Source organism: Pseudoflavonifractor phocaeensis (assembly GCF_016901735.1).
Taxonomy (GTDB): domain Bacteria; phylum Bacillota; class Clostridia; order Oscillospirales; family Oscillospiraceae; genus Pseudoflavonifractor_A.
In genome coordinates this window covers 1-55,745 of record NZ_JACLZC010000010.1, presented here as the reverse complement: position 1 = coordinate 55,745, position 55,745 = coordinate 1, and the positions used below count along the sequence as shown (strand labels likewise).

Genomic DNA, 55,745 nt, shown 5'->3' with positions numbered 1-55,745 from the left:
CCGGGCAGTACCTTGACCGCTGCGTCAAAAAGTTCCTGTGAGGTCTTTTTCATCCGATCTCCCCCTCTTTCATGGCGTCGGCCAGCTCCTTGGCAAAATAGGTGATAAGCATGTTGGCCCCCGCCCGGTAGATGGATACCGCGCTCTCGCACATGACCCGGTGCTCGTCGATGAGCCCGGCGGCGCCGGCGGCCTTAATCATGGCGTATTCCCCCGACACCTGGTAGGCGCACATGGGCAGCTCGAAGGCGTCGGCACACTCCCGCAGCACGTCCAGATAGGGCATGGCGGGCTTGACCATCAGGATATCCGCTCCTTCCTCCACGTCCAGGGCGCACTCTTTCAGCGCCTCCCGGCGGTTGTGGGGGTCCATCTGGTAGCCCTTCCGGTCGCCGAAGGAGGGCGCGGAGCCCGCCGCCGCCCGGAAGGGACCGTAAAAGGCCGAGGCGTACTTGGCCGAATAGGACAGAATGGGCACGTTCTGATAGCCCGCGCCGTCCAGCGCCGCCCGGATGGCCGCCACCCGGCCGTCCATCATGTCGGAGGGGGCCACCATGTCCGCTCCCGCCTGGGCGTGGGACAGGGCGGTCTTGGCCAGCACCTCCAGGGTCTGGTCGTTGTCCACCTCGTGGCCGTGGAGGATGCCGCAGTGGCCGTGGTCGGTATACTCGCACATACAGACGTCGGTGATGACGTAGAAGTCGGGGTATTTGGCCTTGATGGCCCGGATGGCCTCCTGCACCACGCCGTGTTCGTCCCAGGCGGAGGAGCCGCAGGCGTCCTTATGGGCAGGCAGACCGAACAAAATGCACCGGCCCACGCCGTGTTCCAAACACTCGGCCACCGCGTCGGTGACGCAGTCCAGGCCATAGTGATACTGCCCCTCCAGCGAGGGAATGGGACGCCGGCCCTTCAGCTCCTCATCCACAAAGATGGGATAGATCAGGCTGTCGGGGGACATGCGGGTCTCCCGGCACAGGCGGCGGATGCTGTCATTGCCCCGCAGGCGGCGGGGACGGTTGATAAGCTCCATGAGAAAAGCACCTCCAAGGTCAAAGTACCTCTGCCGCCAGCGCGGTCAGCGCGTCGATGGTGGCGGCGGAAGCAACTTCCACGGCAATGCCGTATTTTCTTGCTTCGGCGGCGGTCTGTTCCCCGATGCACAGCCCCGTGATCCGGGAGAAGTCCGCGTCCGCCCCCACCGTAGACACAAAGCCCTTGACCGTGGAGGCCGAGGTGAAGGTCACGGCGGAAAGGGTCCCCTCCCCCAGCGCCTGGCGGAGTGCTTCCGAGCGGGGATTTTCATATCGGGTGGAATAGACCGCTACGTCGTTATACGTTATGCTACGCCCCGCAAGGGCCGCTGTCAAGTCGGCGGAGCCCAGTTCGGCCCGCAGAATGAGGACCTGCTCCCCCGCTTGGGCGGGCAGCCCTTCCCCCAGATGGCGGGCGTCGTACACCTGGGGCACATAGTCGGCCTTTAAGCCCAGGGCTTTGAGGCCTTTGGCGGTGCCGCTCCCGATGGCCGCCAGCTTGACGCCGTACAGCGCCCGGGCGTCCTTCCCCTGCCGGTCCAGTTCGTCCCGGAGGGCCCACACCCCGGCGGGACTGGTAAAAACCAGCCAGCGGTAGTCCGCCAGATGAGACAGGGCTTCCTCCATGGCCGGACAGGGCGCTATGGGCATCGTCTCGATGCAGGGATATTCCCACACCTCCGCGCCCAGCGCCCGCAGCTTGTCCGACAGCGTCCCCGCCCGGTCCTTGGGACGGGTCACCAGAATGGTCTTTCCCTTCAGGGGCAGACGGTCAAACCAGTCAAACCGCTGGGCCAGAGCGCAGACCTTGCCCACGACGCTGATGGCCGGACTGGTAATATGGTGCTCCTTTGCCAGCGCCGCCAGCGTGGCCACCGTGCCGTCCACCCGCCGCTGGGCGGAGGTGGTGCCCTTCTCCACGATGGAAGCGGGAGTATCTCCGTCCATCCCCGCCGCCATCAGACCGGCGCAAATGTCGGGCAGGCTGCTGACCCCCATGAGGAAAACCAACGTGCCCTTGGTGCGCACCAGGGCTTCAAAGTCGATGTCCAGCTGCTTGCCCGCCCGCTGGTGGCCGGTGACGATGTGAAGGGAGGAGCAAAAATCCCGGTGGGTCACCGGAATGCCGCCGTAGGCTGGCACCGCGATGGCGGAAGTAATGCCCGGCACCTCCTGGAAGGGAATGCCATGCTCCTCCAGCAGCTCCAGCTCCTCGCCGCCCCGGCCGAAGAGGAAGGGGTCGCCCCCCTTGAGCCGTACCACCACCTTGCCCTCCTGGGCCTTGCCCAGCAGGATGCGGTTGATCTCCTCCTGGGGCACCTTGTGGCGGGCCGCTTCCTTGCCCACGTCGATTTTTTCCGCGCGCTCCGGGATGAGGGCCAGAATATCCGGGCTCACCAGCCGGTCATAGACCACCACCTGGGCCTCCAAAATGGCCCTCCTGCCCTTCACCGTCAGCAGACCTGGGTCGCCCGGACCCGCACCCACCAGAATCACCCTTCCGCTCATGCCTCTCTCCTCCTGATCCGCCGGGCCAGCGTCTGCCCCAGCTGCTCTCCTTCGGCTCTCGGGCCGGAAATATGTCCGATCACCGGGCGGTCCTCCTCGTCCACGTCCATGCCGGTGAGATGGAGGGTCTCCCCCTCCACCGTGGCATAGGCCGCCACCGGCGACGAGCACCCGCCGTCCAGCGCCCGTACAAAGGCCCGTTCCGCCAGGATGCAGTCCCGCCCGTCCCGGTCGGCAAAGGCGGAGAGAAAACCGCCGTCCTCCCCGGCCCGCATCTGGGCCGCCAAAATGCCCTGACCGGCGGCGGGGATCATCTCGTCGGTGGTAAAATAGCGGCTGATCCGGTGGGTGAGACCCAGGCGCTCCAGCCCCGCCGCCGCCAGCACCAGGGCGGAATACTGCCCCTCGTCCAGCTTGCGGAGCCGGGTGAGCACGTTGCCCCGCACCGGCTGAATCTCCATCTCCGGAAACAGGGCCGCCAGCTGCACCGCCCGGCGGCGGGACGCACAGCCGATGGGACGGCTCTTGTCCAGCTCGGTCACTCCTTCGGGGAGAACCAGCACGTCCCGGGGGTCGGCCCGGCGGGAAAAGGCCGTCAGCGGCAGCTTGGGGTCGATGTCCATGGGCAGGTCCTTGCCGCTGTGAACGGTGACGTCCACACGCTTTTCCAGCAGCGCCGCGTCCAGTTCCTTGACGAAAAGGCCCTTGCCCCCCACCTTATCCAAAGTTCGGTCCAAAATTTTGTCGCCGGTGGTTTTCATGGTCACCAGCTCCACCGCCGCCTCCGGGCACGCCCGCCGGATGGCCGCGATGGCGATCTCCGCCTGAATCACCGCCAGCTTGCTCTCCCGGCTGCCCACACGGATACATTTCATTCCAATTCCTCCAGTACCGCCCGGATGGCCTTGGCCGCGGCGGCTGTTTTATGATGGTCGGTCCCGTCGGAAACCACACCGGCGATCATCCCGTTTCCGGTACACAGCGCCGGGAAGAAAAAGGTGCACTCCTCCGCCTGGTCGGCCACGCTCACCGGGATGGACTGCCGCCGGGCTTCTTCGCCTACGGCCCGGTTCACCGCCCGGTCGTCGGTGGCCGCCACCGCCAGAAAAGCCCCCGTCAGGTCGCCCGGCGCATAGGAGCGGCACAGATGGGTGATGCCCTCCATGGGTTGGGCCAGATGGGGGGCGATCACCGTCACATCCGCCCCAAAATCCCGCAGCCCCTTGGCCCGGCGCAGGGCGATCCTGCCGCCCCCCACCACCACGGCTCTTCTGCCGCGCAGGTCAACGAACAGCGGAAAGCGCAGGTTTTCTTCCATGGTTCTCCTCCTCGTCCGGCCGGCCGCCGTTGCGGGTCCGGATCTTCCGGTCACAGCGGAGCAGGTCCTCCGGGCTCAGGTTGGTCTCCTTTAACCCGCCGGCCATCAGATCCACCGCCCGGCTCACCGCAAATTCCGTCAGCTCCCGCTGGTCCAGTTCCCCCCACTCGGGACTCTCCAGCACCCGCTGGGTGATGTCCCGCTTGAGCTGCTCCAGGGCCGAAAGGCTCTCCCGATAATCCCCCCACTGGCGGAACCGCTGGAGATGATGGGCCAGAATGGCCTCCACCTCCGGCGGCGCCACCGGGTGGAGCTCCGCCCCCAGGGTGTCTACATTATAAAGGCTCACGCCGAGCACCTCCCCCGCCTCCGGCTGGATGTCCCGGGGAATGGCCAGGTCAATGGCCCAGCGGGGCGGCTGCTGCATCCCCTCCAGATCCGCCCGACTGACGGTATAATGGGGGCTGGTGGTGGCGGAGAGCAGAATATCCGCCCCGTCCAGCGCGGTGAAACGCGCCTCATAGGGCACCACCGCGCAGCCAGCCGGCACCACCGTCTCCCCGTGGTGGTAGGAACGGAGGGTCACCGTCACCTGGCAGCCCGCCTCCCGCAGCAGACCCGCCGCCAGACGGCCCATTTCACCGTTGCCGATGACCACCGCCTTCCGACCGCGCAGGTCCCCCCCTTCCCGCTGCAAAACCTCCACCGCCCGACCGGCCGCCGAGGTGGGAATCTGGTTGAGGTGTACCTTGGTCTTGACCGCCTTGGCGGCGGAGACGGCGGTGCGGAACAGCGTCTCCATCACCGGGTCGGCGGCGCTCTGCGCCCGGGCAATGGTGATGGCCGCTTTGACCTGGGAGACGATCTGGTCCTCCCCCCAGATCTGGGACTGGAGGCCGGAAGCCACCTCGGTCAGATGCCGGGCCGCCTCCATGCCCGACCGGGTGACAAAAGCGCCGGAAAAAGGGGCGTACGCCTGACCGGCGGCACGGCACAGCACCTCGCCCGGATTGGGCATTTCGCCCAGTTCACAGGAGAGGTACAGCTCCGTACGGTTGCAGGTGGAGATGAGCACGCAGCCCGCCACCCGGGGCTCCGTCCGCCGGATGAGACTGACCAGCTCCCCCACGCCGTTTTTGGTAAAAGACAGCTTCTCCCGCAGGGCGATGGGGGCCAGCTGGTAGTCCAGCCCCGACATGATGATGTTCAAGACTCCTCCCCCGCTTTCACCAGCACCACCGAGAAATAGCCCTCGCCGTCCCCCAGTTCCTTGAGGTCACGGCACACCCGCTCCCCCTCCATGCCGCAGTTGGACACCAGTTCCGCTTTCTCCAAAAGACCATGCTCTGCCAGCTTGTCCCGCAGGGCGGGCAGGGATTTGCCCGACTTCATAAAGACATAGTTGGCCGGAAGGTTCAGACAGTCGTCCACCCCCTCATAGGAGCCGGGCACGATCAGCAGCCGCTCGCCCCCCTCACACAGGGAGGTCCCCAGCCGGGCCGCCACCGCGCAGAAGGAGGGGACGCCGGGGATGAGCGCCGTCTCATAGCCCCGGGCGGCTACCTTTTTGTGGACGTAGAGATAGGTGGAGTAGACGGTGGGGTCCCCCAGGGTGATGAAGGCCACCGTCTTGCCCTCGTCCAGCAGGGCGCAGATCCGGTCGGCGATTTCGGTATAACAGCCGTCCAGCAGCGCCTTATCCCGCACCATGGGGGTGGGACAGGAGAGAAGGGGCTTGCCCTCCACATGGGCGCGGACGATGTTCAGCGCCGTCTTTTCGCCGCTGCCCTTATCCGGCACCGCCACCACGTCCGCCTCCCGCAAAATGCGGGCCGCTTTCAGCGTCAGCAATTCCGGGTCGCCGGGGCCTACCCCCACCCCGTACAGTTTTCCTTTCATCCCTGGTTCCTCCTATTGTTCCTCATTCGGTATCGGTCGGGCGCGGCGCTCCGCTGGCGCCCTCACCGCTTTTGCCGCGGCGCTGCGCGCGCGCCGGTCTCTTCTTTCTTTCGAGAAAGAAAGAAGCAAAGAAAGCTTTATACCGCTATTCAGTGCCTAAAATGCGTTTGATCTCTCGCCGTGCGGCGCTGATGGTGGCCGCGGAGCGGTCCGCGTCCAGCCCGTCCACATCCCGCAGGATCTCCATCAGATGGGCAATCCGTGGGAGACGCAGATGGTTTTCCCGTAAAAGTTCCGGTTGGGTCAGCAGTTCCTCCACCGTGCCCTCCCCCGTCACCTTGCCCCCGCTGAGGAGGTAGGCCCGGTCACAGTAGAGGGGAACGATGTCCATGTCGTGGGTGGCGATGAGGAAGGTGATGCCCAGGCCGTCCCGCAGCTCGGTAATGAGCCGCATGATCTCCCCCACCCCCTGCGGGTCCAGCCCGGCGGTGGGCTCGTCCAGAATTACCACCTGGGGCTCCATGGCCAGCACGCCGGCGATGGCCACACGCTTTTTCTGGCCGTAGGACAGGGCGTGGGTGGGCTTATCCCGCAGGGCCGTTACGCCCGTCCGCTCCATGGCCCACGCCACCCGGCGGCGCACCTCCTCCGCCCCAAGGCCCAGGTTCACCGGGCCGAAGGAGATGTCCCGGTAGACGTCCGCCGAGAAGAGCTGGTCGTCCGGGTCCTGAAACACAATCCCCACCCGGCGGCGCAGGTCCATGAGACCCTTTTTGTCATAGCGCACCGGGGCGCCGTCCACCAGCACCGTGCCGCGCTTGGGCCGGAGGACCCCGTTCAGATTGAGAAACAGCGTGGATTTGCCCGCGCCGTTCCCCCCCAAAATGCCGGTGACCTTGCCCCGGCGGGCGTTCAGGTTCACCCCGTCCAGCGCCAGGGTCCCGTCCTCGTAGGCGTAGGTCAGGTCCCGCGCCTCAATGGCATATTCCGTGCCTTCCATCAGAGCAACCACCTTTCCAGCGCAAAGATCCCCAGCTGGGCCGCACATACCCCAGCCGCCGCCCAAAAACAGGGCTTGCCGCTCTCATAGTCCCGGGCCAGGGTGGTCAAAGCGCCGGTGTAGCCCCGGGACTCCAGCGCCGCGTATACCCGGTCTCCCTGCCGCCAGGCCCGCAGAAAGACCATGGAGGCCAACACCCCCACGTCGTCGATGCTCCGCCGGGCGCTGCCGTAGCCCAGGCGGGATTTCTGCGCCACCCGGATGCGGTCGGCCCCGTCGGTGAGGGTGAAAATAAAGCGGTAGATGAGCTCCATCAGCTCCACCATCAGGGCGGGGACGTGGAGCCGCCGCAGACCCTGGGTCAGGTCCACCACCGGGGTGGTGAGGGCCAGAAAATACATACTGGCCACCACACCCAGCGCCCGGCAGAACATGGACGCTCCTTCCCAAAGGCCCGCCCGGTCCACGCCCCACAGCATATCCCCCACCGGAATGCCCACCAGCAGCGCCGACTCCGGCGGGTAGGCCTGCACCACCATGGTGAGACTGCCGATGGCCAGAAAGGCAAGGGGGATTTTCATAAAGTGGCCAAAGGTCCGCAGCTTCTGACCGCCCCACAAAATGGTGAGTCCGCCCATGAGCAGCATGGTGAACAGTCCCACCGCCGCCATGCCGCAGCAGAGACAGACCACCGACGCCAACAAGGACACAAATCCCTTGCCCAGCGGGTCCATCCGCCGCAGCGGAGAGCAGTAGGCATACCGGTCGGTGCCCATTACGCCTGAGACTCCTTGGCCTTGGGGGAAGTTTCTTCCTTGGTCTTGCTCCCCTTGGCGGTGAGACGGCCGATGATAAAGCACACCACGCCGGAGCCGATGGCCGCCTGCACGGCAAAGAGCATGGACTCCACCTCGCCGCTGGCCGGCTCCAGCACCGGCTCGAACCAGGTCTCATAGGTGGGGTTCAGTTCCCCCACCAGCTCCTCGGCCTGACCGTCGGCCCCGCCGAATTCCGCGTCCTGACGCAGCCACAGGGGCACCGCCGCCAGAATCACCACCAGAAGGAGCAAAAGCGCGTTTTTCTGCCAGAGTTTCATGTTCTTCCCTCCTTACAGCACGGCGAGCTCGTGAAGCTCATTTTCACTGTACTTGACCAGCACATTGAACACCACCACCGTCAGCAGGCCCTCTGCAATGGACAGGGGGATCTGGGTAAGGGCAAACACCGTGAGGAATTTGGCGATCCCGCCGTGGACCACGCCCATCTGAACGGAGGTCACCACATAGGTAAAGAGATCGCCCAGGGCGGCGGCGCAGAACACGCCCACCGTGGGGGAGACTTTGGCCTTTTTCAGCAGCTGATAGACCGCCCAGGAGACCAGCGGACCGGCCACCGCCATGGAGAAGACGTTAGCCCCCAGGGTGGTGAGACCGCCGTGGCCCAGCAGCAAAGCCTGGAAAATGAGGACGATGAGGCCCAGAACCGCCGTGGCCGTCGGCCCAAAGAGGACCGCGCCCAATCCCACGCCGGTGGGATGGGAACAGGAACCGGTGATGGAGGGGATCTTCAGCGCCGAGAGCACAAAGGCGAACGCGCCGCACATGGCCAGCAGGATCTTGGCCCGGGGGGCCAGATCCACCCGCTTTTTGATGGAGAAAAAGCCAACCACCACAAAGGGGACAGACACCAGCCCCCACAGGATGCACCAGGTGGGGGGCAGCTGACCCTCGGCGATGTGCATGGCCGAGGCCGGCTGGAGCAGCACGCCCAGCAGCGCGGCGGCCATGGCCCCCGTCCGGGCCCAGCGGGGTACAGAATTGTGATTCATACGTTTTCCTTCCTTTCCTATCGTTCGTAGGTTGTTGGAACCGGACAGGGCAGGTCTTCCGGCTTGGGTCTCATCGCGGCGCGCGCCTTCCCGGGTCGCCCCAGTGGCTCTTTGCGCGCCCCTCCCCCCTTACGGCAGCGGGACTGCGCGGGAGTTGCACCCGTCTTCCCTGTTGGGCTTTCGCACCCTGTCCTTCTTACCATATATATAAACGGGTCGCCCCGGAATCACCCTTCCGCCGCGCGCTTGGCGTGGTCGGCAAAAATCGCCCGGATGGCCGGGTATTCTCCCAGCCCCCGCAGTACCGGCTCCACCTGATAGCCCGCCTGCTCCATGCGGTTCTTCCACGAATCCGGCTCCGGCCCCGCCATGTCGTTCTGGGCGTGGTCGCCCGCCACCACCATGAAGGGATAGAGCCGCACCCGTTTTACCTCCGGGTGCTCCGCCAGCCGGCGCATCACCTCGTCGGTACCCGGATAGCCCTCCACCGTGCCGAAAAAGGCCCGTTTCCACCCCAGATCGTGGAGCAGATACTCCATCTGGAGATAGGCCGGGTTGGCGTAGTGCTCGGTGCCGTGGCCCATGAACACCACCGCCTCGTCCTCCGCCGGAGGGGCGATGGAGGTTTGCAGCGCTTCCGCCACCGCCTGATAGTCCTCCAGCTCGGTGAGGAGCGGTGTACCCATCCGCAATTCCATCTGCCCGGTAAAGGGCTGGGCCTGGGCGGTGAGTTTATCGTATTCGTCACCGTTCATGATGTGGGTGGGCTGGAGGATGACGCGCGCCACCCCTTCCGCCTCCAGCTTGCGCAGGGCGGCGGGAACGTCATCCATCTCCACCCCCCGGCTGGCCCACCGCCGGAGGATCATTCCGCTGGTAAAGGCCCGGCGGAGGGGCAGGTTGGGAAAAAGACGGCCGATATCCCCTTCAATGGCCGCGATATTCTTTTCCAGCGTCTCCGGATAACTGGTGCCGAAGGACACCACCAAAATCGCTTCTTTCATCTTCTCACTCCCGCTCGTTATGGGACGCGGTATACAAAAGGGCGTTGCAGATGGCCGCCGCCACGTTGCTGCCGCCCTTGCGTCCTCTGGCCACGATGTGCTCCCCCGGCATGGTGAGCAGCAGCTCCTTGGACTCCACCACGTTCACAAACCCCACCGGCACGCCGATGACCAGCGCCGGACGGAGCTTGCCCGCTTCCATCAGCTCACAGGCCCGCACCAGCGCCGTGGGCGCGTTGCCCAGCGCCAGAATGAGGGGACGGTCCAGCGCCGCCGCCCGCTCCATGGACACCGTGGCCCGGGTCACCCTCCGTGCCTTGGCCTCCTGGGCCACGTCCGGATCGCTCATGAAGCACAGGACCTCTCCGCCGAATTTGCCCAGTACCGTTTTATTGATGCCCGACCGGGCCATTTGGGTGTCGGTGACGATGACGCATCCCGACCGGATTGCACATAGACCCGCCTCCACCGCGCCGGCGGTAAAGACCAGATTGTCGGCATAGTCAAAATCCGCCGTGGTGTGGATCACCCGCTTGACGATGGGGGCCTGCTCCGCCGGAAAAGTCCGGTCTCCCAGCTCGGCGGTGATGAGCTCCATGCTCCGCGCCTCAATGTCCCCCGGCGCCACCCGCTGCAATGTTACCTTCATCCTTCCACACCTCGCTCCAAAATCTCGTAAATGGCCTTCATGTCCAGACTGGCCCGCACGCCGGCGGCCAGTTTGTCGTATTGCTGCTCCTGATAGGCGTCCCAGTCCACCGCCGTGGCATCCGCTTCCAGGCCCTTGGCCCGGCGGAGACAGTTTACCACCGCCTGGGCGCAGGATGCCCGGTCAAAAATGCCGTGGACATAGCTGCCCCACACATTTCCGGCACAGCAGCCGTCAGCTTTCTCCTCCCCGGTCTGGCTTTTGATCTGTACCAGGGCGGGGCCGTCGATGGTGGTCACCCCCATGTGGATCTCGTAGCCCGCGAAGGGCACGCCGGAAAGGGCGGCAAAGATCCCGCTGCCGGCGGTGAAGGTCCCCTCCACCTGGGTGCGGGTCTTTTCACCCAAAAACACCGTGTCGGTGGGCAGCAGCCCCAGACCGGCCAGCGTACCGCCCCCCTCTACTCCCTCCGGGTCGGAGACGGCGCGGCCCAGCATCTGATAGCCGCCGCAGATGCCCACCACCGCCCCGCCGGCCGCCGCATGCTTGAGGATAGCGGCTTCCAGGCCGCTCTCCCGCAGCCAGCGCAGGTCGTCCATGGTGTTCTTGGTGCCCGGCAGAATCACCAGATCGGGCTTGCCCAGCTCCTTGGGGGAACGGACATAGCGGAGGGTCACCTCCTCCATCCGCTCCAGGGCGTTGAAATCGGTAAAGTTGGAGAGGCGGGGCAGACGCGCCACCGCGATGTCGATGAGTCCCTTTTTCGCCGGGCGCTGCTCCAGCCGCTGGGACAGGGAGTCCTCGTCGTCCACGTCCACGTCCAGCATGGGCACCACCCCCAGCACCGGCTTGCCGGTGAGCCGTTCCAATTGGACCAGACCGGGCCGCAAAATTTCCACGTCTCCCCGGAATTTATTGATGACGGTCCCCCGGATCAGCTGCTGCTCCTCCGGCGGTAACAGGGCAATGGTGCCGTACAGAGCGGCAAACACGCCCCCCCGGTCGATGTCGCCGCACAGCAGCACCGGCGCTTTGGCCATGCGGGCCATGCCCATGTTCACGATGTCGTCCTTTTGCAGATTGATCTCCGCCGGAGAACCGGCCCCTTCAATCACGATAATATCGTATTCTTCCGCTAAAGAATGATAGGCCGCCATGATGTCGGGCGCCAGCGCCTTTTTATAGGCGAAGTAGTCCGCCGCTTTCATGGTCCCCCGGGGCACGCCGTTGACGATGACCTGGGAGCCGGTGTCGTTGGTGGGCTTGAGCAGGATGGGGTTCATCCGCACCGACGGGGTGGTCCCCGCCGCCTGGGCCTGCATCACCTGGGCCCGGCCCATCTCCAGCCCCTCCGGCGTGATACAGGAGTTAAGGGCCATATTCTGGGACTTGAAGGGCGCCACCCGGTAGCCGTCCTGCCGGAAGATGCGGCACAGCGCCGCCGCCAGCAGGCTCTTTCCCGCGTTGGACGCCGTCCCCTGTACCATGATCGCCTTTGCCATTTCAAAGCACCTCCCGCAATGTCTGGATGAGGACCAGATTTTCCTCGTGGGGGCGGACCGCCGCCCGGTAATAGTCAGGGCCCAGCCCCGGATAGTTGGCACAGGACCGGATCAGAATGCCCCGCCGGGCCAATCGTTCCTTTAAGTCGGTGCAGCCCGCCCGGCGGAAGAGGAGATAATTGGCCGCCGCCGGGTAGACCTTCATCCCCAGTCCCTCCAGCGCTCTGGCCAAAAACGGCCGCTCTTTTGCCAGAAAATCCCGGGCTTGGGCTGGATGATAGGGACACTCCGTCAGCGCCGCCAGTCCCGCCGCCTGGGCCACCGCCGACACGCTCCACGGCTGGGCGCAGGCCCACAGCTTCTCCCGCAGTTCCCCGTCTCCCGTGATGCAGTAGCCCAGACGCAGCCCCGGCATGGCGTAGCATTTGGTCAGGGCCCGCAGCAGCGTGAGACCCGGATACCGCTCCAGCCAGCTCGCCCGGCTGTTGGCCGGTCCGCCGTCGGTCAGCTGCAAAAAGCACTCATCCAGCACCACCCGGATGCCCTTGGCGCGGCAATGGTCCAGAATCGCCGCCAGTACCTCCGTCTCGATGGGGACTCCCGTGGGATTGTTGGGGGTGCAGAGAAACAGAATGTCCACATCGTCCCGCAAATCCGCTATCATCTCCGCCGTGAGCGCAAAATCCGTCTCTTCCCGCAGCAGGTGGCGCTCCACCCGGCACCCCGCCGCCGACAGTGCCTGGGCATACTCGGAAAAGGTGGGGGCGGTGACCACCGCCTTTCGGGGTCCCAGGGCAAAGACCAGCCGGAAAATCAGATCCGCCGCCCCGTTGCCGCACACGATCCATTCCGCCGGAACGCCGTCCCGGGCCGCGATGGCCGCCGCGAGCTCCCGGCAGAACGGGTCCGGGTAGCGCTCCGCCCCGTCAACGGCCCGGCGGGCTGCCGCCCGCACCGCCTCCGGCATCCCCAAGGGATTCAGATTGGCGGAAAAATCCAGTATGTTTCCGTCCACACCCGGACGGACCGACCAGAAATCGCCGCCGTGGGCGTAGTCAGCCATGGAAAAATCCTCCCTTGAGTAAGGTCACGATGAGGGGAAGGGCGCAGAACAGCACCAGCGACAAAAACGCCGTGCCGTACATCAGGCGGTTGGCCCGCAGGATGTCGGCCGCCTCCACCGGCCGCCCCGGGTCGCCGATGGTGGGCTTTTCCACCAGCTTGCCGAAGTAATAATTGCTCCCCGCCAGCTGTACCTCCAGCGCCCCGGCGCAGGCCGCCTCGGTGTGGGCCGAGTTGGGGCTTTTGTGGTTCTTCCGGTCCCGCCGGAAGATGCGCCACGCCTCTTTCCCGTTCAGCCCGCACAGCCACGCCGCCAGGCACATCAACACGCCCGACAGCCGGGCCGGGATAAAATTGAGTACGTCGTCCCATTTGGCCGCCGCCCGGCCGAAATATAGATACCGGTCGTTCTTGTAGCCCACCATGGAGTCCATGGTATTGCACGCCTTATAAAACATGCCCAGGGGCGCGCCGCCCACGGCCAGAAAAAGCAGCGGCGCAATGACGCCGTCCGAGGCGTTCTCCGCTACCGTCTCCACCGCCGCCTTGGCCACCCCTTCCGCGTCCAGCCGCTCGGTGTCCCGGCCCACGATCATGGAAACGGCGTGTCTGGCCTCCTCCAGCGTACCGCTCCGCAGGGCGGAAAAGACCTTCATGCTCTCGTCCCGCAGCGAACGGGTGGCCAGAAGCTGATAGCAGATCAGAGCGTCTACTCCAAAGGTCAGCGCCCAATGGACTTCATCGCACAGACAGAGCAGCAAGGCCGTCAGGCCCGTGGAAATACCGGCCGTCAGCACCACCAGCACCCCGCCGGCGATGAGCTCCCCCCTCTTGGTCTTGGGGAACAGCCGGCGCAGCGGCGTTTCCAGGCCCGCAATCAGTCCGCCGATGGCGCGGACCGGATGGGGCGCCCAGTGGGGATCGCCCAGCAGCAGATCCAGGCAAAAGCCCAGCAGCAGGGCGGCAAGATGACCGGTCATCCAACTCATGGCGGTCAGCTCCTTTCGGTATCAGGGATGGTTCCGCCGCCACGCCGCCGCGGCGCGGACGAACCGCTCCGCCGCCTGCGGTATGGCGCAGAAATGAAAATGGGGAAATCCGGCGTACAAAGTGGGGGTGTGATAGGCGCAGTCCCACTGCCGGGGCTTGGTATTGGTCACCCCGTCCTGGGGCTTTTCCGCCCAAAAATCGGCGCCCGGCGCTTCCACGTCCCAGTAGTGAAATTCATGGGCGGGAAAGGCGCTCCCGGCAGGCCCCAGCAGGCCGCTTTTCCGGGCGGTGAGAGTCACATAGCCAAACCGGCTCAGACGGCCGGTGTTTTTTCCCTCCCCCGCAAAAACTCCCGCCATGGGCCAAGCTGTGCCCACCGGATCGGTCAGGGTTTTTTGGAGATACAAAAATCCGCCGCACTCCGCCACTGTGGGCATTCCCCCCTGGACGGCTTGAAAAACGGCCTCCCGCATGGAGCTGTTTTCCGAAAGCGCTTTTGCATAGAGCTCCGGATAGCCGCCCCCCAGATAAAGTCCGCCGATTTTATCAGGCAAGTTTTTATCCTTTACAGGCGAAAAGGGCACCAGCTCCGCCCCCAGACCCTCCAGCAGCGCCAGGCCGTCGGCATAGTAAAAACAGAATGCCTCGTCTCTGGCCACGGCGATGCGGGGACAATCGGGGATCACCGGCAGATTTTCCCCTTCCGGCACCTCAAGCGGCGGCGCGGAACGGGCCAGCTCTAATAATCCGTCCAGATCCAGCCCCGCTTCGGCCAGCTCCGCCAGCTTGTCCAGCTTTGCCCGCAAATCGGCCACCTCGCCGGCGGTCACCAGGCCCAGATGGCGGCTCTCAATGGCGCACTCCGGTTTTTGGGGGAGAAAGCCATATACCTTTACACCCGTTTCCCGCTCAATGCAGTCCTTCAGCCGGGGGTAGAGCATGGGGGACACCCGGTTGAGAATCACCCCCGCCACCCCGCTGGGACGCCGTAAAGTAATGATACCTGCCACCGTTGCCGCGGCGGAGAGGGCCTTGCCCCGGACGTCCACCACCAGCACCGCCGGGGTCTGGGTCGCCATCGCCAGGCGGTAGGCGCTGGCCGCCTCCCCCATGCCGATGCCGTCATAATAACCCATGGCGCCCTCAATGACCGCCAGGTCGCCCGTCCGGCCGTTGCGCCGCAGCAAAGCCCGCGCCCCTTCCTCCCCCAGAAAGAAGAGGTCCAGATTCCGGCTGCGGGCCCCGATCACTTGGGTGTGAAACATGGGGTCGATGTAGTCCGGGCCGCTTTTGCAGGCCACCGGCTGCAGTCCCCGGCGGATGAGGGCTTGCAGCAGGGCGCAGGTCACCGTGGTCTTTCCGCTGCCGCTGCTTGGCGCGCACAGCAGCAGACGGGGGAGCGCCTCCTTCATTCCGCTCCCTCCCCGCTGATGATCCACACCGGGTTATTGGCGTCCAGCATATGATAGGGTCCCACCTGCCTGGTGCGGGTCACTGCGATCTGGACGATATCCACATCCCGAAACCCCTTGGCTTCAAAGACCCGGACGCTCTCGGCCAGGGTCTCCAGCGTCACCGCCGTGGCCACCGCCCGCAATGCCGGCTGCTTCGCCAGCGCCGCGGTGAGACTTTCCTCCATGGTCCCGGCGGTGCCCCCCAGAAAGACCCGGTCCGGCGCGGGCAGGTCCTTCAACGCCTCCGGCGCATGGCCGGGTACGGCGGTAAGGTTGCAAATGCCAAAACGCTGCCGGTTCTCTTCCAGCAACGCCAGCGCCGGTTCCTCCTTCTCGACGGCGTACACCCACCCCGCCGGACAGGCCAGTGCGCACTCGATGGACACCGAGCCGGTACCCGCGCCCACATCCCACACCACATGATGGGCCTGGGGGCGCAGCTTGGAGAGCACCAGCGTCCGCACCTCTTCCTTGGTCATGGGCGCCTTGCCCCGCTGAAAAGCGCTGTCCGGCAGGCCCGGCGCAGTAGAGGTTCGGACAACCGGATTCGGATTCTCTACCAGCATCACCGCCAGACTTGCAAAGGTCTCTTCCGCCAGCTCCGCCGCGCTGCCCCCGCAGATGCGCTCCTCCGGATAGGAGAGCCGCTCCCCCACCCACACCCGCAGACCGCCCAGGCCGTGGCCGGTCAGGTCCTTACAGACGTCCTGGGCCAGGGTGGCCCCGCCGGTGAGGAGAAAGGTGCGGCGGTGGCTGGTGATCTCCCCCAGGGCGTTGTGGGCCCTGCCGTGGGCGCTGACGATATGGACGTCCTGCCAGGCCGTACCCAGCCGGGCGCAGAAATAGGACAGGCTGCTGATACCGGGGATGGACCGGACCTCATCGCACTCCAGCCGCTCCCGCAGCTTTTGAGCGCCGCTGTAAAAGCCCACGTCGCCCGAGAGAAGCACCCCCACGGGGCCCTCCTCCACGCCGGCAACGGCGCGGGCCACGTCCTCCGCCGCGATGAGCGCCCGGCAGTCCCGGCCCTGGTATGGCTCCAGCAGGCGGGGCGCGCCAATGAGCATCTTGCTCTCCTCAATGGCCGCCCTGGCCTCCAGCGTTAAGGTGGCGGGATTGCCCATACCCACCCCGATGAGATACACTCTCATGCTTGTTTCCTCCTCAGCAGCTCCTTGCACCGCTCCAGATCCAGCCCCGCTTCCCGCCGGGGCCGCTCCACCACCAGCAGCGCGCACCCGCAGGCCGCCGCCGCGTCCGCCTTCTCCCGGAACCCGCCATAACTGCCGGAATCCTTGGTCACCAGGGTGCGGATGTGAAACTGCCGGAGCATGGCCTCGTTCAGCGCCCGGGAAAAGGGGCCCTGCATACAGATCACATGGGCCGGCGGAAAGCCCAGCGTTAAGCACCGCTCCAGGGACTCCACCGTGGGCAGCACCCGGGGATAGCACCGCTCCACCAGACCGGGCTGGGCAAACTGGTGCAGCTCCTTGCTGCCGGTGGTGAGCAGCACGTTCCCGGGCAGCTTGTGCAGCATCCGGGCCGCCGTGGCCATATCCTCCGCCTTGTGGCAAAGGTCCTCTCCGTCGGAGCTGCGCAGCAGCCGGTAATAGGGCAGCCCCACGGCAGCGGCGGCCCGTTTGATGTTTTCCGTCACCGCCACGGCATAGGGATGGGTGGCGTCTATCACGCAGGAAAATGGACGCGCTTCCATCCGCCCTTCCATCTCCCCCTGTTCCATCCGGCCGGCGTGGACCGTCAGACCGGGGCAGGGCGTCATCAGCTCCGCGCCGTACTCCGTGGCCACGCAGACGGTGGGACGGTCGCCCCGGCGGACCAACCACTCCGCCAAAATGCGGCCCTCCGCCGTCCCGCCGAAAATCAGCACCTCCATGGGCTTATCCCCGGCGGGTGGCATAGCCCCGGGGGGTCACCAGCTTCCCGCCGATCACCCGGGTCTCGCTGCTGCCCACGAACACCGTGGTAAACATATCCACCGGCTCGTCCCGCAGCTCGCGCAACGTCAGAATACGGGCGGTCTCCCCCTCCCGGCCGATGTTGCGCACCCAGCCGCAAGGGGTGTCTCCGTCCTTCTCCTCCAGCAGAATGTCGCAGGCCTTCCGGAGATGATCCGGACGGCTGTGACTGGCCGGATTGTAGAGGCAAATCACAAAATCCGCCAACGCCGCGCACTTGAGCCGCCGGACGATCTTCTCCCAGGGGGTGAGCAGGTCGGAAAGGGAGATCACCGCGAAATCGTGGGTCAGCGGCGCACCCAGCACCGCCGCGCCGCCGCAGGCCGCCGTGATGCCGGGGATCACCTCGATGTCGATGGGAATATACTCCTGGGCGACCTCGTAGACAAGCCCCGCCATGCCGTAGACCCCCGCGTCCCCGGAGCACACCATGGCCACATGCTTCCCCTCCAGCGCCTTCTCCACCGCCAGACGGCAGCGGTCCACCTCCCGGCGCATCCCGGTGGCCAGACACTCCTTTTCCGGAAATTCCGGCCGGATCAGCTCCACATAGGCCGTATAGCCCACGATCAGGTCGCATTCCTCCAGCGCCGCCCGGGCCCGCCCGGTGAGGTCCTGACCCGCGCCGGGGCCCAGTCCAATGACCGTTACTTTCATACCTTGCTCCTCTCTGCCACCGCTGCGGTGACGCCGTCCCGCGCCTGCTTGGGGACCACGCACCGGCCCCCCTCCGCCGCCCGTACCGCGGCCCGCTCACAGACGTTCTCCACCCCCGTCACCGAACGCACAAAGGCCGACGGGGTAAAATTTCCGTTTACTTCCGCCAATTCTGCGGCGGAATAGGTGACCAACGGCCACCCCATTGTCTCACAAAAGGCCAGCAGGCCCGGCTCGTGGGCCTTCAGGTCGATGGTGGCCACACAGGCCACCGCCCGCTCTTCCCAGCCGGTCAGCGCCTCCTGTACCGCCTGGGCGACGGCCGCTTCCGGCGTCCCCCGCCGGCAGCCCACCCCCACCGTCAGGCAGCGGGGCACCAGCCGCAGGGTCCGGGCAAACGGTCCCGGCCCCGTCCGGGCGGTGACCCAGACGCCCAGCTCCCCTTCCGTGCCCAGACCTTCCGGCATGGGGTGGCCGAAGTCGCTGTAAAAACCCACCGGTTCCCCCGCCAGCAGGGCGGACGATATCTCCTTGGCCAGCGTCCGGTCGGTTATGGCCAGCTGCTGTTCCTTTGCCCACGCGTCCACGGCAAAGAGACCGTTGACGTCGGTGGCGGTGGAAATGACCGCCTGTCCGCCGGTGAGGTCCGCCACCTGCCGGGCCAGGGCGTTGGCGCCCCCCACATGGCCGGAGAGGAGGGGCACGGCGAACTGTCCCCCCTCGTCCACCGAGACCACCGCCGGGTCGGTGAATTTATCCTTCACATGGGGGGCGATGGCCCGCACCGCGATGCCGCAGGCCCCCACAAAAATCAGGCCGTCGCTCTCCCGCCACCGCTGGGCGGTCCATTGGCTTAGGCTGTCTGCCGCTTCCAGACCGGGAATCTTTCCCTTGCCCAGTCCGAAGGCTCGTCCGCCAAAGGTCTCCGCCAGCCTGCGGGCCAGCGCACCGCCCCGGGCGGTGAAGGCGATGACCGACAGCTTCACCCTTCGGTCCCCTGCCGGCAGCCGTGGGTAAAGGTGGGGTCGTAGAGCTTGGACCGCTCATACTCCTTGCCCAAAAATCCACCTACGGTAATCAATGCCGTCTTGGTGACGTGGTTGTCCCGGGCGGTCTTGGCCAGGGTGGACACGGTGCACCGATAGACCTGCTCCTCCGGCCAGGTAGCCTTATAGACGATGGCCGCCGGAGTGTCCGGGCTGTAACCGCCCGCCATCAGCTCCCGCTCCACCTCTTCCAGAAGGCCCGTGGAGAGAAAGAGCACCATGGTGCAGCCGTGACTGGCCATTTTAGACAGTTTTTCCCCCTCCGGCACCGGGGTGCGCCCCGCCATGCGGGTGATGATGACGCTCTGGGACACGTCGGGCAGCGTATACTCCGCCTGTAACGCCGCCGCCGCGCCGGAAAAAGAGGAGACCCCCGGCGTCACGTCATAGGCAATGCCCTTTTCGTCCAAAGCGTCCATCTGCTCCCGAATGGCCCCGTACAGCGACGGGTCCCCGGTGTGGAGCCGCACCGTGGTCTTGCCGGCCGCCTCCGCTTCCTCCATGACGGCCAGCACCTCCTCCAGGGTCATGCCCGCGCTGTCATAGACGGCACAGTCCTCCTTTTTGTAATCCAGCAAGGCCGGATTCACCAGAGAACCGGCGTAAATAATCACGTCCGCCCCGCCCAGAAGCCGGGCGCCCCGTACCGTAATGAGATCTGCCGCGCCCGGTCCGGCGCCAATAAAATGGATCATCTTGTCTCCTCCTCTCCCCGGTGGAGGGGCAGCAGCGCCGCCGCGCCCGGGGTCATCGCCAAAAGTCCGTGCTGCTTGGTAAAAGCCACCGCGCCGATGGTCATTCCGCCGGCCCGGGCGGTGAGGTGGGCGTCCAGCGCCCCCATGAGGGACTCCAGCGTGTCCTCCAGCAGTCCCGCAGCCCGCAGCCGGTCCAGCGCCGCCTCGGTGGTGACGCAGTCGTAAAGGTCCCGGATCACCGCTCCCGCGCCGCCGCTCAGGGCCGCGTGGGTGCATAAGCTCTCCCGCCGCCCGTCGGACACCGCCGAGTGGGTGTTGAAATTGCCCGCCGCCACCTTGGACAGCTTGCCCAGATGGCTCACCAGCAGGAAGGACCGGAAGCCCTTCCCCGCCGCGTAGTCGATGCAGTTACCCAGGTAATTGCTGCATGAGCACAGATTCTGAAGGGAAAGCCCCAGATCCGTCCGGGCGAAGTCCGCGCCGTAGTTGCCCGGCGTCACCAGCACGTCCCGCCCGCCCCTGGCATAGAGCTGGTCCAGCTCCAGATAGAGGGAGTCCACCAGCGCCGCCTCGCTCATGGGCCGGACGATGCCGCTGGTCCCCAAAATGGAGATCCCGCCCTCAATGCCCAGCCGGGGATTGAAGGTCTTGGCCGCCAGACCGACCCCCGCCGGCGCCGAAATCGTCACCGTCAGCCCGCAGGAGACGCCGGCCGCCTTCAGCGCCGCTTCGCACTCGGCGCGGATCATCCGCCGGGGCGTGGAGTTAATGGCCGCCTCCCCCACCGGCTGGTCCAGACCGGGACGGGTCACCCGTCCCACGCCCGCGCCGCCTGCTATCACGATCCCCCCCGCCGGACGGCAGACCGCCTTGGCGTAAATCAAAATCCCGTCGGTCACGTCCGGATCGTCGCCGCCGTCCTTGCGCACCGCGCAGCTGGCCCAATCGCCGCCCCGGCATACCTCCTCCAGCTCCGCCGTCACGCAAATGCCGGCCGGAGTCCGGATCTCCACCGCCGCCGGACACCGGCCCGTCAGCAGATACTCCGCCGCGCCCCGGGCTGCCGCCGCCGCACAGGTCCCGGTGGTATAGCCGCAGCGCAGCCGTTCCTTCCCCACCGGAATATAGTGCTCCAAACGCACCCCGCTCCCTCCTTCTTTCTCACACAAAAAACCCGCTCCATCCTGCGCAAGAATGGAGCGGGCCCAGAACATTCAAAATCCATGCACGCGCCATACTCTCCACCTAAGAGTGACGAACGGCTTCCGTATCGGCAGGTCTCCTGGCTCTCGGTTCTTCCGCGGGCGGCGCCTTCTCGACGTCTCTCGTCAATGGCTTATGCCGCCCTTGTCCCCGTTTACAGTAGAGGTGTGACTGCGCCGGTTTTGACCGGACTTCCCTTTTCAGCGGCCTGTTCGCCGCACCGCACGGATCATGTATTTGCTTGTAGCACTGATTGTATCAGATTTTTGACCAAAAAGCAAAGGTCAAATCTCGCGTTTTCAGGATACATTTTCGCCATACCGCTTTCCGGACTCCAATGTTTTCCTCTTTTATAAGCTTTCTTCCACATGGAGCAGCAGCTTCTCCCGGTCCAGCCGGGCCACAAAGCCCCCGCAGTTGTCCATCCGCCAGCTGTAATAGTCCCGCTCCGGACGGCCGTGCCGGGCCAGCATCCCCATCAGCGTGCCGCCGTGGGACACCACTCCCACCGTCTCATAGCCGCGGCTCTCCGCGTCCCGGCTCAGACTTTCCAGCGCCCGGCTGGCCCGCTGGGCACAGTCCATCACATTCTCCACCATGGGCACCAGCGACGGGTCGTCCGGACAGGCCAGCCACTGGTTATAAAGGGGATCGTCCAGCAGTTCGGCATGGCATTTTCCCTCAAAGGGGCCGAAATCGGTCTCCCGCAGCTCGGGAATCACCGTCATCTCCGCCTTGGGCCAGAGCAGAATGGCCGTCTGACGGCAGCGGATCAGCGGACTGACATACACGTGGTCCACCGGCGGCAAAGCGGCCGCCCGGTTCAGCGCCTCCGCCGCCCCCTGGGGGGCCAGCACCACGTCGGTCACCCCCAAAAAGCGGTGCTCCAAATTCTCCCTGGTGGCCCCGTGGCGCACCAAAATCACCTTCATCCTTCTTCCCCCTTCAATTCCATGGCCAGTCCGCACCAGACCCGGTCCACCCGGCCGGCCTCCCGCGCCAGCGCGCAGCACACCCGGCCCACCGCTTCCCGCCATTCCCGCTGGAACCGGTCCACCGGCACCACGCCGCAGCCCACCTCCGTGCAGACATACACCGCCGACGGATGGGACGCCGCGTGGTCCAGCACCGCCCGGACCGGGTCTCTTCCTTCCCGCAGCAACGCGGCCACGATGTCCTCCAGGTTCAGCACCACCGGCTGGTCCCCCAGACCGGCGGACATCTGCTCCTCCGTATAGCCCAGCGAGCGGACATAGGCCCGCTTGCCCTGGCCCACCGCTCCTACGATCAGCCGCATAGTACCATCGCCGCCTTTCCCGCCAGCACCGCCGCCAGCAAACCGCCCACCTCGCACAGCTGGAGGAACCAACCCGCCAAATCGCCGGTAATCCCTCCAAATTCCCGGTGGGACACACACATATAATAGCCATACACCGCCAGGGCGCCCGCCGCGGCGGCGGTCCCCCGGACCCGCGCACCCAAAATCAGCAGCAGACATGCCGCCGCCAGCCATACCGCCAGCGTGACCAGCACCCGCCGGCCCACCACCGCGGTGGAAAAGGTGGCCAGCATCCCGGACCCCCGGGCGTTTTTACAGGTCACCACCGCCAGACCGGAGAGGGACCGGGACACCACCGGCAGCAGCACCACCACCGGCCAGGGCAGACCGTCCGCCGCCGCCTGGGTCCAAAGGCCAAGCTGAAACACCAGATAGCCGCCGCAGGCAATCACCGCGAAGGCCCCGGTATGGGAGTCCTTCAAAATTTCCAGCTTTCGCTCCCGGCTCTGATGGGAGGCCAGGGCGTCGGCGGTGTCGCAGTAGCCGTCCATGTGGATGCCGCCGGTGACCAGCAGCGGGATCAGTACCAGCCCAGCCGCCAGAAAAAGCCCCTCCAGCCCCAGCAAGCCGCCGATCTGCCACCAGAGCAGCAAAAACAGGCCCTCCACCAGGCCAATGGCCGGGAAAAAGCAAAAGACATATTCCAGGTCTCCCTCCTCCCACGGCCACTGGGGCATGGGGAGCCGGGAATACATGGAAAAGGCCACCGCAAAGGAACGCAGCAGCTTCATAGCCCTTCCCCCTTCCACACCACCGGCAGACCGCACACCACTTCCACCACCCGGTCGGCCCGTCCGGCCAGCGCCCGGTTCAGACCGGCCAGCACCGACAGATAACGCCCCGTCTCTTCCGGATACGCCAGCCCGTCGGAAAAAAGCTCGTTGGTCACGATCACCAGATGGGACGTCCGGGCCCGGACCCGGTCCACGCCCTCCAAAATCCGTCCCTCCGCCCCGTCGAACCCGTCAGGCCCAAAGCACTCGTTGGCCGTCAGATTGGAAAGACATTCCAGCAGCACCGTGCTGCCCGCCGGCACCTCGGCGCCCGCCAGATCCCGGGGACGCTCCACCGTCTCAAAGCCCTTGCCGGCCCGCAGCTTCCGGTGGCGCTCCACCCGGCGGCGGTCCTCCTGGTCCCACACCTCCATGGTGGCCAGATACACCAGCCGCCCGCCAAGCCCCACGGCGATGCCCTCCGCCAGCTCCGACTTTCCGCTGGCCGCGCCGCCCGACACCAACGTCATGCTCCCCATCTTACGTCTGGGGCACATAGGTCTCAATGTTGGTGGCCTCAAAGGTGGTCATGCTCCGGTAGACCGCCAGGCCCATCTCCAAAAGCGGCATGGCCGCCACCGCGCCGCTGCCCTCGCCCAGGCACATCTCCGCCCGGATCAGGGGCCGCAGGCCCAGCGCCTGGAGGACCATCTCTCCCGCCGGCTCCTTGGACACGTGGCTGGCCAGCAGATAGTCCCCCGCCGCCGGGCACAGACGTACCGCCGCCAGCGCCGCCGCCGCCGAGATGAACCCGTCCACCAGCACCGGGACGCGGCAGGCCGCGCAGCCCAAAAATACCCCCATCAGACCGGCGATGTCAAAGCCGCCCACCTTATGGACCACGTCAATGGGGTCGGCGGGGTCGGGACGGTTCACTTCCACTCCCCGCTGGATGGCCGAGATCTTGCGGGCCAGGCCCTCGGTGGACAGACCCGCCCCCCGGCCGGTGACCTCCTCCACCGGGCAGCCCAGCAGCACCGACACGATGGCCGACGAGGTGGTGGTGTTGCCAATGCCCATCTCGCCGGTGGCAATGAGGCCGTATCCCCGTTCCTTCAGCTCCGATACCAGATTGGCCCCCGTCAAAATCCCCTGAATACATTCCTCCCGGGTCATGGCCGGACCCTTGGTCATGTTCCAGGTGCCCCGGCGGATGCACTTGTCCAGCACGCCGGAGACCAGCGGACGGCACACCCCCATGTCCACCGGGATCACATCAGCCCCCGCCACCGACGACATACAGCACACCGACGTATCATGCCGGGTCATATTCTCCGAAACAATGGCGGTGACCTCCTGGCCGGTCTGGGTGACCCCCTCTTCCACCACGCCGTTGTCGGCACACATCACCACCACCGCTTTCTTCCCCCACTGCACGTCGGCCGTGCCCTGGATGGCCGCGATGCGCACGATGTCCGCCTCCAACAGTCCCAGGGAGCGCAGCGGCTTGGCGATGGCGTCCCAATGCTTCCAGGCGGCCTCCCCGGCCTGCCGGTCCGCCGGCTGTATCGCCGCCAGCAGACGTTCCAGTGTCCATTCCATATGCTCGGTCTCCTTTTCTCTCCCCCCGCCGGAGGGAGCTTTTTCCGCATCACATTATAGCACGGTCCCTTCCCACCGTCCAATGGAAAAAGGAGCGGAACTCCACGCTCCGCTCCCGCTGTGTATCCTTCTTTAATTGTCCGGCCGGGAAAGAGGGCCGTATTTGTTGGACAGCACCATTCGGGGCTGTTCCGCCTCCTCCGCCGTCTCCCAGGGCAAAACGTCCCCCGGCTCCTTCAGATAGCTCAGGATCTCCCAGATCCCCTCCCCCGTGTAGGAGCTCACGTGGAAAATGGGCTTGCACCCTGCCAGCTCCAGCCAGCCGTGGGCCCGGTCCACGTTGCCCTTGGGATTGTCAATCTGGGTGACGATGCCGATCACCGGCCGGTTCGCCGTGGCCGCCACGCAGGGCGGATAGAGGGAAAAGGGCTCGGCGGAGTTGAGCAGCAGCGCGATCACGTCGCACTCGTAGCTGTACAGCGCCAGCGCCCGGCCCAGGGTGTGGGTCTCGGCGTACTCCCCGGGCGTGTCGATGACCACGTCGTAGTGGTTGATGTACTGGGTCTTATGATACTGAATGACCCCGCCCTTGAGGGCCTGCCTCAGGGTCGTCTTGCCGCACTCGCTGCGGCCCACCAGCATGACCTTTTTCATGTGCGCGTAATCTCACAGACCGTGAAGCCCAGCTTGCTCTCCAGATAGGCCAGCACCGCCTTGACCGACGCCTCCACGTTGCCGATGCGCCCGGTGAAAATCAGGGTGCCGGAGAACCGGTCCAAAAAGCCCATTTCAATCTTGGACGTTTTCAGGGCGATGTCGCCGGCAATCACCGTGGTTTCGCAGGGGCAGATGGCCATGACGGCGATGGCCGCCTGGTGATAGTCCACATTGGGGTCCAGGCCCAGCTTTTGATAGATGATCTCGTCCGGGCTGGCGATGATGTGAGCCAGGGTGATCTCCTTGCCGGGGACCGACTCCTGGATGATGCGCAGCTTGCCCAGGTTAGGGTCGTGATGAATGAGTTCGTCCATGTGTCTCGCTCCTTACCATTACCGCTCCAGACCCAGCGCCCTGGCTACCGCGCTCAGATCATAGCCCACGATCTCGGTCTCCCCGATGACGGTGACCGGCAGACGGGTATAGCCCCGCTGATTCATGAACTGCTGTCCGGCCCGGTCGGTGGTGAGGTCGATGTCGGCATACGCCACCCCGTGCTCGGCCAGATACTCCTTGGTCCTGCGGCAATAAGAACAGCCCGGCTGGCTGTATACCCGTACCGGCGGCGCGTCCTCCACCTGCACGGCGTCGGCGTGGTCCTCCAGATCCTCCGGATGGAGGTTGTCCTCTCCCGGCTGCCAGCCAGCGGCGCACAGACCGCCGGACCGCAGCGCTTGCAGCACCCGCAGAATCTCCGCCGGATTGCGGCCGATGTCGTTGTCGTGAATGACGCTGTACCGCACCATTCCCTCCGGGTCGATGAGGAACAGACCCCGCAGGGCCACCCCCTCCTCCTCCAGCAGCACACCATAGGCCTGGCAGGTGCGCAGGTTCTGGTCCGCCGCCATGGGATAGCCCAGCTTGCCCAGACCGTCTTTGGTCCAGGCCAGATGGGAGTATTTGCTGTCGGTGCTCACCGCCAGCAGCTCCGCCCCCGCCGCGGCAAATTCCGGCAAATGCGCCGAAAAAGCCGTCAGCTCGGTGGGGCACACAAAGGTAAAGTCCATGGGATAGAAAAAGAGGACCAGCCACTTTCCAGCGTAATCGCCCAGCGATACATGGGTAAAGTGTTCGCCGTCAGCACTCAGTGCCTCCATCTTGAAATCCGGCGCCATGTTTCCAACCAATCGTTCCATTGACTCGTCCTCCTTTTCTCTTTTTCCTTTTTACTTTTTGGGGTCCTCCGGCGTGTAGAAGCACTGGGGGCACTCCTCATTCTGAGGCTCGGCGGGGCTTTGATAGAAGCACTGGGCGCAGTTCTCGCTGTCGGTATCGTCCGGGTTGCTGGGATGGTACAGACTGCCGGGCGCTTTCTGCGTGCCGGGCTTCTCACGCTCAGGGATGGGATAATGACAGTTGGGGCACTTCTGCTCGCTCATGGCCAGGGGCCTCCTTTCAATCGTGTGAGGATGTGGTATACTGCCCGCTTCCACAGACAGTATACCACATTTTCAACATTTACATCAACTGTTTTACCAGATCCGCGTGGGGCGAGGGAATCACGCAATGGCCGGTGATCTCGCCGCTCTCTCCCAGCCCGTTGATACAGGCCTTGACCGCGGAGCGGACCGAGGACACCTCGCCGGTAAACATCAAAAATCCCTTGCCGCCCAGACCCCGGGCGATGCGGATCTCCATGAGGGTGATGTTGGAGGCCTTGGCCGCGATGTCCCCCGCCTGCACCGCCGTCAGGGCGGAGATGGTCTCGATGACACCCAGCGAGGCCACCTTGGTCACCTCAGTGGTCCCCACCACCGCGGCGGGAATGGATTCGTGGACATTGTTGATGATGTGATGGCTCACCACGAAGGTCCCGGCCACCTGGAGGCCGGTGTTCATGGAGCTCTTCACGGCACCCACATTGCCACTGACAATGATGACGTACTTGCCCGGACAGGTGGGCGACGCCACCAGCAGCTGCACGTTGGCAGCCTTGAGCATCTCGTCGGCAGTCTCAATGCCCGCCGGGATGCTTTTCAGTTCCAGCAATCCAATGGAAATTCCCATGTAAAGCCTCTTTTCTCAGGACAAAGGATGGATCAGCCAACCAGGGCGATGCGCAGCAGAGAGACCACGATGGTCAGCAGGAAGATGGTGAACGCGGGGGGGTCGATGTGGGAATCGCAGTGGCTGTTAAAGGTGTTCCCAAAGAAGTCGCCCAGCAGGGAGCCCAGAATGCCGAACACCACGCCCAGGAACGCGCCATAGGGACCCCAGGCGGCAATACCAACCACAGCGGCCAGGCCGGAGGGCAGCATGATGTGGTGGGTGCCGGGCATGGCGGAGCCGGTCTGGGTAAAGATCAGGGTGATGGCCGCAAAGCCGAAGCACATGACCGCGAAGTTGCCGGAAATGGTGGCAGCCCAGGCCTCGGGCGCGGATTTGGAAATGGCGGCCGCCACGAAGCTCACGGCGATACCGATGCCGCCGCCCAGCACCACGTTGTACACAAAGGTGGTGCCGGTGGAGAACCAGGTGCGGGGACCCTTGCCGGTGTACTTGCCGGTGAGGCCGGTCTTACCAAAGACCAGACGGGCGACGATGCCGGAGATGACCACGGTGATACCGGGAAGGTCGGTGAGGGGGCCCAGAGGAGTCATGCCGATGAGGGTGGCCACAATGTAGCCGAACACACCGAACACGCCGCCCACCAGCAGCACGTCGGGGGCGCCCAGGCCGTTCAGCGGGGAGGCGATGTCAGCGCCGCTGGTCAGCTTGCCCTTGCGGCCGGCATAAGCCGCCGCGGCCACGCCGCCGGCAAAGGCGATGTGAGGACCGACGAAGGAACCGAAAGCCATGCTGTTGATGATGAAGGAGCCATCGCCGCCGGCGATGGAAACCGCGGTGCCGGCCAGAGCCAGCACGCCGGTCAGAATAAACGCGGGAAGCGCGCCCATATAAGCGCCGATGATACCGCCGCCAAATGCCGCAATCAATGCCAGAATATCCATACTCTTACCTCTCCTATCTTGTAGATGTAGTGGTGTGAATCATCTGCGAGCAGGACGGCCCCCTCGGGAACCGCCCCAGGGGAATTGGGATACTGGATCAAGCCTGGATCACGATGGACGTCTCCGTCACCGCCTGCACGGTGCCGCCGATGCTGGCATGGAGGTTGGCGCCCAACTTTCCCTCCGGGATGCAGGCGATGAGCGCACCCGCTTCCACCGGGTCGCCCACCCCCACCACCGGCTGGGCCGACGCGCCCACGTTCTGCCGCAGCGGCAGCTCCACCCGGGTCGCCGGACGCAGCCCCTCGTCCAGCGGCGCGGGGACATCGTAGTCCCGCAGGCCCAGCTGGCCGATGAGCTTATGCACCGGATAGCGCTTGGTCTCCCGGAACGGCGCCGGATGCTCAGGCTTGGCGTTGAGGTTGTTGCGGATTCCGTTTTTGCCTAAAATGCCCTTCAGGTTGCCGTTGAGCTTCCAGGGCTGGAGCCCCATGACACAGGCATACTCGCACAGGCGGCAGCCACAGCAGAGATATGCGTTCATGGGAGTCTCTTTTTCGTCGCACAGCGACCCGTAGGCCGCGATGCGCATGAGCTTATGGGGATGAATGCGGTGGCCCAGATTGGCCCGGGGACAGACCTCGGTACACAGCGAACACTGCATACAGGCAATGGCCGCGTCCCGCAGCGTCCGCTCCAGGGGCTTATTGAGGCTCACCAGCAGCGGATGCCCCTCGGGAATGACAATGAGGCCCTTGGTGGTCTTGGTGATGGTACTCTCCGGCGAGACCACCCGCCCCATCATGGGGCCGCCGTTGATGACGGCGTAGGCGGATACCGTGGGACCGCCCGCCATGGCCAGCGCCTCCCGGACCGTGATGCCCAGCGGCACCTTTACCGTCATGGGGGTGCGTACCGCGCCGGTCAGCGTGACATACTTCTCGATAACCGGCTTGCCGGTGGTGACGGCCTCATAGACCTGGAGCGCCGTCTCCACGTTGCTCACCACCACCCCCACCTGGATGGGAATGCCGCCCTCCGGCACCACCCGGCCGGTGACCTCACAGACCAGGACCTGCTCGTCGCCGGCGGGATAGAACCCGCCCAGCTGGTGGACGCTCAGCCTGGGATGGGCCGGCAGCGCCCCGTTCAGCGCCGCTACCGCCTGGTGGTAGTGCGCCTTCAGCGCCACTACCCCCCGCTGAGCCCCCACCTGATCCACGATCAGGTCCAGAGCGCACAGAAGCTGCTCGGCCTTCCGGGCCATGAGCTGCTGATCCACCCGGAGCAGCGGCTCACACTCCGCGCCGTTGATGATGACGGTGTCGGCCTTGGCGTTGAGCTTGACGTGGGTGGGAAATCCCGCGCCGCCCGCGCCTACGATGCCGGCCGCCTGTACCGCGGCGATCAAATCGATGGACATAAGCTTCGATCCTTTCCTGGGCGGGAACCGGTCAGCGGACGTCCATGCCGCCGACCAGGACGCACTTTCTCTTTCTGGCGAAGGACTTGGCCGAGGTCAGGCCCTCGCCGGTGGGACCGGCAATGGTAAAGGTGGTATAGCCCATGCCGCCTACGCCGATGCCGGCATAAGAGGGGCCGTTTTTCACGAAAATGGTGGTCTGGATCAGCTTGGCCATCTTGGTCAGCTTATCCACGTTGCGGGAGTGCATCATGGCGGTATGGCGGTTGCCATGCTCCACCCGGATGGCCATGTCGATGGCCTCGTCCACGTCCCGCACCCGTACCACCGGCAGAATGGGCATCATCAGCTCCACCTGCACGAAGGGGTGCTGCTCGTCGGTCTCCATCAGGATCACCTTTACATCGGAGCCCACCTGAATCCCGACTTTTTCCAGAATGTACTGGGCGCTCTTGCCCACAAAATCCGTCTTGGGCTTCTTGCCGTTCTCGGTGACCAGCTCCACCAGCCGGTCAATAAGCGCCTTGTCCTTGATCTCATAGGCGCCGCTCTTCTTCATGTTGAAGATGAGATAGTCGGCGATGGAGTCCACCGCGATGACTTCCTTCTCGGCGATGCAGGGCAGGTTATTGTCGAAAGAACAGCCGTTGACGATGTCCACCGCGGCCTTCTCGATGTCGGCCGTCTCGTCCACCACCACCGGCGGATTGCCCGCGCCGGCGCCGATGGCCTTCTTGCCGCTGGAGAGCACCGTCTTGACGATGCCCGGTCCGCCGGTGGCCACCAGCATCCGGATCTTGGGATGCTTCATCATGGCGTTGGTGTTCTCAATGGAGGGCTCCGCCACCGTCACCACCAGATTGTCCGGCGCTCCCGCCTCCTTCAAAGCCCGGTTGATGGCCTTGATGAGGTAGAGCGTCACGTTCTTGGCGCGGGGATGGGGGCTGAACACCACCGCGTTGCCCGCCGCCAGCATACCGATGGAATTGCAGATCACTGTCTCGGTGGGGTTGGTGGTGGGGGTGATGGCGCCGATGACGCCGAAGGGAGAATACTCCACCAGCGTCAGGCCGTCGTCCCCCGAGAGGGCTTCGGTGGTCAGATCCTCAATGCCCGGCGTCTTGGTGGCGGCCAGGGTGTTTTTGATGACCTTATACTCATAACCGCCCATGCCCGTCTCTTCCACCGCCACCCGGGAGATGTACTCCATCACATCCCGCCGCAGTACCACGTCGCGGATGGTCTGGACATACTTGGCCCGGTCGGCCATGGAGCGCTTCAGATATTGGCGCTGTCCGATCTCGGCGGCGTTAATGGCGTCGTCCATGGTCGCGAACACGCCGCAGTCTCCGGCAGTGGTCAGCAGGTCGCCGGCCCCTTCCACCTGATCCAGGACCTTCTTCACCAGCTGTTCTACCAGATTCACGTCTACATTCATTGTGATTCCTCCTGTTGTGCCGCGCCAGCCGCGGCTTGCTCACCCAACGCTCACCCCTCGCCCAGGGCTGCCCGGGCGATGGCCATGTCCTCTTCCACACTGCCGCCCGACACCCCAATGGCGCCTACCACTTTCCCCTCGTACTCGTAGGGAAAGCCGCCGCCGAAGAGGATAATCCGTCCCCCGTTGCTGCTCTCAATGCCGTAAAGGGGGCCGCCGGGCTGGGCCGCCTTGCCCAGCGCCTCGGTGGTCATTTGGAACGCGTTGGCCGTATAAGCCTTATTGAGCGCTACGTCGATGCTGCCCTGGAAGGAACCGGGCATCCGCTGGAGAAAGAAGGTGTTGCCCCCCTCGTCCACCGCCGCGAATACCACCGGGACTCCCATCTCGGCCGCCTTTTTCCGGGCTCTGGCCGCCATGGCCTCCACCGTCTCCAGGGTGAAGGGCGGCTTGGGCTGCGCGGCGCTGAGACGGCGGCGGACCTCCTCCTCTACCTTCGCTTTCAGCTCCTCCTGCTGGGCCAGCGTCTCCTCCAGACGGGCCAGGGCATAGGTGGCGTCGGAAAGCCGGTTGACAAAACGAAGGAGTACCTCCCGTACCTCGCTCTCCTGGGCAAGGCGGATGAGATGCCGCTCGCACCGCCGCACCACCGTCCGGGCCACATGGAGGGCGCCGGAGGGCGGATTCTCGCCGGGGATGACGAAGGCGGTCTGAGGGCCGTTGGTCTCGGTGCATTTGTCCACCACCGCCTCCAGATAGGCTACGTCCTCCTCGTCGATCACATGCTTGAGCTTCTTGCGGCCTTCCGCATCGCTGGCAATCTCCGCCCCCAGGGCGAACAGCCGCCCCTGGATGTGATGCACGGTCTTGCGGACATACTCCCGCTGGCTCAGGGAGCGGGCAAATCCCAACGCGGAGCCCATCTCGTCCACGGTGCCGTAGCACTCCACCCGCAGGTCGCCTTTGCTGATCCGGCTGCCGCCCACGAGACTGGTCTGGCCCCGATCCCCTGTCTTGGTATACAGATTGGCCATTTACAAGCCCCCTGTCTGTTTCTTGGTCTGTGTGGCGGGACCCTTACATGGTCTCCACCGTGTCCACGATGCCGACGATGGATTTGTCCACCGGGACGTTGCCGCCGAACACATAGCGGGCCGCGCTGCCGCCGCAGATGATGACGATCTCGCCGTTGCCGGCGCCCACCGAGTCCACCGCGATCTCCGTCTCCCCGATCCGCTGGAGATGCTCATCCAGCCGCTCCACGATCAGGAGCTTCATGCCGATGAGATCTTGATTTTTGCTGGTAGACACCACCGTGCCGATGACTCTTCCCAGGTACATATCCACACCTCGTTCTCGTGATGTTTTATCCTTCCCGGACCACCTTGATGCGCCGCACCTGGAGCACCTCGGCGGCCAGTTGGGTGATCTGGCAGTTGCGCCGCACCCGCAGGGTGCAGGCCGCCGGCAGGGCGGATACGTCCCCCCGGCCCAATACGCCCTTCTCCACCCGGAATTCTCCCGGCACGGCGGCCGGCGGGGCCGGTCTCTCCTTCGCCGGGGATGCCGGTGCGGCAGTTCCGCCCCGGACCGCTCCCATTACCCGGCCGGCAAACCGCTCCGCCGTGGTGAGGACCGCGCCGTAGGCCTGGAGCTGGACCAGATTGTGGTGCAGCTGCGCCTTGAGTCCCTCGGTCATCCGGTAACCCATGGCCGCCCGGGCCGGATTGTCCGGACAGCAGCCGTCCACCGAGATCACCACCGTTTTCCCCCGCATGAGGGAATTGGAGATCATCCGGGTGGCCGGCGTATCGGAAATGCAGACAGCCAGCTTGGCTGCGGTATTCACCGTCAGCGCAGGTACCAGAATGACGGGGTAGGAAGCGGCCAGCTTTTCCGGCGCCTCCTCCAGTCTCCCCTTCCACACCCGGCCAAAGGGCACCGCCGCGCACAGCCCCTCGGTGTCTAAAATCTGGCAGGCGCTCTCCGACAGATAGAGGTCCATCTCAAAGCCGTTTTCGGCCAGGATGCGGAGCTCCGACTGCCAGACGGAAAAGGAGAGGGCGGAACCGGTACACACCACCAGCGCCCTCTTTTGAAGCCGCTGGAGCTTCTCGACCACGCGCCGGGCGATCTCCTCCGTCAGGGCCTCCAGAATGGCGTCCCGCAGCTGATCTTCCGTCACGATATCCGCTCCTTTCTGCGCCCTGGTCACAGGGCGTTTTTATGCGTTCATGGCGATCCCCAGCGGGGTCACCAACAGCGGGACCTCCGGCTTGTAAGTGGGGATGCCGATGTTTTTTTCAAATACCGACTCGAACTGGGTAAAGCAGCAGGCGCCCCCCACCACGTAAATGGCGTCGGTGGGGTGGCTGCGCAGATACCGGCTCACGATGGACGCCATCTTCTCCACCACCGGCCGGACCACCGGAAAGACGTTGGACTCCTGTTTCGGGTCCTTTTTCATCTCCTCGGCCTCGTCGGTGGTGCAGTGATGGAAGCCCGCCAGCACCAGCGTCATATGGGTGCCGCCGGTGGGCTCGTCGCCGGTGAATTCCACCGCGCCGTCCTTCAGCACGCTGATGCCCGTGGTGCCGCCGCCTACGTCCACCACCGCGCCGGAGTCGATCCCCAGCACCGTGGCCGCCGCGGTGGGCTCGTCGATGACGTTGGACACCTCAAAGCCCGCCCCCTCGATGACGTTGGCGATGCACCGCACGTTCCCCGCGAGGATGCCCGGCGGAATGGCGGTGGCCGCCCGCTCCAGCGTACAGCCCAGCCGCTCCTCCAGCTCCCGCTTCATGCGCGTGACCGCGGACACCGCCCCCACATAGTCCACGACGATCCCGTCGCGTACCACCCGGGACGGGGTGGTCATGCCGGCCACCGGCCGGTTTTCCTCGTCCACCACCGCCACCACGATGTTGGCGGTGCCCAGGTCCACGCCTACCTTCAGGTTCCCTGACCATGGCGCGGTTTTTCCTTCCCGGACCAATCGCTCAAACTCCAAAAGAGTCTCATTTGCCGCGCTCAGATCATAGGCCAAGGGGAACCCTCCTTCTTTTTACCGCTTTCCTTCCAGCTTGCACGCTGGCGTTTCTTCACATTTGCAAATGGTGACAAAATCGCCGTTCTTGGCGCCCACCGCGTTGGCCTCGTCCACGTCCACGTGCATCTCCAGCGCGTACTGGGCCGACACCCGGACGTGTACGTTGGTCAGCTGCGCGCCCCGGACCGCGTCGCCGATGCGGACGCAGACCACGTCCTTGTCCTTGACGCCGAACTGCTCGGCGTCGGTGGGGGTCATATGGATGTGGCGCAGGGCCACGATGACCCCCCGGTCCTTTTTAATAGAGCCGCAGGGCCCGATGATCTCGATGCCCGGCGTCCCATTCAGATAGCCCGACTCCCGTACCGGCGGCTTGACGCCCAGCACGAAGCCGTCGGCCACCGAGATCTCCACCTGGGTCTCGGAGCGCAGAGGTCCCAGCACCCGCACCTTTTTCAGCGTGCCCTTGGGGCCCCGCAGGGTGACGGTCTCCTCGGCGGCATACTGCCCGGGCTGGCCCAGATCCTTCTTGTGGGTCAGCTCGCTGCCGGGACCAAAGAGAATGTCCATATCCGCCCGGTCCAGGTGGATATGCCGGTTGGAGACGCCGAGGGGAATGGGACGCCCGCCCTGGAGCGCCTCGATCACCTTGCGGGTGATCAACCTGACCAGTTCTTCTCTGGTCAAACTTCTCGTCGTACTCATGCCGCCGACCTATGCTTACAGGGCCTTGGGCAGGATCTTCTCCACGTCGGTGTGGGGGCGGGGAATGACGTGCTGGGAGACCACCTCGCCCACCTTCTCGGCGGCGCAGGCGCCCGCGTCCACAGCCGCCTTGACCGCGCCCACGTCGCCGCGGACCATCACGGTCACCAGGCCGGAGCCGATCTTCTCATAGCCCACCAGAGTCACATTGGCGGACTTGGTCATGGCATCGGCGGCCTCGATGGCGCCCACCAGGCCACGGGTTTCAATCATACCTAACGCTTCGCTCATGTCTGATTCCTCCTAGATTTGGGGTCCGGCGGGTCCGCCGCTTCAGACGGTCTCGCCGCTCTTTTTGGTTGTGCGGCCGCTCCCCTTGCTCTTGCTCCGGCGGGCGGCCCGGTTGGGAGACGGCTCAGCCGCTTCCTCGCTGCCTTCTTCCGGTCCGGCTCCGCCGTCGCCGGCGGGTCCCTCCGGTTCCGGTGCGGGCGGCGCGGGCGGCTCCGGCGGCTGATAGCCCACCGTGTCCCCGTTGCGCACCAGCATCTCGATGCCGGCCGCCGGGCGGGCGATCACCCGTACGGCGGCCACCCGGCCCACCTTCTCCGCGGCCACCTGGGCGGCCTGGATGGCGGCTTTCACCGCGCCCACGTCGCCCTCCACCTTGATGGTGGTCATGCCGCTGCCCTTGGAGAGCTCATAGCCCACCAATTCCACGTTGGCCGATTTGACCGCGGCGTCCGCCGCCTCCACACCGGCCAAAAGTCCATATGTCTCGATGAGTCCCAGGCTTTTCTGGCTCATCCGTTCACCTCCTCAGGCCGCTCCACCGGTTTGAAGGGCATCTTCTTGACCAGCCGGGCGGCGTTGGCTCCGATGGCCCGCACCTGTTCCTCCGGCGACCGGGCCGAAATGGTGAAAAGCGGCTGGTCTGCCTTCAGCTTGCCGTAGTGAAGGGCCAGGGTGTCGTGGTCCAGCCCCACGCCCACCTCCAGGCGGGACTGATGGCTGGCCTCCCAGGCCAGGGCCACCGCGTCCCCCTTCTGCTCGTCCAGCATCTGGAAGGGGATCCCCTCCTCCTCAATGCCGTGGAGCAACATGAGCAGCGTGGCCGGACGGCCATAGCCGCTGGCGACAAACACCTTGATGGTGGGCCGTTCCTGTTCCACTGGTCTCATGGCTCAGCCTCCTTCGGTCATGGACAGCACCAGGCCGGTGGCCACCGCGTTGCGCGGGCCCTCGGTGCCCCGGATGTTGCCCCGGCCCGCCACCACCCGGTACTGGCTCAGCGCGTCGGTCACCAGCTGGGGGACCTCAAAGTCCAGCGCCGAACCGCCCACCAGCACCACGAACTGGATGTCCCGCACGTTGCCGGTGGGGCTGACCTTGGCCAGCGCCCGGACGGCGTTGGTGACGAACACCTTCTCCTTGGCCTGCCGCCGGATGAGCTTGATGCGCTCCATGGACTGGTCGCCCTCCAGAGGCAGCATCTGCCCCTCCTTCAGGATGACCACCTTGGCAAACAGGTTGGGGTTCAACGGCTGGTCGAAAAATTCCGCCGTGCCGTTCTCGTGCCGGATGTGGAAGAGGCTCTCCACTTTGGCCAGGGGGTATTTTTTGATATCCTCGGCGGTGTCGAAGTTGTCCAGACCCATCTCCGACTGGATGAGCAGGGTCACCATATTGCCCGCACCCGCCAGATGGATGGAGTGGATCTCCCCCGCCGAGTTGATGATGGACGCGTCGGTGGAACCGGCGCCCATATCCAAAATGGCCAGAGGCTTCGTGGTGCCCGGGGTGGTCAGCGCGCCGCGGATGGCCATATCTGCCTCCACGCCGCCCACCTGGACGGGTACCCCGATCTTTTCGGAAAATTCCTTGGCGATGGCCACCATCTGGAGACGGTCGGCCTTGACCATGGCGGCGATGCCCACGGCGTTTTCCTGGGAAAACTCGTTGGCCAGACCGCCCCGCACCTTCTGGGGCGTAAAGGTGTCCACCGCCAGCAGGTCCTGGATCTTGATGTCACGGGGGTGCTGGTTGGTCAGATTGGCCATGACCTGCCGCACCTTCTCCAGCATACCGCCGGCGTTGGTCCCCGGCTCGCCCCGGACGTCGTCCACCTCCCGCACCGCGCCTACCGCGGCCATGATCTTTTCGGCGCCTTCGTCCACGTTTACCTTCACCGTGCGTCCGTTCCCCAGGATCTCAATGGAGCCCGCGGGGATTTTACGCTCCTTCACGTCGCCCGCCGGCGTCTTGATGACCACGGCGGACCGGTTGCCGATGAGGGCACGGGCAATGGGCACCACTTGGCGGGTCTCGTCGGACGAAAGGCCGAACAGCGTGGCGATGCCGTAGGGATTGGACAGAACCTCCACCACGCCGCCGGGTCCGGCCACCTCCACGGCGGCCCGCATCCCCAGCGGTACCTTGTCGATGAGGCCAACCTCGTCCACAATGGGGATCTTCCGGTCCAGCCGGTTGCTGATGAGCACGCCGTCGTCCCGCTGCACGATGGCGGCGGTCACCTGGCGGCCGTTCTGCGCCCCACGGTTGATAAGAGCGGCGGCTACCTCAAAATCCACCTCCCGGGGAATGACCACGATGTAATCCTGATTCCCCCTGGCGCTGTCCAGCGCGTCAATGCGCACCGTCTCGCCCACACCCACGCCGACGCCCCCCGGCGTGGCGGGATTGTGCCCGATCATGGTGGATTCGGTGATGATGGTCTCGGTGATGGTCTCCATGGCCACGTCGCCGATGACCGGCGCGGCCTCGTTGAGCCGCACCTCACTCAGATCCTTCAGGGTCAATCCCGCCGCCTCCAGGGCGTTGGTCAGGGAGTGAAAGATGCCGTTGATGTTCTGGTGGGTGCCTTTGATGCCGGTGGTGGGCACGATCCCGCTGGAGAGGAATTCCGCCTTTCCATGCTCGATCCGGGCCAGCGCCGTCTCCGTGGTTGCGTTGCCGATGTCGATACCTGCGACGATCTTCATGGCGTGGCCTCCTACCTTTATGATCTCTTAGAACTTCTTCAGGCGGTCGCGCTTCTCATAGACTTCGGCGGCCTCGCGGACCAGACCGGCGGCCACGGTGGCCTTGTAGCCATCCAGCTCGGCGGCGATGTCCAGCAGCTCCTGCTTGGTGGAGCGGTAGGGACGCAGCGCGTTGTAGATCTCCAGCAGGCGGTCGTCGGGCACCGCGATGAGCTCGGCGGCCCGGCGGAGGTTGCCGGCAAAGGCCTCGCGGCCCACGCTCTCGGCCACCTGGGCCTGCATCTCCAGGGTCTCGGGGGCGATGCGCATGTCCTCGGCGGACAGCTCGCCGCTGATGACCTTCTCATAGCTCAGGGAAGCAAAGGGCTTGCCGGTGGGGGTGGCGATCTTGTCGGCCATATTCTCCGCCAGAGGATAGTCGGCGGCGGTGACCTTCGTGCCGCAGGCCTTGGGGGCAGCGGCGGGAGCGGCGGCGCTCTTGTTCATGGCGGCCATGACCTGCTCCACGATCTGTTTCATCAAAAGTTCCTGATCCATAAACTTGTTAGCCTCCCTTACTGCTTACTGAAAACTGACCGTCACGGCCTGGGGACGCTTGTTGTTGTCCACCAGCTCGGTCTCCTTGATGTGGAGCAGAGCGGACAGCGCCTGATAGGTGGGACGGGCCATCTGGTCGTTCTTGGTGGGGACGGGGGTGGGCGCCTCGCCCTTGGCATACTTGGCGGCGTTCTTGCCGATCTTGCGGTAGGTGTCCAGGTCGATCAAAGGCGCCTGGGAGAACAGCTCCAGGTTGGACAGGGGCGGCAGGTCCTTCTGATGGATGACCGTGGTGCCCTTGGACTGGATGCCGATGCCGATGCCGGAGCCGGAATACTCGGCGGCGTCGTGGGCGATGAAGGACACGTCGGAGGTGCGGTACACCTTGATGATGCGCCACTTCATACCCTCTTCCTCGATGCCGGCGATGATCTCGCGCAGCACCTTGTCGTGGGGCAGGTCGATGATGGTCTTGGTCTGCTTGGTGCCGAAGGCCGGCGCCAGACCGATGACCACTTCGTCAGGCGCGGCGCCCTTCTGGGCCTCGCCGGTCTCGGTAAGGGTCAGCTTGCTGGTCTCGGGAATGGTAGTAACGGCAGCGGGAGCGGGAGCGGCCTGGGCGGCGCCGAGAGCCTCGTCCAGGTTCATCTCCTTCATGACCTCTTCGATCACGCTGCGCAGCATATTAGCATCAAACGTCATCTCGTATTCACCCCTCTTAGATGTCTTCCGGCCGGATGGCGTTGGGGATGTCCTTCAGCTTGTTCCAACGCTCCTCACTCATCTGATAGCCGGTCATGGGACCGTGATACTGGTTGGGCATGTTCACCGCAGAGAGCACGTGGAAGCTCTCGTCAAAGATGGAGGCGGTGTGCAGGTAGTCGCCGGCCACCTTCTGGCGGAGCATGTTGTACACGCTGTGGGCCACGTCGGGGAAGCCGGCCTTGTCCAGCGCCCGGACAAAGTCCACGCCGGTGACCTTGCGGGCCATCATCTCTTCAATGGCCTTCAGATCCTCGTTGACGTTACGAGGCGGCATGTCGTTGGAGCCGTTGGCATACGTCGCGGCCTCCACCTCGGCGTCGGTGATCTCGGGCAGGCCCAGCTCACGGAACATGCCCTGGAGGGCCCGGGCGGCCTTGTTGCGGGCCTTGAGGACCTCTTCCTCGCGGACGGGCTGCAGGCCGCCGTCCACCTTCATGTCGCGCTGGATGATGTTCCAGTCGTCATAGTCCTCGGCGTCCCAGTTGGAGCCGGCGAACATATTATCATAGTTGGGGGTGGCGGAGTAGCCGGAGCAGATGTAGTCGGTGCCGGAGAAGAACTGCGGCACGCTGCGGGCCACACGGCGCAGGTCGGAGTGGGTGAAGGTCTGGTCGTTGGAGGTGGTGGACTCCAGATCCAGCAGCATGGAGATCAGGTTCTCAGCGGCCACGGCGCGGATACCGCCGGGCACGCCGGCGGGCACGCCGATACAGGAAACGGAACCGTTCTGGGTGCCCTGCACGCCGGCGCCCTTGGTGACGGCCAGGCAGCGGGCCTCCAGGTACAGCATGGACTTGCCTTCGGCGTAACCCATCTGGACCTCGGAACCGGTGCCGGAGGTAAAGCGCATCTTCAGGCCGCGGGAGGCGTAGCAGCTGGCCAGGAACGCCTTGGAGTAGGGGGTGTCGTCGCCGTCCATAAAGACGGGCTCGGTGCCGTAGACCGAAATGGTCTCGGCGTAGGTGGTGAAGCCACGCATACCCAGCATCAGCTCGGTAGCCTCTTCCAGGGCGCACTGGGTCATGACGCCGGGACGGCCCACCTGAGCGCCCACGAAGAGCGCCATGGCGTTAAAGGGCGCGTAACGGGCCACGGCCACGGTGGTCTCCATCTCGGCAAAGCCGCGGACACCGGCCTCGGCGGCGTCGGCCGCGATCTGAACGGGGTTATCGCGCACGTTGGTGACGTGGCACTGGTTGGCGGGCTGCATGCGGGCGCGCATCTTGGTCATGCCCATCATGATCTCCACGATGTTCAGCTTGCCCACCACTTCGGTCAGCTTGGCGGGGGTGAGGCACAGGGTGATGGCCAGAATCTCGTCCCGGCTGACGTTGATGTCAACGATCTTGCGGGCGATGTCCAGAGAGTCGATGGCCATGGCCGCCTCGGCGCCGTCGATGCGAATGGCGTGATCGGCGATGAAGGTGTCCAGCATGTCGAACTCATCGCGGGTCTTGCCGTCCATTTCCACGATCCGGCCGTTCTCCACCTTGATGCTGGGCTTGGGATCGAAGGGGCTGTCCATGGCGATGAGGCCCACCTCAGGCCATTCCTTGACGTAACCGTCCTGATTGACCGGGCGAGCGGCCAGGACTTCAAAACGTTTTGACTTCATGTGCGACTGACTCCTTCCCGATGAGAATTAGATGATGTAGGGGGTGGTGGTGCTCTTGAGCTCCTCATCGGGAGCCATGACACCCAGGACCTGCATGCCCACGTCGCGGGCAGCGATGATGGCCTGCTTCACGGCGCCGGAGTCGCCGGAGAAGGTCAGGATCACCTCGTTGGAGTAGCTGGTGCCGCCGTTGCCGGGGGTGGAGCAGCCCACCACGTCCACGGTGGCCGCCTTCACGGCGGTATCGGCCAGCAGCACGCCGATGGCGGCGGGCGCGCCGACGGTGATGCCGAAGGCCTTGCCCATGGGGGCGCCGAAGGCCTTGTTCAGCGCGTGGCTGGCACGGGCGGTGTACTGGAATTCCAGGTGGCCGGCGCTGTTGCCGTACACGTCGCCGAAGGTGCGTTCCACCTCCCGCAGGCAGACCTCCACGGCCCGGCGGGCGTCGGATACGTCCTCGGCGCCGAAGATGATGAGAGAGCCGTGGCCGGCGCCGCCCTCGGTGTCGCGGGGCAGCTCGATCTTCAGGATCTCACAGTTGGTGGCCTTCACGGCCTCGTCGGCGGCGAAGATCTGGGGACCGGCGCCGGTACGGTCGCCGATGATACCGATGGAGCGGAACTTGGGGTCGATGTCCAGCTTCTCGTGGACCTGCCGGTCCACATTGGCGATGACCAGGCCGATGGTGTGGCCAATGGCGGTGCCCACGAACTCCGTCAGGTTGCAGGTGTTATTGCAGCACTTGGGAGCGGCGGGAGCGGCAGGCGCGGCGGCAGGCGCTTCGGCGCCGACCTTCTTGAGAACCTCGTCCATGATCTTGCTGACCAGTTCGTCCTTCATTGCTTCATACCTCCATGATATTTAATGTGTGATCAGATCAGTTGTTGGGGGTCTTGGGGAGGATCTTCTCCACGTCGGTGTGGGGGCGGGGAATGACGTGCTGGGAGACCACCTCGCCCACCTTCTCGGCAGCGCAGGCGCCGGCGTCCACAGATGCCTTGACCGCGCCCACGTCGCCCCGGACCATCACGGTCACCAGGCCGGAGCCAATCTTCTCATAGCCCACCAGAGTGACGTTGGCGGACTTGGTCATGGCGTCGGCGGCCTCGATGGCGCCGACCAGACCGCGGGTCTCGATCATACCCAGTGCTTCTTGCTGCATAACCTTACCTCCTAAATTCAAAATCACGTATCCTTATCGGTTTTTAAGACCTCTCTTAGACTATTATACTTGTATCTCCACAGACTTTCTTGCTTGCTGGGGGTATTTTTTCGTCCAATCTTACCAAAGAAACCTTCCTTAATCCCCCTCTTTTTCGGCAGACGATTGTTCTTTTTTGCCGATAATGATTGAAAAATTTTTTCCTTTTCTCTGCGTTTTACACCATGACGCTTCCTTTTGCCCGCAAGCCGTCTTTTTTCCTTCCGCCCGAAAAGGTCCGAAAAAACGCCCCGCCGTACGGCGGGGCGTTTGCAGACGTTTTCCATAGATGGCCGGGGAACTCAGCCCGCGACGATGGACAGGAGGTTCTTGACCTCTCCCTCGCTGGGGCGTCTGGGATTGGTGGCGGTGGTGGAGTCGGCCAGCGCGGCGGCGATGATGGCCTTGCGCTCCTGCTCATACACCCCCATATCACAGCCGGCGCTGCGCAGATTGGCGGGGATTTTCAGCGTCTTGTTCAGATGCTCCACCCCGCGCACCAGCTGGCTCACCCCCACCGTTACGCTGGAGGAGGGCAGATTCAAAAGCTTGGCGATGCGCTGATACTTCCTGGCCGTTACCCCCGGCTCTCCCCGGCGGCTGCCGTCCAGATTGGCGTTATAGCGCAGGATATGGGGCAGGATGATGGCGTTGGCCCGTCCATGGGGCAGATGGAGCTTGCCGCCCACCGCGTGGGCCATGCCGTGGCACAGACCCAGGCCCGCGCAGTTGAAAGCCAGACCGGCCATGCACGAGGCGTTGTGCATCTTCTCCCGGGCCAGCAGGTCGCCGCCGTTCTTATAGGCCTCCGGCAGCCAGCGAAACACCAGCGATACCGCCTTTTCCGCCAGCGCGTCGGAAAAATCATTGGCGTTGACCGACACGTAGGCCTCCAGCGCGTGGGTCAGCACGTCCATGCCGCTGTCCGCCGTCACCGAAGGGGGCGCCGACGTCACCAGAGAGGGGTCCAGAATGGCCGTGGGGGGACGGAGCGCCCGGCTCACCAGCGGATACTTCAGCCCCTTTTCTTTGTCGGTAATGACCGAATATTCCGTGACCTCCGAGCCGGTGCCGCTGGTGGTGGGAATGGCAAAGCACTCCATGATCTCGGTCTCCACCGTGGAGATCCGGCCCGCCGTGGCCCGGATGGCCTTGGCCGCGTCGATGGACGAGCCGCCGCCCACCGCCACCATCACCTGCGCCCGGCAGTTCTGGAGGCACTGCACGCCGGCGGCCACCGTCTCGATGGGCGGGTCGGGGACCACGTCGGAAAAAATGGTCACCTCACAGTCCGTCAAATAGGACGCCACCCGGTCCGCCACGCCCGTCTTGGCCATGAACGGATCGGTCACGATGAGGACTCTTTTGTTTACCACCTTGTTCAGCCGTTCCAAGGCGCCTTCTCCGAAAAAAATACGGGTACTGAAGCTGAATTCCTGCACGGTTCACCGCTCCTCTCAGTCCGCGGACCGTTTCCGGCGTCACTGTCCCGCCGTGGTATGCCGCCCTTCCCTGGCGCACCGCTCCCGGTATTCCACCGGCGTCATGCCCACCTTTTTCTTAAACGCCTTGCTGAAATAGTTGGTCTCGTTGTAGGAGAGCTCATAGGCGATGTTGATGACAGGCATGTCGGTGCTGCGCAGCATATCCTTGGCAAATTCGATCTTCCGGTCGGTCACATAGGTGATAAAATTGATGCCGGTGGATTTTTTGAAAAATTTGCTGAAATAGCTGGAGCTCATATTCACGCATTCCGCCGCGTCGTCCAGGGTGATGCCCCGCTTGATGTTGCGGTCGATGTAATTGAGCACCCGCTTCAAATCGTCGTCCGAGTAGAGCTGACGCCGGTCCAAATCGTTGAAAATGATGTCCACCATCTCTTCAATGACCAAAGAGACCTCGAAGGGGTTGCCCTGCAAATCAAACCGGGAGCGGAACCGCTCCAGGCAGGCGTTCAGCTGATGCTGCACCTCCTGGCTCTGGGTGTTCCCCAGCTCCGCCAGCCCGGCGGCAAATTCCACCATCCGGGTGCGAATCACGTTTTTATTATCACCTGTCTGACAAAGGAATTCAATGTACTCTTTTGCCGTCTCAATGGATTTTTTATATTGACACTCCTGGATACTGGCCCGAATCCGCTCCAGATAGGCGCTCCGCTCCGCCTCGCCCGCCCGGGCCAGGTCCTCCTTGACCGCCTCCTCCAGCGGCCGGACCATGGCCACCAGATGCTCCCGCCGGAAGGGCTTGAGCAAGTACCCCTCCGCGTTGAGCCGGCTTGCGATCTGGGCGATCTCGTCCTCCCGCTTTACGGTGGTCAGGATCACCCGGATCCTCCCGCTGGCGCCGTAGGCCGTATACACCAGATTTTTCACATAGGCCGCCCGGGGCGCGTCCGCAATGAGCAGGTCAATGCTCTCCCGGGCCAGAATGGCCTTGGCCTGCTCTGCCCCCACCGCCATATGGATCTCCAGTGGGCCTTCCAGTCCCGCCGTCAGGGTATCCCGGATCATTTCCCGGTCAATCACACCACTGTCCACTACCAGAATCTTGAACATCCGCTTTCGCTCCTTCTATCCGTGTCCGGGTCCTGTCCGGGAGCCGTCTCTCTGTCCTATCCCCCTCCGCTCATTCCAGGGTCTCCTCATTCCGCAGCGGGATGCGTACCTGGATCTCCGTGCCGGGGAAGCCGTCGTCCTTGCTGCGGATCACCAGCCCGCAGCGCTTGCCGAAAATATTTTTCAATCGTTGATTGATGTTGGTCAGATAATTGCGGCTTTTGCCGTGCTTGCCGCTCCGCTGGCGCAGAATGGCCTCGATCTGCTCTTTGCGCATACCGGTGCCGTTGTCGCTCACCGTCAGCACCAGCAGCTCCCCCTCCTCATGGGCCCGGATGGAGATGCTGCCCCCCTCCTCGCTGGGCTCCACCGCGTAGCGCAGGGCGTTCTCCACCATGGGCTGGATCATCATGAACAGACACAGCACCCCATAATACTTTTCCGGTACCTGAATGTCGTACTGAAGCCTGCCCTCCAGCCGCCGCTTCTGGAGCTGGAGATAGCTGGCGATATAGCCCAGCTCCTCCCCCAGGGGGACGAAATTGCTGTCGGCGTTCTCGGTGACGTAGCGCATCATGGCGGCAAAATCACACACCGCCCGCTCGGTCTCCTCCGCCTTCTCCCGATAGGCCAGGCAGGAGAGCACATTCAGAACATAAAAAAAGAAGTCGCCGCCCAGATAGTCCTGGATGAGTCCGAACTGACTGCCCGCCACCGTCTCCTGAAAATTGGCCCGGTTGGCCCGCTCCTCCATCAGTTCCTGGATGCGCCGCTCCAGATTGGCCTGCACCGCACCCCGGCGGGAATCCTCCAGCAGCCCCTGCATCGTGTCCCGTACCAGCGAGATGCTGGCCTTGAGCTTTTCGTAGGAAATGCGGTGGACCCGCCCCGACGCCTCAATCAGCTCCGGGTCGCTGCGCCAGTCGGTGGTCTGAGGCAGGAGGGGCTGCAGATCCTGCTCGGTGTCGGTCAGCTCCAGCTGGCCCCCCAGCAGAGAGCCCAGATACTGCCCGTCCAAAATCAACGGCACGGCAAAGTCCACCAGGCCCGCGTGACAGCGGTATATGTAGGGCTCGCCGGTAATGGTGGCGTGAAGCCCGCCGTGGGCGTCGCACTGAAAGCACAGGTCCCGGCTGCACGGGCGCTCCCGCATCCGGCAGCAGAAATCGGTGAAGCCGCTGTATTCCACCACCGGTCTGCCCCGGTAGTCCACCGCGATGAAGGCCATATCCAACGCCTCGGCCATGGTATCCTGAAGCTTTTGCAGCTTCTTTTTGTCTATCATATCCGAAAGCAGGGAAACTTCCTCTTTTTCTTTGTCTGTATCTGCAATCATCGCTCTCGCGCCCCTTTTCGCTCCACCGTATGGCTGTTTTTTGCGCCCTTACAGCCATCTTCTTTTTAGTATATCAAAAAATTGCACTTTTGCAATACACTTCTTTGTCCAGTGGGTGTTTTTTTGTGCAATCTTACTTATCCCCACTTTCTCCCATGGTTTTCCAGGGATATACCCCCTGTTTGTAGGAAACTCCCCATTCTACTTTTCTTTTTCTCCATATCCTTCCTGCTCCCCTGCGCAAAAAAAGGCAGGAAGCCGTCTCCCCCCGCGGAAAAGGGGTGACAGCTTCCCGCTGTTTTTTCTCCAAAACCGGCCGTCAGGGCATATCCCAGGCCGTATGATCGGTGTGCAGCAGACGCTCCGCCCGGTGGCTGAGCGGCGCCTCCAGATAGTCCCGGTAAAGGGCCTGCACGTCCTGGTTTTCGTGGCTGAACCGGACCGCCATGCCCTGGTCCAGACCGTACAGTACCTGACCGCGTGTAAAGGCGCGTTCCTTATCGTCACAGTGGATGGGCTGTCCGCCGCCGCCGGCACAGCCGCCCGGACAGGCCATGACCTCCACGAAATCGTAGTGGACCTGGCCGTTGAGCAGCGCCCTGCACAGCGCCCTGGTGTTGCCCAGACCGCTGACCACCGCCGCGCGGACCGGCGTGCCCTGAATCTCAAAGGTGGCCTCCCGCCACTGCCGTTCCCCGGCCAGGCCGCTGTCCCGCACGTCGCGGAAGGCGTCCACGGGCGGATTTTCCCCCGTCACAAGGAAGTAGGCGCTGCGCAGCGCCGCCTCCATCACGCCGCCGGTGGCGCCGAAGATCACGCCCGCGCCGGTGTAGTCGTTCAAGATCCGGTCGAAGGGGGTCTCCGGGATGTGGGCCACGTCGATGTGCTCCGCCCGGATCATCCGCACCACCTCCCGGGTGGTGAGGGCAAAGTCCACGTCCTTGCAGCCGCTGTCCCCCTTCATGGTGGGCAGGTCGCATTCAGTCTTTTTCGCCAGGCAGGGCATCACCGAGATGCAGCAGATCTTCTCCGGCGGCACGCCCAGCTTTTGGGCAAAGTAACTCTTCACCACCGCGCCGAACATCTGCTGGGGGCTCTTGCTGGTGGAGAGCTGACCCACCAGCTGGGGGAACTGGCTCTTCACAAAGCGCACCCAGCCGGGGCAGCAGCTGGTGAACATGGGATAGCGCGCCAGATCTCCCGCCTTGAGCCGGTGGAGGAACTCGCTGCCCTCCTCCATGATGGTCAGGTCCGCCGAAAAGCTGGTGTCAAACACATAGTCCACCCCCAGCTGCCGGAACGCCCCCGCCAGCCGGTTGACCGTGGCCTCCTCCGGGCTCAGACCCAGGTTCTCCCCCCAGGCGGTGCGGACCGCCGGCGCAATCTGCACCACGGTGATGACCTCCGGGTCCTCAATGGCCCGCATGACCTTGGCCGTGTCGTCCCGCTCCCGCAGCGCGCCCACCGGACAGTGGGTGATGCACTGGCCGCAGGCGCTGCAGTCGGCCTGGGTGATGACCCGGTTCTGGGATACGTCCACCCGGGTCCGGCCACCGGTGGCCGCCAGATCCCACACGTTCAGCCCCTGCACCTTGTCGCACACCTGGATGCAGCGCATACACTTGATGCACTTGGCGCTGTCCCGGTACAGAGGGAAGGAGGCGTCCCACTCGCACTGACGGGCGCTGGGCAGGTCCTCCGGGAAGGGATTGTCCAAAACGCCCGCGTCGTTGGCCAGCTGCTGGAGCTGACAGTTGCCGTTGCGCACGCAGAGGGCGCACTTGCAGTTGTGCTGGCTGAGGATGAGGGCCAGATTGGTCCGCCGGGCCAGACGCACCCGGGGCGTATTGGTGTAGACCTGCATTCCCTCCCGCACCACGTTGTTGCAGCTGGTGACCAGCTTCTTCTCCCCCTCCACCTGGACGCAGCAGATGCGGCAGGCGCCGATCTCGTTGAGCTCCTTCAGGTAGCAGAGATGTGGGATCTGAATGCCGGCGGCGGCCGCCGCCTCCAGAATGGTGGAGCCCTCCGGCACCGAGACCGGAGCGCCGTTGACATGCAGATTTACCATTTGATATTCCTCCCCCCTTTGAAGATGCCGTAGCCAAAGTGGTCGCAGCGCAAACAGCGGGCGCACTCCTGCTGAGCCTCTTCCTCGCTCATGCCCTTGGTCACCAGGCCGAAGTCCCCGTCGATCCGGTCAATGGAGCGGCTGACCAGGTTTACCCGGCCGCAGGCCGGACTGTTGGTGAGCTGGGGCGGCGGCACCTCCACGTCCACCGTGATGGTGTGCTGATAGCCCAGGAAGCTGTCGATGTTGTCCGCCGCCACCTTGCCCGCCGCCACGGCCCGGATGACGGTGGCCGGTCCGGAGACCGCGTCGCCGCCGGCAAACACGTTGCCGCTGCCCGGCACAAAGCTGGACTTTTCCGCCTGGATGGCGCCCCGCTTGGTCTCGATGCCCTTGGTCTCAAAATACTGGGAGCCGATGGCCTGACCGATGGCCACCACGATATAGTCGCAGGGGATGCGTACCGGATCGCCGGCGGCGGGCCGGGGCGCGGGACGGCCGTCTCTCCCCACTTCGCTGATGATCTGGGGCTGGGCCCACAGGGCCGTCACCTTGCCCGTTTCGTCCCGCTCGATGCGGGCGGGGGCGTGGAGGGACAGAATGTGTCCGCCCTCGCTCTGGGCCTCGTCGATCTCCTCGGGCAGAGCGGTCATATCCTCCACCCGCCGGCGGTAGACGCAGGTCACCTGGCTGGCCCCCAGGCGCAGGCTGGTCCGGGTGGCGTCCATGGCCACGTTGCCGCCGCCGATGACGCACACCCGCTTCCCCTTCAGATCGGGGATCTCCCCCTCGCCGATGCCGCGGAGCATCTGCACGGCGCTGACCACGTTGACGCTGTCCTCCCCCTCGATGCCCAGCTTCTTGTCGTCGTGGGCGCCGATGGAAATATAAACCGCGTCATAGCTCTCCTTGAGCTGCTCCATGGTCACGTCCACGCCCACCGTGCTGTCCAGCACCGTCTCCACGCCGGTGTCCAGAATGTACTGGATGTCCTTGTCCAGTACCTCGGGGGGCAGGCGGTAGTCGGGGATGCCGTAGCGGAGCATACCGCCCAGCTTGTGGCGCTGCTCGTACACCACGGCCTTGTGCCCCATCAGGGTGAGGAAGTAGGCCGCCGTCAGACCGCCGGGGCCGCCGCCCACCACCGCCACCCGCTTCCCGGTGGAGGGGGCGCAGGGCGGCGTCGCGATGGGACCGGCGTGATCCACCGCGTAGCGCTTGATGCCGCAGATGTTGATGGCGTCGTCCACCATGTGGCGGCGGCACCGGTCCTCGCAGGGGTGCTCGCAGACATAGCCGCACACCGACGGGAAGGGATTGTCCTTGCGGATGAGACGCACCGCGTCCTCGCACCGCCCCGCCTTCACCAGCGCGATGTAGCCCGGCACGTCCACATGAGCGGGACATACCGACATGCAGGGCACCGCCAGATAGAGACCGCAGATGCACCGGTGATGGAGAATGTGCTCCTCATAGTCCTCCCGGAAGCCGCGGACCCCACGCAGAACCATATTGGCCGCCTCGTAGCCGATGGCGCAGTCCGCCGTGTCCACAATCACGCTGGCCGTCTGCTCGATGAGGTCGATGGTCTCCAGGGTGGCTTCCCCGTCCAGCACCGCCTCCAGCATCTTGGCCAGCTGCCCCAGACCGATCCGGCAGGGCACGCACTTGCCGCAGGTCTGGGCGTGGCACAGCCGCAGAAAGCTCAGGGCCATATCCACCGGGCACAGACCGGGCGCGCTGGACCCGACCCGGCGCTGTACGTCCCGGTACAGCCCCTCCAATACCTCTTGGGCCCGGTCCGGCGTCTCGATTACCAGTCGATTCATATCCGTTCCTCCTCGTATTTACAAGAAACGGCCCCGGCCGTGTTCCGGCGGCAGGGGTCGTTCCATTGAACCGCTGAGCATAATTTTTCTCTCCTTATGGTGCATTATACCGGTTCTCTCATCGGTTGTCAAACTGTATTTTAGTTTTCATAAAAATTTTTTAGCTTTTCCGTGTATTTTTAAGATCATACGTTAAAAAACGGAATTTAATGGCTTTTTATGGAAAATATTCCGATGAGGACCGGCTTTTGTGCATCCAGGCCTTTGCATCACTGTATGGCTTCGGCAAGCTCCAGCACCGGACCGATCACCGATAGATCCAGCGCCTTCATATGGTGCATCAGACGGTTGCGGGCGTCGTAAGGCGTCCACACCCGGGCCCACTCTTCCCGGGTCAGTCGGATGGCTCCCTGGTTGTAATAGTAGACCAGATGGCGCAGCTCCATTTCATACTCCGAGTGATACTCGTTTCCAAATTCGTCTCGGAAGGGCAGCAGCTTGCGGCAGTCGGCGGCGTGTTCCTCCAGCAGGGCAATGCGCAGATCCTCCAACAGAGGTAAAAGCAGCTTGAGCTGTGCCCGGCGCACCCGGCGCACCGCCTCCTGCTCTCCCAGTCCCAGAGCCTCCATCATCACCGCCGCCGGGTCCTCCAGCAGCCGCTCCCGCTGCCCCAGCAGGGCGGGCAGGCACTCCGGATCGCCGGCGGCGCCCTCCTGACAGAGATAAGTCAAATACTCCTTGTGCCGGCTGGACTCCCGGCCCACACCTACCGCCATGGTGCAAAGCTGGGTCACGTCAAAGCCCCGCACATAGTCGTCGGCCGACAGGTCGCGCACCTTTTTGCGCCGGTACCGCTTTCCAGATACCTCCAACAGCAAAATGCACCGGCTCGCACCGGGCAGCGCGGCAAACTCCGCCAGACGCTCCGTCCACACCGGCTCGGCCGCCTCCGGCAGTCCGTACAGCCACACCAGCTTCCCGTCCAAAGCCCCGCTCCGGTCCAAAAAACGGGATAGCGTCATGGCAGACAGAAACTCTTGTGCCGATTCCGGCGCGACCGCCTCCAGAACCGCCTGCTCCGTCCACCCGGTTTCCCTCAGGTCTACCGGCGGCACAATCCGCAGATCGCTGGCATAACTCTGCATTTCCTCCTGTACCTGGTCCCGCAAGGCCTCGGCCCAGGGCAGCGGACTGCTGTGGTGAAAAAAGATACAGCCGCCGATCCGCCCGGCCTCCACCAAGTCTCGGCATAATTTCTGGGGCCCATAGATTTCGTTCCACCAGGTGCGCTCATAGGTCTCCCATGTCCACATGACTCAGCCCTCGCTCTCTCCGAACTTCCCCAGCTCGTCAAACACGGTCTCCTCATCTCCCATCATGTGACGGAAGTTGGCCCCGTTGAAGGTATAGCGCCCGTTCAGCTGGACCAGCACGTTCAGCTCCTCCATTTCAGAAAGGAGCACCTTTACGCTCTCCTGGGGCAGGTCGGTAATGGCCTTCACCCCAAAGAGGGCGCACATCTCCAAAATGTCCCGGAACGTATACCCCTCCACCGCCTGGTTGGGCCGGTCATAGTAGCAGTAGGCCAGGGCGTAGGCGATGATGCGGTAATAGAGCCGATCCTCTTCCACGTCCAGCGTAATGAAAAATTTCTCCTTGATCTGCTGCAAAAAGTCGGGCTTCTGGAGCAGAACGCGGATTTGGTTCTCGTCCAGACAGTAAGGCGGGTCGGTGTCCACGGTGCGCAGCGACTCCACCAGCTGGGCGCAATAGAAATGGATCAGGCCGGGATAGTAGTTTGTGCTCAGCAGGATCTGGGAGAGCAGTACGTTCTGCTCCGGCGTGATGCGGAAGCCCAGGTAGTAGAGCGGCTCCTCCAGCAGGCGGCTGGCCTCCTGGTAGGTCAGCGGCTTGACGGTGAGGGTGCCCAGCTTAGGCATGACGTTGTTGTCCCGGGTGGCCTGGGAAAAGCGCACCACGTTGTGCAGACCGGCCAGAACAAACTTGAAGTGGCCGTCGGTGGCGCTTTGCAGCTGATAGAGGCAGGCCACCGGCTGGTAGTTCACCCCCGCGCTGCTCTCCAGGAAGGCGTCGGCCTCGTCCATCAGCAGCAGGAACCGGTGAACCGGCTTGTCGCTCCGGTCCATCCGGCGGCGGATGCGGGCACACAGCTCCTCCCAGGAGTCCGGCCGGGGCTCTGCCGGCAGGAAGTCGGCGGCGGTCAGCTCATCGTAGAGCTTTTTGAGAGACTCGTCCCGGTCGCAGCGGTAGAGGGCGTCGGTATAGATCGCCCAGTTCCCCTTTTCCCGTCTGTCCACCAGGTAGGCCGCCCGGCGCAGCAGCGCCGTCTTGCCCAGCTGACGGCCGCCATAGATGATATTGGCCTTGCCGTTGGTGAGAATCTCCTCCAGCTGGGCCCGGCGTCCCATAAACATCTCCGGCGGGCTGGCCGCGTCTCCCTTGGTATAGGGGTTGTAGACGTGATAGGGCAGCGTACACTGAAGGAGTACCTTGCCCCGCTCGCTCTCCCCAAAACGGGTCAAATAGAGCATGAGCACCCGGTCCACCACAATACACGTGGCCAGATTGGCGCTCTCCCGCTTGAGCGCGCGGGCCATGGCGTTGCGCTCGGCCAGCGGCAGGGCCCAGTCCAGCAGGATGAGCGTAGGCCGCTCGGTGTAGCCCAGCCGGTTGATAAAGGCGGTCAGATCGGAAGCCGTCTTGTTGCCCGAAAGCACCGCCACCTCCAGCCCCGTCCTGGCCAGCCGGGTGCCAAAGGCCGCGATGGGATGGGGATAGTTAAAGACATTGGTGTCCCCCGCCGTACACTTGGCCACCAGGCTGCCGTATTTCTCCCCCTGCGTCACCTCTACCACCTGGAAGGACAGGCTGCGCAGGAGCTTCATGGCCCCGTCAGGGGTCAGGTTGTTGTTCTTGGGCCAGCTCTTGATCATCTCCCGGGCGCTGCGCTTGAGGTGGTTGGTGTCCTGCCGGTCATCGCCGGCATACTCGCCATAAATGTATTCCAGCGTCCGGCCCTGGCCGCGGTCGCCGGTACAGCGCCGGATGAGCCGGGGATATTCCTGCAAAAACTGGCGGAAATAATCCTTCTCCTCCCCGTTTTGCAGCATCACGCTCTCCGGCGGACGGGTGACCCCCTCCCGCAGCACCAGCTGCATATAGTCGTGGGCCACGCTGAACATCTTCTGCCCCATCAGCTCCTCGATCTTGTCAAACATGGGGCAGTACTCCTTCTGCTGCTTGAGCTGGTCGAACTCGTACCGGTAGCGGGGTTCCAGCGCCTTGGCCCGCTCCGCCACCGCAGCCAGACAGGCGTCCATGGTACGGTAATAAAAACCCCAGTTGTTGGTCTTGGCGTAATGGAGGCGCAGTACCTCCACCACCGTGTTGGAGATCCGCTCCTTGTAGGCGTTGTCCTCAATCTGCCCATAGGTGGCCGCCAGCTCCAGCTGGGCCCGGAAGAGGCTCTCATCCTCCTTCAGCCGGGGCATGATCCGGGAAATGTCCCCCTCAATGTCCGCCCGTTCCAGTGCCTCCAGGGTCTTATTCCGCCGGGCGTGATACTCCTGGATCAGCGCCGCCGTGCCAAAATTGTAGCGCTCGGGGGTGCGGCGGCTGCCGTTCCAGATCCGATCTATAACGCTCTCCCAGTCGGTACCCTCACCCCGCGCCATTTTTTCCTGGTGGCGGCGCAGACGGGTCCAGGGTTCGTTGTTCGGAATCACATACTCCGCCTGCTCCAAAACGGGCAGGTATTTTTCATCCAGCTCGATCTCGCCCGTGCGTAAGAAGTCCACGTAATAGTCGTGCCGCTGCGCCAGCCGTCCCTCCAGGCTGTCGGCCAGCTCCCGCAGGGTAGCCTGAAGCACCGATACCGCGCCCCGCAGCACTGTCCCGTCCTTTTTGGCCAAGGCGTCCAGCGCACCCACGCTGTCCCGGAAGCAGGCCGCCAGCGTACTGCGCTGCCGAAGGATCCGCTCCGCCTCCTCCTGGCCGGCAATGGCATTATCCGAACACTCCAGCCATTGCACGCAGATATCCAGGCAGGTGTGGAAACGGTTGATGGCGTTGCTCCGGGCGGAGCTGGTCAGCCGCTCGTTCTGCCGCCGGATGGTGGGCTGGTTCTCCCAGGCCCGGTCGATGTACTTCTTCACCGCATTGGGGTTGGGCCTGCCCTGGGCATTCACCAGAGGCGCACAGTACTCCTTTACCTTTTTGCGGCCGTTCTCGTCGTTGTCGGCCACCACCCGCAGACAGTCCATCAGCTCACTGCGCACTCCAAAGAGGGCATCCATAAGACTTTTGATGCGGTTGGCATAAAAACCGGTCTCCGCCAGCTTGGCGTTGCACTTATCCCGCGCCTGCTCGGACAGAATATGTAGCCGGCGGCTGGTGTCGCCCCACATGCAGGACTGGCGTACCAGCTGGGGGTCAAAGCCCCGCCGGCGGCGGCGCAGCTCTTCGGCCAGAATACCGACGCCACGGCGCAGCGCGGGATAGTCCGCCAAAAAGGGCTCCCCTTCCAGGCCATGGAGCAGGTCGGCGGCCTGATACCAAGCCTGGGCCACCTCGCTGGAGCAGGCCATGCGCAGATGGGCGCTCAGGCGCAGACAGTCCAGTACCGGCGTATGGGCCGCGCCGGCGTATACCCACACCACCCGGTCCGGCAGATACTCGCAGAACTCCGCCGGGTCATCCAGGGCGTAGGCATAGCGGCGGCAGCGTTCCTCCAGCGCCGGGAAGCGCATCGCAGCCGCCCGCAGCTCACACAGCGCCAGGGGGAACTGGCCCTCGGCGAACCAGGCGTCGCTTTGCTGTATCAGCTCCTCCGGATTCACCGACAGAGTAAACAGTCCCTCTCTCGTTTCGGAAAAACGCAGTGCCTCCTCCGGCACCTCCTCCGCTTCCTCCAGAATTTCTCCTTCCAGCGCCTCCCCGTCCAGAGCCGATTCATCCTCCGGTTCCTCGGTCACTTCCGGGGCTTCCTCCGGTTCCTCGGTTACTTCCGGGGCTTCCTCCGGGCCGCAAGACGGCTCCGGCAGGTCCTGCGGCCCATCAGGGTCGGGCCCCGTCTCGGGCTCGGGCGGCGTCTCATCGCAAAAGTAATCCTCAAAGGTGCAGAAACTGCCGTCGGCCCGGTAGAAACCGCCGGGGGTGTCCAGCGCCACCCACCGAGGAGCGGGCAAACCACGGCCGGCCAGCAGCGCCGACCAGCCGGCGATCTCGCTCCCAGTGGGCACCGTCAGCCAGACCGCCTCCTGTTCCGCTATCTGAGTACAAATCTGCCCCAGCAGTTCTTCACGCAGTTCCCGTCCCGGGTCCACCAGGGCCATCATTACCCAGGTGTACCGGCTCTGACGGCTGCCCTTCCGTCCAAACCGCAGTTCAATCTGGTAGCACACGTCGCCCAGCACAACCGCCCGCCGGTCGACCCCCCAGTCCTCCAGACGCTTCTCTTCGTGGAGCCAGCTCAGTACCGTCTCAATAGCCCCGATCTGGTTGAGTACCTCGCCGCACAGCCTGGGTTCGGCAATGCCCCGGGAAATGGTTGCGGACCCGTTGGAAAAATTGCGTTCAATATAGCGGTGCACACTCTGTTTCCCCAGTCCCTCCAGCAGCTTGCGGGCCGGCTGATAGTAACAGCGGCTTTCTCCATCCCGGCCGGTCACGGTAATCTGGGTGACATAGCCGTCCTTGACCGCGGTATGCAGATAGCTCTCCGGCAGCTCGGGACTCATTTGGGTCAGTTCCTCCCGGCCAAAGATCACCCGATCCTTCAGCACATTGAGCAAGGCGATAAACGCCGGGCGGCGTAACATCTCTTGCAGCTTCTTGCCGCTGGGACTTTCAAAGCGACGGTAGCTCTCCAGCGCAATGGTATACGGGCCGCCCTGATCTCCCTGTCCCGGCCACGCATCTTCCGATGTCTCCTCCGGCGCTTCTTCCGGCGCTTCTTCCGGCGCTTCTTCCGGCGCTTCTTCCGGCGCTTCTTCCGGCGTCTCTTTCAGCGCTTCTTCCGGCGTCTCTTCCGGCGCTTCTTCCGGCGTCTCTTC

The 55,745-nt window shown here is 64.3% G+C and carries 58 protein-coding genes, 1 pseudogene and 2 riboswitches (1 of these 61 running past the window's edge); all 59 genes and pseudogenes read right to left on the bottom strand.

Going from position 1 to position 55,745, the window contains the following annotated elements:
- Window positions 1-53 carry the beginning of a glutamate-1-semialdehyde 2,1-aminomutase gene (gene hemL / locus H7U37_RS03890; RefSeq protein ID WP_204873777.1) on the bottom strand. It extends 1,231 nt beyond the left edge of the window, so the window shows 53 of its 1,284 coding nt (coding positions 1-53); the start codon lies at window positions 51-53; its stop codon lies off the left edge, out of view.
- Window positions 50-1,033: a porphobilinogen synthase gene (hemB, locus tag H7U37_RS03885; RefSeq protein WP_204873775.1), complete on the bottom strand. Its 984-nt coding sequence runs from the start codon at window positions 1,031-1,033 to the stop codon at window positions 50-52. Before hemB ends, hemL begins: the two co-directional genes overlap by 4 nt.
- A 19-nt stretch (window positions 1,034-1,052) precedes the next feature.
- Window positions 1,053-2,543 carry a uroporphyrinogen-III C-methyltransferase gene (gene cobA / locus H7U37_RS03880; protein WP_204873773.1) on the bottom strand — a complete coding sequence of 497 codons (1,491 nt, stop codon included), beginning with the start codon at window positions 2,541-2,543 and terminating at the stop codon, window positions 1,053-1,055.
- A complete protein-coding gene (gene hemC, locus H7U37_RS03875; protein WP_204873771.1) occupies window positions 2,540-3,418 on the bottom strand; it encodes a hydroxymethylbilane synthase in 879 nt (292 codons plus the stop codon). The genes cobA and hemC overlap by 4 nt, the downstream gene beginning before the upstream one ends.
- Window positions 3,415-3,861, bottom strand: coding sequence for a precorrin-2 dehydrogenase/sirohydrochlorin ferrochelatase family protein (locus H7U37_RS03870; protein ID WP_204873769.1), 447 nt, complete (start codon window positions 3,859-3,861; stop codon window positions 3,415-3,417). Before H7U37_RS03870 ends, hemC begins: the two co-directional genes overlap by 4 nt.
- Window positions 3,827-5,071, bottom strand: coding sequence for a glutamyl-tRNA reductase (locus H7U37_RS03865; RefSeq protein WP_204873767.1), 1,245 nt, complete (start codon window positions 5,069-5,071; stop codon window positions 3,827-3,829). The genes H7U37_RS03870 and H7U37_RS03865 overlap by 35 nt, the downstream gene beginning before the upstream one ends.
- A complete protein-coding gene (gene cobI / locus H7U37_RS03860) occupies window positions 5,068-5,760 on the bottom strand; it encodes a precorrin-2 C(20)-methyltransferase (protein ID WP_204873765.1) in 693 nt (230 codons plus the stop codon). The genes H7U37_RS03865 and cobI overlap by 4 nt, the downstream gene beginning before the upstream one ends.
- Before the next feature lie 145 nt (window positions 5,761-5,905).
- A complete protein-coding gene (locus tag H7U37_RS03855) occupies window positions 5,906-6,760 on the bottom strand; it encodes an ATP-binding cassette domain-containing protein (RefSeq protein WP_204873763.1) in 855 nt (284 codons plus the stop codon).
- Window positions 6,760-7,536 carry a cobalt ECF transporter T component CbiQ gene (gene cbiQ, locus H7U37_RS03850; protein ID WP_204873761.1) on the bottom strand — a complete coding sequence of 259 codons (777 nt, stop codon included), beginning with the start codon at window positions 7,534-7,536 and terminating at the stop codon, window positions 6,760-6,762. Before cbiQ ends, H7U37_RS03855 begins: the two co-directional genes overlap by 1 nt.
- On the bottom strand, window positions 7,536-7,856 hold the full coding sequence (locus tag H7U37_RS03845; RefSeq protein ID WP_204873760.1) for an energy-coupling factor ABC transporter substrate-binding protein: 321 nt from the start codon (window positions 7,854-7,856) through the stop codon (window positions 7,536-7,538). The genes cbiQ and H7U37_RS03845 overlap by 1 nt, the downstream gene beginning before the upstream one ends.
- 12 nt (window positions 7,857-7,868) lie before the next feature.
- Window positions 7,869-8,546, bottom strand: coding sequence for an energy-coupling factor ABC transporter permease (locus tag H7U37_RS03840; protein ID WP_243414226.1), 678 nt, complete (start codon window positions 8,544-8,546; stop codon window positions 7,869-7,871).
- 73 nt (window positions 8,547-8,619) lie between these two features.
- Window positions 8,620-8,793, bottom strand: a riboswitch (cobalamin riboswitch).
- A gap of 22 nt (window positions 8,794-8,815) precedes the next feature.
- A complete protein-coding gene (locus tag H7U37_RS03835; protein WP_204873756.1) occupies window positions 8,816-9,592 on the bottom strand; it encodes a sirohydrochlorin cobaltochelatase in 777 nt (258 codons plus the stop codon).
- 4 nt (window positions 9,593-9,596) lie between these two features.
- Window positions 9,597-10,241, bottom strand: coding sequence for a precorrin-8X methylmutase (locus H7U37_RS03830; protein ID WP_204873754.1), 645 nt, complete (start codon window positions 10,239-10,241; stop codon window positions 9,597-9,599).
- Window positions 10,238-11,743: a cobyric acid synthase gene (locus H7U37_RS03825; protein WP_204873752.1), complete on the bottom strand. Its 1,506-nt coding sequence runs from the start codon at window positions 11,741-11,743 to the stop codon at window positions 10,238-10,240. Before H7U37_RS03825 ends, H7U37_RS03830 begins: the two co-directional genes overlap by 4 nt.
- A gap of 1 nt (window position 11,744) precedes the next feature.
- Window positions 11,745-12,806 (bottom strand): pyridoxal phosphate-dependent aminotransferase, encoded by a 1,062-nt coding sequence (locus tag H7U37_RS03820; protein ID WP_204873750.1) that lies wholly within the window; start codon window positions 12,804-12,806, stop codon window positions 11,745-11,747.
- Window positions 12,799-13,794: an adenosylcobinamide-phosphate synthase CbiB gene (gene cbiB / locus H7U37_RS03815; RefSeq protein ID WP_204873748.1), complete on the bottom strand. Its 996-nt coding sequence runs from the start codon at window positions 13,792-13,794 to the stop codon at window positions 12,799-12,801. Before cbiB ends, H7U37_RS03820 begins: the two co-directional genes overlap by 8 nt.
- 21 nt (window positions 13,795-13,815) lie before the next feature.
- Window positions 13,816-15,207 (bottom strand): cobyrinic acid a,c-diamide synthase CobB, encoded by a 1,392-nt coding sequence (locus H7U37_RS03810; RefSeq protein ID WP_204873746.1) that lies wholly within the window; start codon window positions 15,205-15,207, stop codon window positions 13,816-13,818.
- Window positions 15,204-16,400, bottom strand: coding sequence for a precorrin-6y C5,15-methyltransferase (decarboxylating) subunit CbiE (cbiE, locus tag H7U37_RS03805; RefSeq protein ID WP_204873744.1), 1,197 nt, complete (start codon window positions 16,398-16,400; stop codon window positions 15,204-15,206). Before cbiE ends, H7U37_RS03810 begins: the two co-directional genes overlap by 4 nt.
- Window positions 16,397-17,143, bottom strand: coding sequence for a precorrin-6A reductase (gene cobK / locus H7U37_RS03800; RefSeq protein WP_204873742.1), 747 nt, complete (start codon window positions 17,141-17,143; stop codon window positions 16,397-16,399). Before cobK ends, cbiE begins: the two co-directional genes overlap by 4 nt.
- A 4-nt stretch (window positions 17,144-17,147) precedes the next feature.
- A complete protein-coding gene (gene cobJ, locus H7U37_RS03795; protein ID WP_204873740.1) occupies window positions 17,148-17,882 on the bottom strand; it encodes a precorrin-3B C(17)-methyltransferase in 735 nt (244 codons plus the stop codon).
- Complete coding sequence (locus H7U37_RS03790; RefSeq protein ID WP_204873738.1) at window positions 17,879-18,868, bottom strand: cobalamin biosynthesis protein; 990 nt, start codon at window positions 18,866-18,868, stop codon at window positions 17,879-17,881. The genes cobJ and H7U37_RS03790 overlap by 4 nt, the downstream gene beginning before the upstream one ends.
- On the bottom strand, window positions 18,865-19,623 hold the full coding sequence (cobM, locus tag H7U37_RS03785; protein WP_204873736.1) for a precorrin-4 C(11)-methyltransferase: 759 nt from the start codon (window positions 19,621-19,623) through the stop codon (window positions 18,865-18,867). Before cobM ends, H7U37_RS03790 begins: the two co-directional genes overlap by 4 nt.
- A complete protein-coding gene (cbiD, locus tag H7U37_RS03780) occupies window positions 19,620-20,765 on the bottom strand; it encodes a cobalt-precorrin-5B (C(1))-methyltransferase CbiD (RefSeq protein WP_338049769.1) in 1,146 nt (381 codons plus the stop codon). Before cbiD ends, cobM begins: the two co-directional genes overlap by 4 nt.
- A gap of 114 nt (window positions 20,766-20,879) precedes the next feature.
- Window positions 20,880-21,064: riboswitch (cobalamin riboswitch) on the bottom strand.
- Between the two features lie 112 nt (window positions 21,065-21,176).
- Window positions 21,177-21,758, bottom strand: a complete 582-nt coding sequence (locus tag H7U37_RS03775) for a histidine phosphatase family protein (RefSeq protein WP_204873732.1) — start codon at window positions 21,756-21,758, stop codon at window positions 21,177-21,179.
- Window positions 21,755-22,123, bottom strand: coding sequence for a bifunctional adenosylcobinamide kinase/adenosylcobinamide-phosphate guanylyltransferase (locus tag H7U37_RS03770; protein WP_204873730.1), 369 nt, complete (start codon window positions 22,121-22,123; stop codon window positions 21,755-21,757). Before H7U37_RS03770 ends, H7U37_RS03775 begins: the two co-directional genes overlap by 4 nt.
- The gene (locus H7U37_RS03765; RefSeq protein WP_243414220.1) at window positions 22,114-22,896 is read right to left on the bottom strand and encodes an adenosylcobinamide-GDP ribazoletransferase; all 783 of its coding nucleotides are present in this window, start codon (window positions 22,894-22,896) and stop codon (window positions 22,114-22,116) included. Before H7U37_RS03765 ends, H7U37_RS03770 begins: the two co-directional genes overlap by 10 nt.
- Window positions 22,893-23,408, bottom strand: coding sequence for a bifunctional adenosylcobinamide kinase/adenosylcobinamide-phosphate guanylyltransferase (locus H7U37_RS03760; RefSeq protein ID WP_204873728.1), 516 nt, complete (start codon window positions 23,406-23,408; stop codon window positions 22,893-22,895). Before H7U37_RS03760 ends, H7U37_RS03765 begins: the two co-directional genes overlap by 4 nt.
- Before the next feature lie 10 nt (window positions 23,409-23,418).
- Window positions 23,419-24,480, bottom strand: a complete 1,062-nt coding sequence (gene cobT, locus H7U37_RS03755; RefSeq protein ID WP_204873725.1) for a nicotinate-nucleotide--dimethylbenzimidazole phosphoribosyltransferase — start codon at window positions 24,478-24,480, stop codon at window positions 23,419-23,421.
- 132 nt (window positions 24,481-24,612) lie between these two features.
- Window positions 24,613-25,134 carry a EutP/PduV family microcompartment system protein gene (locus tag H7U37_RS03750; protein ID WP_204873723.1) on the bottom strand — a complete coding sequence of 174 codons (522 nt, stop codon included), beginning with the start codon at window positions 25,132-25,134 and terminating at the stop codon, window positions 24,613-24,615.
- The gene (locus tag H7U37_RS03745; protein ID WP_204873721.1) at window positions 25,131-25,511 is read right to left on the bottom strand and encodes a BMC domain-containing protein; all 381 of its coding nucleotides are present in this window, start codon (window positions 25,509-25,511) and stop codon (window positions 25,131-25,133) included. The genes H7U37_RS03750 and H7U37_RS03745 overlap by 4 nt, the downstream gene beginning before the upstream one ends.
- A gap of 18 nt (window positions 25,512-25,529) precedes the next feature.
- Window positions 25,530-25,775 (bottom strand): glutaredoxin family protein, encoded by a 246-nt coding sequence (locus tag H7U37_RS16185; RefSeq protein WP_338049770.1) that lies wholly within the window; start codon window positions 25,773-25,775, stop codon window positions 25,530-25,532.
- Window positions 25,776-25,814: 39 nt separating this feature from the next.
- A pseudogene (locus H7U37_RS16180) lies at window positions 25,815-26,333 on the bottom strand (peroxiredoxin); the annotation flags it as partial.
- A gap of 30 nt (window positions 26,334-26,363) precedes the next feature.
- Entirely contained in the window at window positions 26,364-26,576 is a 213-nt protein-coding gene (locus tag H7U37_RS03735) for a hypothetical protein (protein ID WP_204873718.1), read from the bottom strand.
- 79 nt (window positions 26,577-26,655) lie between these two features.
- On the bottom strand, window positions 26,656-27,204 hold the full coding sequence (locus tag H7U37_RS03730) for a BMC domain-containing protein (RefSeq protein WP_204873716.1): 549 nt from the start codon (window positions 27,202-27,204) through the stop codon (window positions 26,656-26,658).
- Between the two features lie 32 nt (window positions 27,205-27,236).
- Window positions 27,237-28,148 carry a DUF7973 family transport facilitator gene (locus tag H7U37_RS03725; RefSeq protein ID WP_204873714.1) on the bottom strand — a complete coding sequence of 304 codons (912 nt, stop codon included), beginning with the start codon at window positions 28,146-28,148 and terminating at the stop codon, window positions 27,237-27,239.
- A 97-nt stretch (window positions 28,149-28,245) separates the two neighbouring features.
- Window positions 28,246-29,571 (bottom strand): SLBB domain-containing protein, encoded by a 1,326-nt coding sequence (locus tag H7U37_RS03720; RefSeq protein ID WP_204873712.1) that lies wholly within the window; start codon window positions 29,569-29,571, stop codon window positions 28,246-28,248.
- 31 nt (window positions 29,572-29,602) lie between these two features.
- Window positions 29,603-31,009, bottom strand: coding sequence for an aldehyde dehydrogenase family protein (locus tag H7U37_RS03715; protein ID WP_204873709.1), 1,407 nt, complete (start codon window positions 31,007-31,009; stop codon window positions 29,603-29,605).
- A 50-nt stretch (window positions 31,010-31,059) separates the two neighbouring features.
- Window positions 31,060-32,043 carry a cob(I)yrinic acid a,c-diamide adenosyltransferase gene (locus H7U37_RS03710; RefSeq protein ID WP_204873707.1) on the bottom strand — a complete coding sequence of 328 codons (984 nt, stop codon included), beginning with the start codon at window positions 32,041-32,043 and terminating at the stop codon, window positions 31,060-31,062.
- 43 nt (window positions 32,044-32,086) lie between these two features.
- Window positions 32,087-32,350, bottom strand: a complete 264-nt coding sequence (locus H7U37_RS03705) for a EutN/CcmL family microcompartment protein (RefSeq protein ID WP_204873705.1) — start codon at window positions 32,348-32,350, stop codon at window positions 32,087-32,089.
- Window positions 32,351-32,375: 25 nt separating this feature from the next.
- Window positions 32,376-33,194, bottom strand: a complete 819-nt coding sequence (locus tag H7U37_RS03700; protein WP_204873703.1) for a flavoprotein — start codon at window positions 33,192-33,194, stop codon at window positions 32,376-32,378.
- A gap of 39 nt (window positions 33,195-33,233) precedes the next feature.
- Window positions 33,234-34,055: an ethanolamine utilization protein EutJ gene (gene eutJ, locus H7U37_RS03695; protein WP_204873701.1), complete on the bottom strand. Its 822-nt coding sequence runs from the start codon at window positions 34,053-34,055 to the stop codon at window positions 33,234-33,236.
- A gap of 18 nt (window positions 34,056-34,073) precedes the next feature.
- Complete coding sequence (gene pduL, locus H7U37_RS03690; RefSeq protein WP_204873699.1) at window positions 34,074-34,763, bottom strand: phosphate propanoyltransferase; 690 nt, start codon at window positions 34,761-34,763, stop codon at window positions 34,074-34,076.
- A gap of 15 nt (window positions 34,764-34,778) precedes the next feature.
- Window positions 34,779-35,054 (bottom strand): BMC domain-containing protein, encoded by a 276-nt coding sequence (gene pduA, locus H7U37_RS03685; protein ID WP_204873697.1) that lies wholly within the window; start codon window positions 35,052-35,054, stop codon window positions 34,779-34,781.
- A 42-nt stretch (window positions 35,055-35,096) separates the two neighbouring features.
- Window positions 35,097-35,567 (bottom strand): BMC domain-containing protein, encoded by a 471-nt coding sequence (locus tag H7U37_RS16020; protein ID WP_204873695.1) that lies wholly within the window; start codon window positions 35,565-35,567, stop codon window positions 35,097-35,099.
- Window positions 35,564-35,941, bottom strand: a complete 378-nt coding sequence (locus tag H7U37_RS03675) for a glycerol dehydratase reactivase beta/small subunit family protein (RefSeq protein WP_204873693.1) — start codon at window positions 35,939-35,941, stop codon at window positions 35,564-35,566. The genes H7U37_RS16020 and H7U37_RS03675 overlap by 4 nt, the downstream gene beginning before the upstream one ends.
- A gap of 3 nt (window positions 35,942-35,944) precedes the next feature.
- Window positions 35,945-37,762 (bottom strand): diol dehydratase reactivase subunit alpha, encoded by a 1,818-nt coding sequence (locus tag H7U37_RS03670; protein WP_204873691.1) that lies wholly within the window; start codon window positions 37,760-37,762, stop codon window positions 35,945-35,947.
- A 27-nt stretch (window positions 37,763-37,789) separates the two neighbouring features.
- Window positions 37,790-38,299, bottom strand: coding sequence for a diol dehydratase small subunit (locus H7U37_RS03665; protein WP_204873689.1), 510 nt, complete (start codon window positions 38,297-38,299; stop codon window positions 37,790-37,792).
- 24 nt (window positions 38,300-38,323) lie between these two features.
- Complete coding sequence (locus H7U37_RS03660) at window positions 38,324-39,001, bottom strand: propanediol/glycerol family dehydratase medium subunit (RefSeq protein WP_204873688.1); 678 nt, start codon at window positions 38,999-39,001, stop codon at window positions 38,324-38,326.
- Between the two features lie 16 nt (window positions 39,002-39,017).
- Window positions 39,018-40,679: a propanediol/glycerol family dehydratase large subunit gene (locus H7U37_RS03655; RefSeq protein WP_204873686.1), complete on the bottom strand. Its 1,662-nt coding sequence runs from the start codon at window positions 40,677-40,679 to the stop codon at window positions 39,018-39,020.
- A gap of 27 nt (window positions 40,680-40,706) precedes the next feature.
- A complete protein-coding gene (gene pduB, locus H7U37_RS03650) occupies window positions 40,707-41,519 on the bottom strand; it encodes a propanediol utilization microcompartment protein PduB (RefSeq protein WP_204873685.1) in 813 nt (270 codons plus the stop codon).
- Window positions 41,520-41,556: 37 nt separating this feature from the next.
- The gene (pduA, locus tag H7U37_RS03645; protein WP_204873683.1) at window positions 41,557-41,841 is read right to left on the bottom strand and encodes a BMC domain-containing protein; all 285 of its coding nucleotides are present in this window, start codon (window positions 41,839-41,841) and stop codon (window positions 41,557-41,559) included.
- Window positions 41,842-41,864: 23 nt separating this feature from the next.
- Entirely contained in the window at window positions 41,865-42,167 is a 303-nt protein-coding gene (locus H7U37_RS03640) for a hypothetical protein (RefSeq protein ID WP_204873681.1), read from the bottom strand.
- Between the two features lie 15 nt (window positions 42,168-42,182).
- Window positions 42,183-43,322, bottom strand: coding sequence for an iron-containing alcohol dehydrogenase (locus tag H7U37_RS03635; RefSeq protein WP_204873679.1), 1,140 nt, complete (start codon window positions 43,320-43,322; stop codon window positions 42,183-42,185).
- 39 nt (window positions 43,323-43,361) lie between these two features.
- Window positions 43,362-44,435, bottom strand: a complete 1,074-nt coding sequence (locus H7U37_RS03630; RefSeq protein ID WP_204873677.1) for a helix-turn-helix domain-containing protein — start codon at window positions 44,433-44,435, stop codon at window positions 43,362-43,364.
- A gap of 70 nt (window positions 44,436-44,505) precedes the next feature.
- Window positions 44,506-45,720 (bottom strand): PocR ligand-binding domain-containing protein, encoded by a 1,215-nt coding sequence (locus tag H7U37_RS03625; RefSeq protein WP_204873676.1) that lies wholly within the window; start codon window positions 45,718-45,720, stop codon window positions 44,506-44,508.
- 370 nt (window positions 45,721-46,090) lie between these two features.
- Window positions 46,091-47,842, bottom strand: a complete 1,752-nt coding sequence (locus H7U37_RS03620) for a [FeFe] hydrogenase, group A (RefSeq protein ID WP_204873675.1) — start codon at window positions 47,840-47,842, stop codon at window positions 46,091-46,093.
- Window positions 47,836-49,671 carry an NAD(P)-binding protein gene (locus tag H7U37_RS03615; protein WP_204873674.1) on the bottom strand — a complete coding sequence of 612 codons (1,836 nt, stop codon included), beginning with the start codon at window positions 49,669-49,671 and terminating at the stop codon, window positions 47,836-47,838. Before H7U37_RS03615 ends, H7U37_RS03620 begins: the two co-directional genes overlap by 7 nt.
- 269 nt (window positions 49,672-49,940) lie before the next feature.
- A complete protein-coding gene (locus H7U37_RS03610) occupies window positions 49,941-50,984 on the bottom strand; it encodes a hypothetical protein (RefSeq protein ID WP_204873673.1) in 1,044 nt (347 codons plus the stop codon).
- Window positions 50,985-50,987: 3 nt separating this feature from the next.
- Window positions 50,988-55,745: AAA family ATPase (locus tag H7U37_RS03605; RefSeq protein WP_204873672.1), on the bottom strand; the 4,758-nt coding region annotated here is incomplete at its 5' end.

Excerpts from the sequence above, each read along its gene's own strand:
- cobK (WP_204873742.1), bottom strand. The coding sequence starts at position 17,143 with ATGGAGGTGCTGATTTTCGGCGGGACGGCGGAGGGCCGCATTTTGGCG.
- cbiB (WP_204873748.1), bottom strand. The coding sequence starts at position 13,794 with ATGAGTTGGATGACCGGTCATCTTGCCGCCCTGCTGCTGGGCTTTTGC.
- cobI (WP_204873765.1), bottom strand. The coding sequence starts at position 5,760 with ATGAAAGGAAAACTGTACGGGGTGGGGGTAGGCCCCGGCGACCCGGAA.
- H7U37_RS03825 (WP_204873752.1), bottom strand. The coding sequence starts at position 11,743 with ATGGCAAAGGCGATCATGGTACAGGGGACGGCGTCCAACGCGGGAAAG.
- H7U37_RS03810 (WP_204873746.1), bottom strand. The coding sequence starts at position 15,207 with ATGAAGGAGGCGCTCCCCCGTCTGCTGCTGTGCGCGCCAAGCAGCGGC.
- H7U37_RS03660 (WP_204873688.1), bottom strand. The coding sequence starts at position 39,001 with ATGACGTTTGATGCTAATATGCTGCGCAGCGTGATCGAAGAGGTCATG.
- H7U37_RS03855 (WP_204873763.1), bottom strand. The coding sequence starts at position 6,760 with ATGGAAGGCACGGAATATGCCATTGAGGCGCGGGACCTGACCTACGCC.
- pduA (WP_204873683.1), bottom strand. The coding sequence starts at position 41,841 with ATGCAGCAAGAAGCACTGGGTATGATCGAGACCCGCGGTCTGGTCGGC.
- H7U37_RS03615 (WP_204873674.1), bottom strand. The coding sequence starts at position 49,671 with ATGAATCGACTGGTAATCGAGACGCCGGACCGGGCCCAAGAGGTATTG.
- H7U37_RS03675 (WP_204873693.1), bottom strand. The coding sequence starts at position 35,941 with ATGAGACCAGTGGAACAGGAACGGCCCACCATCAAGGTGTTTGTCGCC.
- H7U37_RS03705 (WP_204873705.1), bottom strand. The coding sequence starts at position 32,350 with ATGTACCTGGGAAGAGTCATCGGCACGGTGGTGTCTACCAGCAAAAAT.
- H7U37_RS03625 (WP_204873676.1), bottom strand. The coding sequence starts at position 45,720 with ATGATAGACAAAAAGAAGCTGCAAAAGCTTCAGGATACCATGGCCGAG.
- H7U37_RS03610 (WP_204873673.1), bottom strand. The coding sequence starts at position 50,984 with ATGTGGACATGGGAGACCTATGAGCGCACCTGGTGGAACGAAATCTAT.
- cbiQ (WP_204873761.1), bottom strand. The coding sequence starts at position 7,536 with ATGGGCACCGACCGGTATGCCTACTGCTCTCCGCTGCGGCGGATGGAC.
- H7U37_RS03670 (WP_204873691.1), bottom strand. The coding sequence starts at position 37,762 with ATGAAGATCGTCGCAGGTATCGACATCGGCAACGCAACCACGGAGACG.
- H7U37_RS03770 (WP_204873730.1), bottom strand. The coding sequence starts at position 22,123 with ATGCGGCTGATCGTAGGAGCGGTGGGCCAGGGCAAGCGGGCCTATGTC.
- cobA (WP_204873773.1), bottom strand. The coding sequence starts at position 2,543 with ATGAGCGGAAGGGTGATTCTGGTGGGTGCGGGTCCGGGCGACCCAGGT.
- H7U37_RS03835 (WP_204873756.1), bottom strand. The coding sequence starts at position 9,592 with ATGAAAGAAGCGATTTTGGTGGTGTCCTTCGGCACCAGTTATCCGGAG.
- H7U37_RS03655 (WP_204873686.1), bottom strand. The coding sequence starts at position 40,679 with ATGAAGTCAAAACGTTTTGAAGTCCTGGCCGCTCGCCCGGTCAATCAG.
- H7U37_RS03820 (WP_204873750.1), bottom strand. The coding sequence starts at position 12,806 with ATGGCTGACTACGCCCACGGCGGCGATTTCTGGTCGGTCCGTCCGGGT.
- H7U37_RS03725 (WP_204873714.1), bottom strand. The coding sequence starts at position 28,148 with ATGGATATTCTGGCATTGATTGCGGCATTTGGCGGCGGTATCATCGGC.
- cbiE (WP_204873744.1), bottom strand. The coding sequence starts at position 16,400 with ATGAGAGTGTATCTCATCGGGGTGGGTATGGGCAATCCCGCCACCTTA.
- H7U37_RS03710 (WP_204873707.1), bottom strand. The coding sequence starts at position 32,043 with ATGGCCAATCTGTATACCAAGACAGGGGATCGGGGCCAGACCAGTCTC.
- H7U37_RS03745 (WP_204873721.1), bottom strand. The coding sequence starts at position 25,511 with ATGGACGAACTCATTCATCACGACCCTAACCTGGGCAAGCTGCGCATC.
- pduB (WP_204873685.1), bottom strand. The coding sequence starts at position 41,519 with ATGAAGGACGAACTGGTCAGCAAGATCATGGACGAGGTTCTCAAGAAG.
- H7U37_RS03765 (WP_243414220.1), bottom strand. The coding sequence starts at position 22,896 with ATGAAGCTGCTGCGTTCCTTTGCGGTGGCCTTTTCCATGTATTCCCGG.
- H7U37_RS03640 (WP_204873681.1), bottom strand. The coding sequence starts at position 42,167 with ATGGAAAACGTCTGCAAACGCCCCGCCGTACGGCGGGGCGTTTTTTCG.
- cobT (WP_204873725.1), bottom strand. The coding sequence starts at position 24,480 with ATGGAATGGACACTGGAACGTCTGCTGGCGGCGATACAGCCGGCGGAC.
- H7U37_RS03870 (WP_204873769.1), bottom strand. The coding sequence starts at position 3,861 with ATGGAAGAAAACCTGCGCTTTCCGCTGTTCGTTGACCTGCGCGGCAGA.
- pduA (WP_204873697.1), bottom strand. The coding sequence starts at position 35,054 with ATGAGCGAAGCGTTAGGTATGATTGAAACCCGTGGCCTGGTGGGCGCC.
- H7U37_RS03845 (WP_204873760.1), bottom strand. The coding sequence starts at position 7,856 with ATGAAACTCTGGCAGAAAAACGCGCTTTTGCTCCTTCTGGTGGTGATT.
- H7U37_RS03830 (WP_204873754.1), bottom strand. The coding sequence starts at position 10,241 with ATGAAGGTAACATTGCAGCGGGTGGCGCCGGGGGACATTGAGGCGCGG.
- H7U37_RS03775 (WP_204873732.1), bottom strand. The coding sequence starts at position 21,758 with ATGAAGGTGATTTTGGTGCGCCACGGGGCCACCAGGGAGAATTTGGAG.
- H7U37_RS16020 (WP_204873695.1), bottom strand. The coding sequence starts at position 35,567 with ATGAGCCAGAAAAGCCTGGGACTCATCGAGACATATGGACTTTTGGCC.
- H7U37_RS03720 (WP_204873712.1), bottom strand. The coding sequence starts at position 29,571 with ATGTCCATCGATTTGATCGCCGCGGTACAGGCGGCCGGCATCGTAGGC.
- H7U37_RS03665 (WP_204873689.1), bottom strand. The coding sequence starts at position 38,299 with ATGGATCAGGAACTTTTGATGAAACAGATCGTGGAGCAGGTCATGGCC.
- H7U37_RS03750 (WP_204873723.1), bottom strand. The coding sequence starts at position 25,134 with ATGAAAAAGGTCATGCTGGTGGGCCGCAGCGAGTGCGGCAAGACGACC.
- H7U37_RS03760 (WP_204873728.1), bottom strand. The coding sequence starts at position 23,408 with ATGACGTTGGTGTCGGGCGGCGCGGCCAGCGGAAAGTCGGAGCTGGCG.
- H7U37_RS03840 (WP_243414226.1), bottom strand. The coding sequence starts at position 8,546 with ATGGCCGCCGCGCTGCTGGGCGTGCTGCTCCAGCCGGCCTCGGCCATG.
- cobJ (WP_204873740.1), bottom strand. The coding sequence starts at position 17,882 with ATGAAAGTAACGGTCATTGGACTGGGCCCCGGCGCGGGTCAGGACCTC.
- H7U37_RS03715 (WP_204873709.1), bottom strand. The coding sequence starts at position 31,009 with ATGAATGTAGACGTGAATCTGGTAGAACAGCTGGTGAAGAAGGTCCTG.
- hemC (WP_204873771.1), bottom strand. The coding sequence starts at position 3,418 with ATGAAATGTATCCGTGTGGGCAGCCGGGAGAGCAAGCTGGCGGTGATT.
- pduL (WP_204873699.1), bottom strand. The coding sequence starts at position 34,763 with ATGAGTACGACGAGAAGTTTGACCAGAGAAGAACTGGTCAGGTTGATC.
- hemB (WP_204873775.1), bottom strand. The coding sequence starts at position 1,033 with ATGGAGCTTATCAACCGTCCCCGCCGCCTGCGGGGCAATGACAGCATC.
- H7U37_RS03735 (WP_204873718.1), bottom strand. The coding sequence starts at position 26,576 with ATGAGCGAGCAGAAGTGCCCCAACTGTCATTATCCCATCCCTGAGCGT.
- cobM (WP_204873736.1), bottom strand. The coding sequence starts at position 19,623 with ATGATCCATTTTATTGGCGCCGGACCGGGCGCGGCAGATCTCATTACG.
- H7U37_RS03620 (WP_204873675.1), bottom strand. The coding sequence starts at position 47,842 with ATGGTAAATCTGCATGTCAACGGCGCTCCGGTCTCGGTGCCGGAGGGC.
- H7U37_RS03730 (WP_204873716.1), bottom strand. The coding sequence starts at position 27,204 with ATGGGAATTTCCATTGGATTGCTGGAACTGAAAAGCATCCCGGCGGGC.
- H7U37_RS03630 (WP_204873677.1), bottom strand. The coding sequence starts at position 44,435 with ATGTTCAAGATTCTGGTAGTGGACAGTGGTGTGATTGACCGGGAAATG.